General features: G+C 67.4%; 56 protein-coding genes and 1 tRNA gene (2 of these 57 only partly in view). 24 read left to right on the top strand and 33 right to left on the bottom strand.

What is annotated here, in order from left to right:
- From hisB to ACFOOQ_RS08595, 3 genes are all read right to left on the bottom strand, one after another.
- Window positions 1-163 carry the beginning of an imidazoleglycerol-phosphate dehydratase HisB gene (hisB, locus tag ACFOOQ_RS08605; RefSeq protein WP_379724469.1) on the bottom strand. 431 nt of this gene lie to the left of the window's left edge, so 163 of the gene's 594 nt are visible here — the first part of the coding sequence; it begins with the start codon at window positions 161-163; its stop codon lies off the left edge, out of view.
- A 155-nt stretch (window positions 164-318) separates the two neighbouring features.
- Window positions 319-798, bottom strand: a complete 480-nt coding sequence (locus tag ACFOOQ_RS08600) for a hypothetical protein (protein ID WP_379724467.1) — start codon at window positions 796-798, stop codon at window positions 319-321.
- 390 nt (window positions 799-1,188) lie between these two features.
- On the bottom strand, window positions 1,189-3,522 hold the full coding sequence (locus ACFOOQ_RS08595; protein ID WP_379724464.1) for a methyl-accepting chemotaxis protein: 2,334 nt from the start codon (window positions 3,520-3,522) through the stop codon (window positions 1,189-1,191).
- A gap of 639 nt (window positions 3,523-4,161) precedes the next feature.
- Between ACFOOQ_RS08595 and ACFOOQ_RS08590 the strand changes: the two genes are divergently transcribed.
- Together ACFOOQ_RS08590 and ACFOOQ_RS08585 are read left to right on the top strand one after the other, a co-directional pair.
- A complete protein-coding gene (locus tag ACFOOQ_RS08590) occupies window positions 4,162-4,641 on the top strand; it encodes a helix-turn-helix domain-containing protein (RefSeq protein WP_379724461.1) in 480 nt (159 codons plus the stop codon).
- A gap of 258 nt (window positions 4,642-4,899) precedes the next feature.
- Entirely contained in the window at window positions 4,900-5,736 is an 837-nt protein-coding gene (locus ACFOOQ_RS08585; protein ID WP_379724458.1) for a hypothetical protein, read from the top strand.
- Here ACFOOQ_RS08585 and ACFOOQ_RS08580 read toward each other — a convergent pair.
- Window positions 5,723-6,604 carry a hypothetical protein gene (locus ACFOOQ_RS08580; protein ID WP_379724455.1) on the bottom strand — a complete coding sequence of 294 codons (882 nt, stop codon included), beginning with the start codon at window positions 6,602-6,604 and terminating at the stop codon, window positions 5,723-5,725. The genes ACFOOQ_RS08585 and ACFOOQ_RS08580 overlap by 14 nt on opposite strands.
- 203 nt (window positions 6,605-6,807) lie before the next feature.
- On the opposite strand from ACFOOQ_RS08580, the gene hslV reads away from it, so the two are divergent.
- Together hslV and hslU are read left to right on the top strand one after the other, a co-directional pair.
- A complete protein-coding gene (gene hslV / locus ACFOOQ_RS08575) occupies window positions 6,808-7,365 on the top strand; it encodes an ATP-dependent protease subunit HslV (protein WP_379724452.1) in 558 nt (185 codons plus the stop codon).
- Window positions 7,362-8,678: an ATP-dependent protease ATPase subunit HslU gene (gene hslU, locus ACFOOQ_RS08570; protein WP_379724449.1), complete on the top strand. Its 1,317-nt coding sequence runs from the start codon at window positions 7,362-7,364 to the stop codon at window positions 8,676-8,678. Before hslV ends, hslU begins: the two co-directional genes overlap by 4 nt.
- Here the strand turns inward: hslU and ACFOOQ_RS08565 are convergent.
- Both ACFOOQ_RS08565 and ACFOOQ_RS08560 read right to left on the bottom strand, forming a co-directional pair.
- A complete protein-coding gene (locus tag ACFOOQ_RS08565; protein ID WP_379724446.1) occupies window positions 8,675-9,808 on the bottom strand; it encodes a PepSY-associated TM helix domain-containing protein in 1,134 nt (377 codons plus the stop codon). The two genes, hslU and ACFOOQ_RS08565, sit on opposite strands and share 4 nt — an antisense overlap.
- Window positions 9,809-9,836: 28 nt before the next feature.
- The gene (locus ACFOOQ_RS08560; RefSeq protein WP_379724443.1) at window positions 9,837-11,969 is read right to left on the bottom strand and encodes a TonB-dependent siderophore receptor; all 2,133 of its coding nucleotides are present in this window, start codon (window positions 11,967-11,969) and stop codon (window positions 9,837-9,839) included.
- 263 nt (window positions 11,970-12,232) lie between these two features.
- Between ACFOOQ_RS08560 and ACFOOQ_RS08555 the strand changes: the two genes are divergently transcribed.
- Window positions 12,233-13,024, top strand: a complete 792-nt coding sequence (locus ACFOOQ_RS08555) for an SDR family NAD(P)-dependent oxidoreductase (RefSeq protein ID WP_379724440.1) — start codon at window positions 12,233-12,235, stop codon at window positions 13,022-13,024.
- Here the strand turns inward: ACFOOQ_RS08555 and ACFOOQ_RS08550 are convergent.
- From ACFOOQ_RS08550 to ACFOOQ_RS08540, 3 genes are all read right to left on the bottom strand, one after another.
- Window positions 13,021-13,785, bottom strand: a complete 765-nt coding sequence (locus tag ACFOOQ_RS08550; protein WP_379724437.1) for an endonuclease/exonuclease/phosphatase family protein — start codon at window positions 13,783-13,785, stop codon at window positions 13,021-13,023. The genes ACFOOQ_RS08555 and ACFOOQ_RS08550 overlap by 4 nt on opposite strands.
- 13 nt (window positions 13,786-13,798) lie before the next feature.
- The gene (locus tag ACFOOQ_RS08545; protein ID WP_379724434.1) at window positions 13,799-16,015 is read right to left on the bottom strand and encodes a VTT domain-containing protein; all 2,217 of its coding nucleotides are present in this window, start codon (window positions 16,013-16,015) and stop codon (window positions 13,799-13,801) included.
- Between the two features lie 130 nt (window positions 16,016-16,145).
- Entirely contained in the window at window positions 16,146-16,496 is a 351-nt protein-coding gene (locus ACFOOQ_RS08540) for a helix-turn-helix domain-containing protein (RefSeq protein ID WP_379724431.1), read from the bottom strand.
- 67 nt (window positions 16,497-16,563) lie between these two features.
- Here ACFOOQ_RS08540 and ACFOOQ_RS08535 point away from each other — a divergent pair, with 67 nt between their 5' ends.
- The gene (locus tag ACFOOQ_RS08535; protein WP_379724428.1) at window positions 16,564-17,388 is read left to right on the top strand and encodes a substrate-binding periplasmic protein; all 825 of its coding nucleotides are present in this window, start codon (window positions 16,564-16,566) and stop codon (window positions 17,386-17,388) included.
- A 6-nt stretch (window positions 17,389-17,394) separates the two neighbouring features.
- Here ACFOOQ_RS08535 and ACFOOQ_RS08530 read toward each other — a convergent pair whose 3' ends face one another.
- The 7 genes from ACFOOQ_RS08530 to ACFOOQ_RS08500 all read right to left on the bottom strand — a co-directional run bounded on the left by ACFOOQ_RS08530 (window position 17,395) and on the right by ACFOOQ_RS08500 (window position 24,058).
- Entirely contained in the window at window positions 17,395-18,483 is a 1,089-nt protein-coding gene (locus ACFOOQ_RS08530) for a M14 family metallopeptidase (RefSeq protein WP_379724425.1), read from the bottom strand.
- Window positions 18,484-18,705: 222 nt separating this feature from the next.
- Window positions 18,706-19,311, bottom strand: a complete 606-nt coding sequence (locus ACFOOQ_RS08525) for a Smr/MutS family protein (protein ID WP_379724422.1) — start codon at window positions 19,309-19,311, stop codon at window positions 18,706-18,708.
- Window positions 19,292-19,987 carry a LutC/YkgG family protein gene (locus tag ACFOOQ_RS08520; RefSeq protein ID WP_379724419.1) on the bottom strand — a complete coding sequence of 232 codons (696 nt, stop codon included), beginning with the start codon at window positions 19,985-19,987 and terminating at the stop codon, window positions 19,292-19,294. The genes ACFOOQ_RS08525 and ACFOOQ_RS08520 overlap by 20 nt, the downstream gene beginning before the upstream one ends.
- Window positions 19,984-21,438: a LutB/LldF family L-lactate oxidation iron-sulfur protein gene (locus ACFOOQ_RS08515; protein ID WP_449265800.1), complete on the bottom strand. Its 1,455-nt coding sequence runs from the start codon at window positions 21,436-21,438 to the stop codon at window positions 19,984-19,986. The genes ACFOOQ_RS08520 and ACFOOQ_RS08515 overlap by 4 nt, the downstream gene beginning before the upstream one ends.
- 14 nt (window positions 21,439-21,452) lie before the next feature.
- Window positions 21,453-22,238 (bottom strand): (Fe-S)-binding protein, encoded by a 786-nt coding sequence (locus ACFOOQ_RS08510; protein WP_379724416.1) that lies wholly within the window; start codon window positions 22,236-22,238, stop codon window positions 21,453-21,455.
- A gap of 22 nt (window positions 22,239-22,260) precedes the next feature.
- On the bottom strand, window positions 22,261-23,154 hold the full coding sequence (locus ACFOOQ_RS08505) for a serine hydrolase domain-containing protein (protein ID WP_379724413.1): 894 nt from the start codon (window positions 23,152-23,154) through the stop codon (window positions 22,261-22,263).
- 4 nt (window positions 23,155-23,158) lie between these two features.
- Complete coding sequence (locus tag ACFOOQ_RS08500) at window positions 23,159-24,058, bottom strand: LysR substrate-binding domain-containing protein (protein WP_379724410.1); 900 nt, start codon at window positions 24,056-24,058, stop codon at window positions 23,159-23,161.
- A 102-nt stretch (window positions 24,059-24,160) separates the two neighbouring features.
- Between ACFOOQ_RS08500 and ACFOOQ_RS08495 the strand changes: the two genes are divergently transcribed.
- Window positions 24,161-24,367: a DUF1127 domain-containing protein gene (locus ACFOOQ_RS08495; RefSeq protein WP_379724407.1), complete on the top strand. Its 207-nt coding sequence runs from the start codon at window positions 24,161-24,163 to the stop codon at window positions 24,365-24,367.
- Between the two features lie 23 nt (window positions 24,368-24,390).
- Here the strand turns inward: ACFOOQ_RS08495 and ACFOOQ_RS08490 are convergent, their stop codons facing one another.
- The gene (locus ACFOOQ_RS08490; protein WP_379724404.1) at window positions 24,391-24,948 is read right to left on the bottom strand and encodes a GNAT family N-acetyltransferase; all 558 of its coding nucleotides are present in this window, start codon (window positions 24,946-24,948) and stop codon (window positions 24,391-24,393) included.
- A gap of 151 nt (window positions 24,949-25,099) precedes the next feature.
- Between ACFOOQ_RS08490 and ACFOOQ_RS08485 the strand changes: the two genes are divergently transcribed.
- A complete protein-coding gene (locus ACFOOQ_RS08485) occupies window positions 25,100-25,618 on the top strand; it encodes a PAS domain-containing protein (protein ID WP_379724401.1) in 519 nt (172 codons plus the stop codon).
- A gap of 4 nt (window positions 25,619-25,622) precedes the next feature.
- Here the strand turns inward: ACFOOQ_RS08485 and ACFOOQ_RS08480 are convergent, their stop codons facing one another.
- The 4 genes from ACFOOQ_RS08480 to ACFOOQ_RS08465 all read right to left on the bottom strand — a co-directional run bounded on the left by ACFOOQ_RS08480 (window position 25,623) and on the right by ACFOOQ_RS08465 (window position 29,132).
- Entirely contained in the window at window positions 25,623-26,483 is an 861-nt protein-coding gene (locus tag ACFOOQ_RS08480; protein ID WP_379724398.1) for a DMT family transporter, read from the bottom strand.
- A 70-nt stretch (window positions 26,484-26,553) separates the two neighbouring features.
- The gene (locus tag ACFOOQ_RS08475) at window positions 26,554-27,114 is read right to left on the bottom strand and encodes a TetR/AcrR family transcriptional regulator (protein WP_379724395.1); all 561 of its coding nucleotides are present in this window, start codon (window positions 27,112-27,114) and stop codon (window positions 26,554-26,556) included.
- Between the two features lie 120 nt (window positions 27,115-27,234).
- The gene (mltA, locus tag ACFOOQ_RS08470) at window positions 27,235-28,446 is read right to left on the bottom strand and encodes a murein transglycosylase A (protein WP_379724392.1); all 1,212 of its coding nucleotides are present in this window, start codon (window positions 28,444-28,446) and stop codon (window positions 27,235-27,237) included.
- Entirely contained in the window at window positions 28,446-29,132 is a 687-nt protein-coding gene (locus tag ACFOOQ_RS08465) for a Tim44/TimA family putative adaptor protein (protein ID WP_379724389.1), read from the bottom strand. The genes mltA and ACFOOQ_RS08465 overlap by 1 nt, the downstream gene beginning before the upstream one ends.
- 219 nt (window positions 29,133-29,351) lie before the next feature.
- Here ACFOOQ_RS08465 and secB point away from each other — a divergent pair, with 219 nt between their 5' ends.
- Both secB and ACFOOQ_RS08455 read left to right on the top strand, forming a co-directional pair.
- A complete protein-coding gene (gene secB / locus ACFOOQ_RS08460; RefSeq protein WP_379724386.1) occupies window positions 29,352-29,831 on the top strand; it encodes a protein-export chaperone SecB in 480 nt (159 codons plus the stop codon).
- Window positions 29,832-29,844: 13 nt separating this feature from the next.
- Window positions 29,845-30,384, top strand: a complete 540-nt coding sequence (locus tag ACFOOQ_RS08455) for a PAS domain-containing protein (RefSeq protein WP_379724382.1) — start codon at window positions 29,845-29,847, stop codon at window positions 30,382-30,384.
- 18 nt (window positions 30,385-30,402) lie between these two features.
- Here the strand turns inward: ACFOOQ_RS08455 and dnaQ are convergent, their stop codons facing one another.
- From dnaQ to ACFOOQ_RS08420, 7 genes are all read right to left on the bottom strand, one after another.
- Window positions 30,403-31,092 (bottom strand): DNA polymerase III subunit epsilon, encoded by a 690-nt coding sequence (gene dnaQ, locus ACFOOQ_RS08450; RefSeq protein ID WP_379724379.1) that lies wholly within the window; start codon window positions 31,090-31,092, stop codon window positions 30,403-30,405.
- Window positions 31,092-31,724 (bottom strand): dephospho-CoA kinase, encoded by a 633-nt coding sequence (gene coaE, locus ACFOOQ_RS08445; RefSeq protein ID WP_379724376.1) that lies wholly within the window; start codon window positions 31,722-31,724, stop codon window positions 31,092-31,094. Before coaE ends, dnaQ begins: the two co-directional genes overlap by 1 nt.
- A gap of 11 nt (window positions 31,725-31,735) precedes the next feature.
- Window positions 31,736-32,113, bottom strand: a complete 378-nt coding sequence (locus ACFOOQ_RS08440) for a type II toxin-antitoxin system VapC family toxin (protein ID WP_379724373.1) — start codon at window positions 32,111-32,113, stop codon at window positions 31,736-31,738.
- Window positions 32,110-32,373: a type II toxin-antitoxin system Phd/YefM family antitoxin gene (locus ACFOOQ_RS08435; protein ID WP_379724371.1), complete on the bottom strand. Its 264-nt coding sequence runs from the start codon at window positions 32,371-32,373 to the stop codon at window positions 32,110-32,112. The genes ACFOOQ_RS08440 and ACFOOQ_RS08435 overlap by 4 nt, the downstream gene beginning before the upstream one ends.
- Window positions 32,374-32,440: 67 nt before the next feature.
- On the bottom strand, window positions 32,441-33,295 hold the full coding sequence (locus ACFOOQ_RS08430) for a shikimate dehydrogenase (protein WP_379725381.1): 855 nt from the start codon (window positions 33,293-33,295) through the stop codon (window positions 32,441-32,443).
- A 5-nt stretch (window positions 33,296-33,300) separates the two neighbouring features.
- Window positions 33,301-33,906, bottom strand: coding sequence for a Maf family protein (locus tag ACFOOQ_RS08425; RefSeq protein WP_379724368.1), 606 nt, complete (start codon window positions 33,904-33,906; stop codon window positions 33,301-33,303).
- Between the two features lie 10 nt (window positions 33,907-33,916).
- Window positions 33,917-34,807: a pyruvate, water dikinase regulatory protein gene (locus tag ACFOOQ_RS08420; protein ID WP_379724365.1), complete on the bottom strand. Its 891-nt coding sequence runs from the start codon at window positions 34,805-34,807 to the stop codon at window positions 33,917-33,919.
- A 462-nt stretch (window positions 34,808-35,269) separates the two neighbouring features.
- Between ACFOOQ_RS08420 and hemE the strand changes: the two genes are divergently transcribed.
- On the top strand, window positions 35,270-36,343 hold the full coding sequence (gene hemE, locus ACFOOQ_RS08415) for a uroporphyrinogen decarboxylase (RefSeq protein ID WP_379724362.1): 1,074 nt from the start codon (window positions 35,270-35,272) through the stop codon (window positions 36,341-36,343).
- A gap of 5 nt (window positions 36,344-36,348) precedes the next feature.
- Here the strand turns inward: hemE and ACFOOQ_RS08410 are convergent, their stop codons facing one another.
- Window positions 36,349-36,855: an RcnB family protein gene (locus tag ACFOOQ_RS08410; RefSeq protein ID WP_379724359.1), complete on the bottom strand. Its 507-nt coding sequence runs from the start codon at window positions 36,853-36,855 to the stop codon at window positions 36,349-36,351.
- A 160-nt stretch (window positions 36,856-37,015) separates the two neighbouring features.
- Window positions 37,016-37,432, bottom strand: a complete 417-nt coding sequence (locus tag ACFOOQ_RS08405; protein WP_379724356.1) for a hypothetical protein — start codon at window positions 37,430-37,432, stop codon at window positions 37,016-37,018.
- Between the two features lie 233 nt (window positions 37,433-37,665).
- Between ACFOOQ_RS08405 and hemH the strand changes: the two genes are divergently transcribed.
- The 4 genes from hemH (at window position 37,666) to ACFOOQ_RS08385 (ending at window position 39,884) form a co-directional block, all read left to right on the top strand.
- Window positions 37,666-38,709, top strand: a complete 1,044-nt coding sequence (gene hemH, locus ACFOOQ_RS08400) for a ferrochelatase (protein WP_379724353.1) — start codon at window positions 37,666-37,668, stop codon at window positions 38,707-38,709.
- Between the two features lie 16 nt (window positions 38,710-38,725).
- Window positions 38,726-39,166: a protoporphyrinogen oxidase HemJ gene (hemJ, locus tag ACFOOQ_RS08395; protein WP_379724350.1), complete on the top strand. Its 441-nt coding sequence runs from the start codon at window positions 38,726-38,728 to the stop codon at window positions 39,164-39,166.
- Between the two features lie 337 nt (window positions 39,167-39,503).
- Window positions 39,504-39,647, top strand: a complete 144-nt coding sequence (locus ACFOOQ_RS08390) for a hypothetical protein (protein ID WP_379724347.1) — start codon at window positions 39,504-39,506, stop codon at window positions 39,645-39,647.
- 48 nt (window positions 39,648-39,695) lie between these two features.
- On the top strand, window positions 39,696-39,884 hold the full coding sequence (locus tag ACFOOQ_RS08385; protein ID WP_379724344.1) for a hypothetical protein: 189 nt from the start codon (window positions 39,696-39,698) through the stop codon (window positions 39,882-39,884).
- A 44-nt stretch (window positions 39,885-39,928) separates the two neighbouring features.
- Here the strand turns inward: ACFOOQ_RS08385 and ACFOOQ_RS08380 are convergent, their stop codons facing one another.
- Window positions 39,929-40,828 (bottom strand): DMT family transporter, encoded by a 900-nt coding sequence (locus tag ACFOOQ_RS08380; RefSeq protein ID WP_379724341.1) that lies wholly within the window; start codon window positions 40,826-40,828, stop codon window positions 39,929-39,931.
- Between the two features lie 453 nt (window positions 40,829-41,281).
- Here ACFOOQ_RS08380 and ACFOOQ_RS08375 point away from each other — a divergent pair, with 453 nt between their 5' ends.
- The 4 genes from ACFOOQ_RS08375 to ACFOOQ_RS08360 all read left to right on the top strand — a co-directional run bounded on the left by ACFOOQ_RS08375 (window position 41,282) and on the right by ACFOOQ_RS08360 (window position 47,338).
- Window positions 41,282-42,502: an efflux RND transporter periplasmic adaptor subunit gene (locus ACFOOQ_RS08375; protein ID WP_379724338.1), complete on the top strand. Its 1,221-nt coding sequence runs from the start codon at window positions 41,282-41,284 to the stop codon at window positions 42,500-42,502.
- Between the two features lie 73 nt (window positions 42,503-42,575).
- On the top strand, window positions 42,576-45,779 hold the full coding sequence (locus tag ACFOOQ_RS08370; protein WP_379724335.1) for an efflux RND transporter permease subunit: 3,204 nt from the start codon (window positions 42,576-42,578) through the stop codon (window positions 45,777-45,779).
- A 146-nt stretch (window positions 45,780-45,925) separates the two neighbouring features.
- Window positions 45,926-46,471 (top strand): arsenate reductase ArsC, encoded by a 546-nt coding sequence (locus ACFOOQ_RS08365; protein WP_379724332.1) that lies wholly within the window; start codon window positions 45,926-45,928, stop codon window positions 46,469-46,471.
- Window positions 46,472-46,630: 159 nt separating this feature from the next.
- Window positions 46,631-47,338 (top strand): type 1 glutamine amidotransferase domain-containing protein, encoded by a 708-nt coding sequence (locus tag ACFOOQ_RS08360; protein ID WP_379724329.1) that lies wholly within the window; start codon window positions 46,631-46,633, stop codon window positions 47,336-47,338.
- A gap of 17 nt (window positions 47,339-47,355) precedes the next feature.
- On the opposite strand, the gene ACFOOQ_RS08355 is transcribed toward ACFOOQ_RS08360, so the two are convergent.
- A complete protein-coding gene (locus ACFOOQ_RS08355) occupies window positions 47,356-48,603 on the bottom strand; it encodes an adenylate/guanylate cyclase domain-containing protein (RefSeq protein WP_379724326.1) in 1,248 nt (415 codons plus the stop codon).
- A gap of 263 nt (window positions 48,604-48,866) precedes the next feature.
- Between ACFOOQ_RS08355 and ACFOOQ_RS08350 the strand changes: the two genes are divergently transcribed.
- Together ACFOOQ_RS08350 and panC are read left to right on the top strand one after the other, a co-directional pair.
- A tRNA-Leu gene (locus tag ACFOOQ_RS08350) sits at window positions 48,867-48,953 on the top strand.
- Between the two features lie 33 nt (window positions 48,954-48,986).
- Window positions 48,987-49,820, top strand: coding sequence for a pantoate--beta-alanine ligase (panC, locus tag ACFOOQ_RS08345; RefSeq protein WP_379724322.1), 834 nt, complete (start codon window positions 48,987-48,989; stop codon window positions 49,818-49,820).
- Between the two features lie 32 nt (window positions 49,821-49,852).
- On the opposite strand, the gene ACFOOQ_RS08340 is transcribed toward panC, so the two are convergent.
- Complete coding sequence (locus ACFOOQ_RS08340; RefSeq protein WP_379724319.1) at window positions 49,853-50,761, bottom strand: LysR family transcriptional regulator; 909 nt, start codon at window positions 50,759-50,761, stop codon at window positions 49,853-49,855.
- Between the two features lie 115 nt (window positions 50,762-50,876).
- Between ACFOOQ_RS08340 and ACFOOQ_RS08335 the strand changes: the two genes are divergently transcribed.
- The 3 genes from ACFOOQ_RS08335 to ACFOOQ_RS08325 all read left to right on the top strand — a co-directional run.
- Window positions 50,877-51,641: an SDR family oxidoreductase gene (locus tag ACFOOQ_RS08335; RefSeq protein ID WP_379724317.1), complete on the top strand. Its 765-nt coding sequence runs from the start codon at window positions 50,877-50,879 to the stop codon at window positions 51,639-51,641.
- A gap of 99 nt (window positions 51,642-51,740) precedes the next feature.
- Complete coding sequence (locus tag ACFOOQ_RS08330; RefSeq protein ID WP_379724314.1) at window positions 51,741-52,385, top strand: PadR family transcriptional regulator; 645 nt, start codon at window positions 51,741-51,743, stop codon at window positions 52,383-52,385.
- Between the two features lie 31 nt (window positions 52,386-52,416).
- Window positions 52,417-52,691: the 5' portion of a DUF3861 domain-containing protein gene (locus ACFOOQ_RS08325; protein ID WP_379724311.1), read on the top strand. It continues 37 nt past the right edge of the window; 275 of the gene's 312 nt are visible here — the first part of the coding sequence; it begins with the start codon at window positions 52,417-52,419; its stop codon lies off the right edge, out of view.

The raw sequence follows: 52,691 nt of genomic DNA, 5'->3' as shown, positions 1-52,691 counted from the left end.
CCTCGAGGTCGATCAGGCTGTGCCGCGAGAAGGTCTCGAGCATATGGTCGAGGAAGCCCACCCCGGTCGCCACCTTGTAGCTGCCGGTGCCGTCGACATTCACGCTGACGGTAATATCGGTTTCCTTGGTTTTCCGGGCAACACTGGCCTTACGTGCGGCCATCGACGGTCTCCTTCCAGCACGGGCCGGCCTCCTGTGGCCCGGCCTGCGGGCCGGCCCGGGAACCGGTCCGCGCGCGGTATAGCAGGAACCGGCGGGCGAGGCTAGGCAGGTTGCAGGCCCGGCCGGGCGCGGTCGGCCGGCTCAGTGACCGGGCTTCAGTGGCCGGGCACCACCCGGGGCTGCCGCAGGCCGGCTTCGGCCGGCAGCGGCTCGGCCGAAGCCAGCCGGGCCGCCATGATGCCGAGCGCGGTACGGTACTGGCGCAGCCGGGCCTCGATGGCGCCGGCCTCGAGGCTGTTCTGTTCGGCGATGCGACGGACGCGCGCCTCGAGATCGGCCAGCAGCGGCCGCAGCAGGCCGAGCTTGGCCACCGGCGGCACGCCGCTGAGGCAGGCCACCGGCAGGCCGTCGGTCAGGCGGCGGAAGCGCCGCATCAGCTGGTCGCCGCGGCTTTCCGGGGCCCGGGCCGCCGGAAGCGCGCCCGAGGCGGCATCGACCAGCAGCACCAGCACCGCCTGGTGCAGGGTGTTGACGATGCTGAGCCACTGGTCCGTGCGGTATGGGTTGTCGATCAGATCAACCGGTAAGGGTGCCGGTTGCAACAGGATGAGGGCGCGATTGAGCCGATCTGCCATTTCATCGGCTCCGGTCACGCCACGCGCAGCGAAACAGCCGGGGCGAAGGCCGCCGCCGCCTGCTCAAACCTGCCGGAAAAGTTTCCTCGCATCACCATCGCCCAGTTTCGGCTCTCGGGTGGTCGGCGTACAGAACGTCCTGCCTCGTCCACAGCCTGAAGCAGCAAAAATCCCTTTAATTACAGGCCATCGGACTCGTTCTACGAGTCCATACTAGCGGCATTACTCTTTTTTGGCGAGTAGAAATCAAAAAAGATTCCTCTTTTATGATCAGTTGCGGAGATACCCTTGTATGCGTCATGGGGGTCAAAATGGAACGCGGCTCCGGGATATGCAACCGGTTCACGGGAAAAAGGGGAAGGCCGGCGCCGGGCGAGAGGCCAGGGGCGATCAGGCGACCCGGAAGCGGCCGAGCAGGCCGGCGAGCTCCTCGGCCTGCTCGGACAGCGCCTGGGCCGAGGCCGAGGTCTGCTCGACCAGCGCGCCGTTGCGCTGGGTCATCTCGTCCATGTTGACCACGGCGCCGTTGACCTCCTCAAGGCCGCGCGACTGCTCAGCCGAGGCCGCCGCGATCTCGGCGACGATGTCCGAGACCTTCTTCACCGCGGTGACGATCTCGACCAGCGAGGCGCCGGTCTGGTTGACCAGCTGGGCCCCGGTCTTCACCTGGGCATTCGACTCCGCGATCAGCCCCTTGATGTCCTTGGACGCATTGGCCGACCGCTGGGCCAGCGCGCGGACTTCCTGCGCCACCACGGCAAAGCCCTTCCCCGCTTCGCCCGCGCGGGCCGCCTCGACGCTGGCATTCAGGGCCAGCAGGTTGGTCTGGAAGGCGATCTCGTCGATCAGCGACACGATGTCGGCGATCTTCTGCGCGCTCTCCTCGATGCGGGTCACCGCACGGACCGCCTCGGCCACCACCGAACCACCGCGATCGGCGGTATCGCGCGCCGCGGTGGCGAGCTGGTTGGCGGCCTGGGCGTTGTCGGCATTCTGCTTCACCGTCATCGTGACCTCGTGCATCGCGGCCGCGGTCTGTTCCAGCGTCGCCGCCTGGCTTTCGGTGCGACTGGCCAGATCCTGGCTGCCGGTGGAAATCTCGCCGGCGGCGGCGCGCACGGTATTGGCGCTCTCGGCAATGCGCTGCATCGCCTCGGCCAGCGTGGTGCTGGCGCTGTTGACGTCCTCCTTCAGCCGGGCGAAGACGCCGGCATACTCGCCGGCGACACGGCGGGTCAGGTCGCCTTCGGCCAGCCCGGCCAGCACGCGGCCGACCTCGTCGACCGCACCGGCCACCGCATCGAGCAGGCGGTTGACGCCGCTGCCGATCTTGCCGGCAACGCCATCGAGTGATGCCGTGTCGATGCGCTGGGCGAGGTCGCCGGCGGCGGCGGCGGCGACGATCTCGCCGACCGCGCGGTCGAGCAGGGCATCCTGCGCCTGGCGGTGCCGCTCGGACGCCTGTCGCTCGCTCTCGACATCCTGGCGGAGTTTTTCGTTCTCGGTGCCGTTCTGCCTGAACACCTGCACGGCACTGGCCATGCGGCCGATCTCGTCGCGGCGGTCGAGGCCCGGCACCGCAGCGCCGTAGTCGCCGCCGGCCAGCACGGTCATCGCCTCGGTCAGGGCCGCGATCGGGTTGGCGATGCCGCGACCGATCAGCAGGGCAAACAGCAGGCCGAGCACCAGCGCCGCCACCGACAGCACGGCGACAGTGATGAAGGTGGCGCGGAAGGCCAGCGCCGCACCGGACTGCTCGGCCTTGAGCTGCGCCAGTTCGCTCACCTTCACCTGCTGGGTGAGGTCGGCGATCTTGGCGATGTCGTCTTCCATGGTCTGGTAGATCAGGGTGTTCATGTCCTGCGCCGCATTGGCGGCGTCGATGATGCCGGTCTCGTAGAGGCGGGCGAATTTCTCGGCATCCTCGGCCGACTGCACCAGCGCCGGCTTGTCGAGCGAGCTTTTCAGCGTGTCGATCAGGTCGACGAAGGTCTTCACCTTGCCGCGCGCCTCGTTGGCCATGCTCATCTCGCCCTGGCCGATGAAGCGGGTGGCGGCGAGCCGGATATCGGCGAAGGCATCGAGTACCAGGCCGGCCTCGGTGGCGGTGGCCATGTCGTTGCTGCGCATCGCCGTGCGGATCAGCTGCAGCAGCTCTTCATGCGCCTTGGGACCATAGACGTCGAGCTGGCTGCCGTTGATCGCCTTCATCTTGTTGCGCGCCTCGATGGCCTTGGCGAGGTTGGTGAAGGTGCGATCGAGCAAAGGCTGGATCTGCTCCATCAGGGCATGACGCGCACTGTCGCCCTCCGCTTCGGTCGCCGCCTTCAGCGTCTCGCGCAGGTCGGGTTCCAGATGACGGGTCGCCAGCAGGCCACGCGGATTGTCGCGCTCGATGTAGAGCAGCAGGTTGCGCCGCAGGTCGACGATGTCGCGCTCGAACTGCTGGATGCGGCGGCCGTTCTCGGAGATCGCATCGTAATTGGTGAAGGCGCGATCGCCGCGCTGGATGCCGATGCCCGAGGCCACCGCCACCACCACCAGCAGGACCAGCGCGACGGCGAAACCGATGGCGATGCGCACGCGGATGCCGAGCCCGGCGAACCAGGCCAGCACCGGTGGCAGGCGGCGCGGCGCATGTTCCGTCACGACATGACTGTCGGCATCGGTGCCGATGACCGGATCAGAGGCGGCATCGGCGGCGGCGATATCGGCATGCACCATGGAACAGGCTCCTGAATCAGCGGGACCGGCCGGCACAGCGGGCCGGCCGGACAGAAGAGGGATGGGCGGGATGAGGGGCAGGCAGGCAGGCTGTGCGGTGGCCGCACAGGCCGGCATGGCAGCATGACGGAGCGGCCGGCGTCCAATCGTCAGTTCGGATGCCGGCGGATAAGAATGTCTTATGGACGGAATGACGCCACGGCAGCGGTACGGGCGGCACAGGACAGACGCGGCAGGACACCATCAGGACTTCCGAACAGGCCCGCAGCCAGGGCTGCGGGGTTCACCCAGCAATGCCGCTCCCGATGTCTCCCCCCGGATTCCGTGTCGACCCTTGCAACCCCGGCCGACCGGTTCCGATGCCGCCACAACCCTGGTGGCGGCGCCCATGTTATCGAATATTTACATTATGTCGCGGGCCGTTGCCTAGACGCCCGGCGCGAATACAAGCCACGGTCGCTCAGCCCTAAACCATTCTCGCGTCTTGCGGATTTGCCGCTCTGCACCAATGTATAAGTTACCGGAATCGCCGCAGCTTTGTGCCCCGGACGATTTACAACCCGGTAGCAGAGACTGGCAACTAATGGTAAAGACGCTATCATTATTACAACCTTTGACTCACTTGTAATGGAGAAGGTCATGCGCAAACCGAACCCCTATGACGCCCATGTCGGGTCGCGGCTGCGGGCCTGCCGGACACTGGCGGGCTTCAGCCAGGAGCGGCTTGGGACGGCGGTCAGCCTGAGCTTCCAGCAGATCCAGAAGTACGAGAAGGGCCTGAACCGCATCGGCGCCAGCCGCCTGCAGCAGTTCGCCCAGATCCTGAACGTGCCGCCGTCCTACTTCTTCGAGGACATGCCTGGCGTCGAGCAGCAGCCGCAGGCGCGGCCCGAGCATGCCGTCGTGTCCGAGATCGAGCAGGACAAGAGCCCGGTATCGCGCCGTCAGGCGCTCGAGCTGGTGCGCAATTTCGGCAAGATCAGCGATCCCACGGTGCGCGACCGCATCTTCCAGCTGATCAAGGCCGCCGCGACCTCCTACAGCGGCAAGGCCGAGGGCGAGGACGAGCAGCCGGCGGCCGTTGCCGTCGCGGCCCCGGCCGGCGACGAACCGGCCTGATCCGGGCACGGTCTTTTCCTCCCGCCTGTTTTGCCTTCCGGGCCGCGGCCATCGCCGCGGCCCGTTTTTATGGGCGCCGACTTTATTGGCGCCAGCCGTGATTGCCGCGCGCAATACCTGCCACCGGTTTCACAACCGGCCGGACAATCCGCTCTGACGTAGTTGTCCACAGGAGATCGCCTTTCGGCTGTCATCTCCGTGAGAATCTTGCGGAGGTAAGTGCAATCATCCTGCCGTCCACACTTAAAGGAGGCATGGATGACCATTCACACGCTCAAAACCCAGATCCTGCAGGCCCGCCGGCAGCGTCTGCCCGACCAGCTCACGCTCGATCACGGTCCGCGCGATCAGCTCGGCCGTTTCTTTCTCGAAGCCGACAAGGCGGCCCGCGACCGCGGCGTCTTCCTGTCGCTCAGCACCGATTTCGAGATGCTGGAAGCCATCAACCAGGAGAACCGGCCGAGCTGGCACCGCCTGGTGCCGACCTTCGAGCATCATGTCGGCGGCATCAATGCCGGCAACGGCTTCTGCCTGATCGGCCGTAACGAGGAGGGCGAGATCATCAGCACCCAGGCTGCCCGCTTCTTCGACTTCGGCGACGAAACGCTGGCCGATTACCTGACCAGCCTGCGGCTGTTCTATCCGCATCCCGAACGGCAGAAGCGGGACGGCGAATCCTGCTCGGTCGAGGCACCGAGCGCGCGTACGATCCGCGGCAAGGCGGTTTTCTCCGGCGGCACCTGGATCCATCCGGAATACCGCAAGCGGCTGATGCCGATGATCCTGCCTCGCATCTCGCGGGCGCTGGCGCTGACCAAGTGGGATACCGAATACACCTTCAGCCTGGTCAGCAACGCGCTGGTCAGCAAAGGGGTAGCCCAGGCCTATGGCTATAACCGCGTCGAGCCGGGCATCCTGTGGTTCATGGCGCCGGTGGCGGATCGCTGCGAGGCATCGCTGGTCTGGATGCCGCGGATGGAAATGCTGGCCGATATGCTGGCTTTCCCGCAACTGCTGGCCGACGCGGAGAACCACGAGGCCCGGCCGCTTCAGCCGCTGCCGGCGGCTGAACCCGTCGCCGTCAGACCGAACTGACGCTCCGGGCGCCCTCTAGTCCGAGCGGCACAGAAATATGCGGTGTGACCAGAGAGCTGCCAGACAAAAACCGCCCGCCGTTGCCGTCGCGCCAGCGCAGAATCAGACGCTGGTAGCGGCGACGGCGGGAATCATGACCCTCCGCCTCGATGATGGCATCGATGTCGTCGGCGAGCGGATCGCCTTTTTGCATGCATTCCAGATAGGAAACCGCCGTCCACTGGCCGTATTGCGGATCCGGCTGATCGGTCAGCCGCCGGCCGACCATCTGCTTGAGCTTGAAATTGTCGTAGATCGAGAAGCCATCGCCGGAAAATTTCAGCGTCAGTCCGATATTGGGCTGATCCTCAACCAGCAGAGTGCGGTTGATCATCTCGCTGCTCTGCAGATAGCGGTCGACGCTCTTGTCATAAAGGCCGCTGTTGGCGCGCCACAGGTCGTAAAGCCCGACCAGCCGTTGCTGGCCGCTGTGCCGCCAGCTGTCAAGCTGCTGTGGTGCCCGGATGAATTTGTCGCGCATGCGCGGTTCGCGCAGATTGGCCAGCTCGCGCAGCCGTGGCGACACTGCCCCGGCCTCCAGAAAAACCTCCTCCATCCAGCCCATCAGGTAGAAGACAAGCCCGACCGGCGTCGTCTTCACGGCGCTCTCCAGATAGGATTCGAGGGTCGAGAGCACCGCCGGCGACAGCATGCCGGCGCGGAACTGCAGCAGGGTGACGTCCTCGCGCACCTCGAGCCAGACATAGCCGAGATTGCGCGCGGCATAGCCGGCGAGATCGAAATCGGGATTCGGATAACCGAGTTTTTCCGCCAGCAGCTCGGACGGCCAGCGCCACCAGCGACCGGACGTATCGATCAGATAGTTCATGCCCACCCCCACGCGGCCCCAGCCTGACCGCATGGTCAGGAGTCTAGGGCAGCCCCGGCAGGGAGTCGAGAGCGCCTTCCGCACCAGAAAGTCGCAACGTCAAAGGCTTACGCAACCGTATTGCGGTGTATCTTTCGCCCGCTTGCAGCGCGCGACCGCCCTCCCTACATGAACAGCCTGTCGCAGATAAGGATTCCTCCCGCATGAGCAGCAGTAATGACCAGGTGCCGGTCTGGCACGGCACCACCATCCTTGCCGTCCGCAAGGGCAGCCAGGTGGTGCTGGCCGGCGACGGCCAGGTCAGCCTCGGCCAGACCGTGATCAAATCCAATGCTCGCAAGGTGCGCCGCATCGGCGACGGCAGCATCCTGGCCGGCTTCGCCGGCGCCACCGCCGATGCCTTCACCCTGTTCGAGCGGCTGGAAGCCAAGCTGGAGCGCCACCAGGGCCAGCTCGCCCGCGCCTGCGTCGAACTGGCCAAGGACTGGCGCACCGACCGTTACCTGCGACGCCTCGAAGCCATGATGGCGGTGGCCGACCGATCCGTCTCGCTGGTACTGACCGGCACCGGCGACGTGCTGGAACCCGAGGACGGCCTGATCGGCATCGGCTCGGGCGGCAACTACGCACTGGCCGCGGCGCGCGCGCTGATCGACCGGCCGGACATGGATGCCGAGGCGATTGCCAGGCGCAGCCTCGAGATCGCCGCCGACATCTGCGTCTACACCAATCGCAACATCATCATCGAAAAGCTGTCATGACCTCGTTTTCCCCGCGTGAGATCGTCTCCGAACTCGACCGCTACATCGTCGGCCAGGCCGATGCCAAGAAGGCCGTCGCCGTCGCGCTGCGCAACCGCTGGCGCCGCCAGCAGCTGCCCGAGGGCCTGCGCGAAGAGGTGCTGCCGAAGAACATCCTGATGATCGGCCCGACCGGCGTCGGCAAGACCGAGATTTCGCGGCGGCTGGCCAGGCTGGCCAATGCGCCGTTCCTGAAAGTGGAGGCGACCAAGTTCACCGAGGTCGGCTATGTCGGCCGCGATGTCGAACAGATCGTGCGTGACCTGCTGGAAGGCGCGCTGACCATGACCCGCGAGAAGCGCCGCAAGGAGGTCGCCGCCCGCGCCGAGCTGGCGGCGGAAGAGCGCCTGCTCGACGCCCTGGTCGGCGACAAGGCCAGCGTCGAGACGCGGCAGAAATTCCGCAAGATGCTGCGCGAGGGCAAACTCGATGGCCGCGAGATCGAGATCGAGCTGAAGGACGGCGGCGCCGGCGGCATGCCGATGTTCGAGATTCCCGGCATGCCCGGTGCCCAGATGGGCATGGCCAACCTGCAGGACATGCTGGGCAAGGCCTTCGGCGGCCCGCGCGGCAAGCCGCGCAAGGTGCAGGTCGGCGAGGCGATGAAGGCGCTGACCCAGGAGGAAAGCGACAAGCTGGTCGACCAGGACAGCCTGACCAAGGAGGCGATCACCGCGGTCGAGCAGAACGGTATCGTCTTTCTCGACGAGATCGACAAGATCTGCGCCCGCAGCGAATACCGCGGCGGCGGTGATGTCAGCCGCGAAGGCGTGCAGCGCGACCTGCTGCCGCTGATCGAAGGCACCGTCGTCAATACAAAGCATGGCACGGTAAAAACCGACCACATCCTGTTCATCGCGTCCGGCGCCTTCTCGGTGGCCAAGCCGAGCGACCTGCTGCCGGAACTGCAGGGCCGCCTGCCGATCCGCGTCGAGCTGAAGGGCCTGACCCGCGACGATTTCAAGCGCATCCTGACCGAGCCGGAGGCCAGCCTGCTGAAGCAGTATGTCGCCCTGCTGCAGACCGAGAATGTGACGCTGGTGTTCACCGACGATGCCGTCGACGCGCTGGCCCAGGTGGCGCATGACGTGAACGAGGGCGTCGAGAATATCGGCGCGCGGCGCCTGCACACGATCCTGGAACGCGTGCTGGAGGAGATCAGCTTCACGGCCGCCGACCATTCCGGCCAGACCATCACCATCGACGCGGCTTACGTGACGCAGCGCATCGGCGATCTCGCCAGCAACGCCGACCTCAGCAAGTATATCCTCTAGGCTGACACCCGCCGCGACGCCGCCCGGGCCGCGCGCATGGCATCCAGCCGGCGCCGGGTGGCGCGCTCGCGGCGCAGGCGGGCGAGATACATCCAGGCGCCGGTGAAGACCAGCGCGGTCAGCCCGCAGCCGAAGACGAACCACACCAGCCGCGAGGCGGTGCCGGCGAAATCGCCGTAATGCAGCGGATTGGCCATGGCATCCCAGCGCCGCAGCGGCCCGGCACCATCGATGCGGTCGACGCGCAGCACGCGGCCATCGGCCGGATCGAGCCAGACCCGGTTGGCACGATCGCGCACCAGCAGGTCGCCGGCCTGGCCCGCCAGCGCGAGCGGCGCGCCCGGCCGTGCCGGGAAATAGACAGCGCGCACCTCAAGACCGGGAAAGGCGGCACGGCCGCGGGCGACCAGGTCGTCGAGCGGCATGGATACGGCGACACCGGCCGGCCTGCTGGCCGCCGGCGGCGGCGGCTCCAGCCGCATGCCGGTGTCGGCCAGCAGGCGTTCGGCGAGATACCAGCTTGCGGTCAGCGCGATGACGGCGAGGAACCAGACCGCCCAGCCGGCGACCAGCCGGTGCAGGTCGTGCAACAGCACCGCGCTGCCCTGCCGCAGCCGCAGGCGGAACAGGCCGCGCCAGAATTGCGGATAGATCACGACGCCGCTGACCAGCATCACCAGCAGCGCGAAGCCGAAGGGCGTCGAGAGATAGACGCCGACATTGATGCGCCGGCCATCGAGGATGATGGCATTGGGCAGGTAGAACTGCCGGTGGATGCGCCGCAGCATGGCATGGATGGTCTCGCGGTCGCGCGCCCCGGTCACGACCGCATGGTACGGATCGACATAGACGAGCCGCGCCGTTCCATCCGGCGCCACCATGCGCGCCTCGGCAGCGAAATACTGTCCTTCCGGCGCGGTGATCCGCTGCAGCACCCAGTCCGGATGCGCGCGGCGCAGCGCGGCGTCGAGCGCACCCCAGCCGGCCAGCGTTGGCGCGGGGTCCACCCGCAGCGCCGGATCGGCCAGCCAGTCGAGCTCATGGCCGATGCTGGTCAGCGTGCCGAACAGGCAGAGGAAGCCGAGCACCAGGCAGCCGTAAAAGCCGACCAGGCCGTGCAGCCGATGCATGATCCGGCGCATCGCGGTGACTGTTCGCTCAGTAGCGCGCGGTCAGCCGCGCCAGCACGGTCAGCGGCTCGCCGGCATAGATCTCGGTGGTGCTGACCGGGGTCTCGATGTAATCGGTGTCGAACAGGTTCTTGCCGGCGACCGAGACGCGGACATGATCGTTCAGGTCGTAGAAGACGCTGGCATCGACCCGCATGTAGCCGGCCACCGAGAAGCTGTTGTCGAGCGCGCCGTTGCGGTGGTCGACGGCGACCATGCCGCCGCCGAAGCCGAGGCCCCTGAGCGGACCGTCCCCGATCTTGTAGGTCGACCACAGGCTGCCGCTCCAGCGCGGTGCCCCGGCAAGCTGGGCGCCTTTGAAAGCGGTGTCCCTGGTCACTTCGGTATTGAGGAAGGCCCCCGAGGCGATCACCTGCCAGCCCGGCCGGACCGTGCCGGTGACATCGAGCTCGACGCCGCGCGAACGCTGCTCGCCGGTGGCGACCGACTCGCCGGCATTGTTCGGATCATCGGTGGTGACGTTCTGCCGGGTCAGGTTGAACACCGCCAGCGTCGCCGACAACCGGTCGGGCAGGATGTCGGCCTTGGCGCCGACCTCGTATTGCTGCCCGGTTTCCGGATCGAACGGGCTGCCGTTGACGTCGGTGCCGGTCTGCGGCTTGAAGGATTCCGTATAGCTGGCATAGAGCGACAGGGCGGGCAGGACCTCCCAGACGATGCCGGCGCGCGGGCTGAAGGCATTGCCCGACTGCTGGGTCTCGGCCCCGTTGCGGGCATTGACCTGGTCGAAAGAATCGAAGCGGCCGCCGGCCAGCAGCTTCACCGTATCGGTCAGGGCAATCTGGTCCTGCAGATAGACGCCGTAGATGTCGACCGCCGCGGTCTGCACCGTCTGCGCCCCGTAGACGCCGGGCAGGGCGCCATAGACCGGGTCGTAGATGTTGATGCTGCCGAGCGTCGCCGTGCGCCAGTCGATGTCGCGATGCGCGCGGCCGTATTCGCCGCCCAGCAGCACGGTGTGGCCGAACGGGCCGGTATCGAAGCGGGCGGTGCCGTCCAGCGTGAAATCGGCATAATCGGTGTCGTCGTTCTGGATGCGCGCCTGGCGCGCCAGCACGCCGCTGGCGCTGATGCTGCGGGGGTCGGCGCTGACCCGCAGGCTTTCGCCGCGGTCGATGCGGCTGACCTGGCGGATGGTCAGCCAGTCGTTGACCTCATGCTCGAGCTTGGCCTGCAGCGCCAGCTTGTTGGAATCAAAGCGCGAGAATTCCTCGCCGAGATAGCGATCGGAGGGGATCGCCGCCACCTTGCCGCCGATGGCGACGAGGCCGCGGTCGAAAGGCAGGCTCTGCTCGGTGTAGTCGAGGCCGAGCGTCAGCGTCGTGGTGTCGCGCGGCTGCCACTGCAGGGTCGGCGCCACCGCCTTGCGCTCGGACTCCGTAAAGAAGTCGCGGAAGGTATCGCTCTTCTGGTACGCCCCGGTCAGCCGCGCCGTCAGCCTGCCCTCGGCATCGAGCGGGCCGGTGACATCGGCCTCGCCGCGGCGATAGTCGAAGGAGCCGGCTTCCAGGCTGCCGCTGGTGCCGAAATCGCGCTGCGGCTTCTTGGTGACGATGTTGACGAGGCCGCCGGGATCGCCCTGGCCGAACAGCACCGAGGCCGGACCCTTGAGGACCTCGACACGCTCGACATTCGACAGGTCGAGGAAGGTCTCGTTGGTGAACAGCGGATTGTTGACCACGCCGTCGCGCGCGAAGGTCTCGCCGCGAAAGCCGCGGATGGTGAAATTCTCCGCGCGATTGCCGATGGTGCTGCCTGGCTGCACGTTGCTGACATTCTGCAGCACGTCGGTCAGGCGGTTGTCCTGCTGGTCCTCGATCACGCTGCGCGGCACCACGTTCACCGCCTGCGGCACGTCTTTCAGCGGCGTGTCGGTCTTGGTGCCGGTGGCCGAGCGGGTGGCGCGGTAGCCCTCGACCGGCCCGTCGGCGAATTCGGCCGGCGCCTGCCCCTCGACCTTCAGGGCCGGCAGCACCGCCGGCCCGGCGGTGACAGGAGGGGCGGCCGGCGTATCGGCCGTCTGGCCAAGGGCCGCAGGCGCGGCGGCCAGGGCGAAGAGGGAGACAAGGGTTGCCGTTTGCAGGCCGGGCAGACGCGCCATGGTGACATCCTGACAATGAGGAGGGACCTGGCTGGCGACTGCCGGGGCGGGGCAGGACACTGGCTAACGCCCGGGAACGGGAAGGCCCTGCCGTATCATCGCCGAAGCAGCCCTGTCAATGCGAATGATACGCAATTGCCGATTTTCACCCTTGATTCATATGTATAATTTTTAAGCAGACGGTCGGCGGAATCCCATGCAGCCGGGCGCGATATGCCCTAAAACCGGAGGCGACATCCGATAAAGGCGGGAGGAAAAGCCTGATGAATGCAGACCTGAAGGGCCGCGTGGCGCTGGTGACCGGCGCGTCCAGCGGCATCGGCGCGGCGACGGCGAAACTGCTGGCCGGGCGCGGCTGCGCGGTGGCGATCAATTTCTCGAAAAGCCGTCCGGCGGCGGAAGCCGTGCTGGCGGCCTGCGAGGCGGCCGGCGGGCGCGCCTTCCTGGTGCAGGGCGATGTCGCCGACGATACCGACTGCCGGCGCATCGTCGACGAGACGGTGGCGCATTTCGGCCACCTCGACTTCCTCGTCAACAATGCCGGCACCACCAAGTTCGTCGCCCACAAGGATCTCGCCGGTCTCTCGGCCGAGGATTTCCAGCGCATCTATGCGGTCAACACCATCGGGCCGTTCCAGATGGTGCGCGCCGCCGAAAGCTACCTGCGCGCCACCAAGGGCGCCGTGGTCAATGTCTCGTCGGTCGCCGCCATCCTCGCCATGGGCTCGTCGCTGGCTTATGTCGCCTCGAAAGCCGCGCTGAACGGACTGACGCTCGGCCTCGCCCGCGTGCTCGGCCCCGAGGTGCGCATCAACAGCGTCTGCCCCGGTTTCGTCGAGGGCGAATGGCTCAAGCAGGGCATGGGCGAGGCGGCCTATGAGGCGACGCGGCAGACCTGGATGGCGCTGGCGCCTCTGGGCCGCGCCAACACGGCGGAGGATGTCGCCGCCAGCATCGCCTTCTTCCTGACCGCGGCGCCCAATATCACCGGCGAGACCCTGATGATCGATGCCGGCATGCGGCTGGCGGCGCCGCGGCCGCCGGTTTCACGCTAGGCAGTGCGCGCCAGGCTGAGCGGCAGCGGCGCCGCACCGGCCTCGTCGCCGGCATCGAGGCGGATGTCGGCGATCACCGGCAGATGGTCGGAGATGCGCCGCGCCGTGGTGTCCACGTGGCTGTGGCGCAGGGCGGCAGCCGGGCGGCAGTAAACCCGGTCGAGACGGAGCAGCGGCCGGCGCGCGGGGAAGGTGCGGTGCATGGTGCGCGCCGGCAGCACGGCGGCCAGCGCGCGCCGCACGCTGCCGAAAAAGAACCAGTCGTTGAAGTCGCCCAGCACCACCGTGGTACGCCGCGCCGTGCCGGCCATGGCGGCCAGCATGGCTGCCTGGGCGCGGCGTTCGCGCCAGCCGAGGCCCAGATGCACGGCGGCGAGATGCAGCGGCCCCCAGGGTGTCGCCACCGTGGCCTCAATGGCGCTGCGCGGTTCGCGGCGATGCACCGACAGGTCATGCACGGCGACATCGTGCAGCGGCCAGCGGCTGATCAGGGCATGGCCGTAATAGCCATCCGGCGCCGTGATGGTGCGCGCCTCGGCGGCATGGCTGCCGAGCGAAGCGGCGAGGACGTCGAAGGGGGAATCGCCACTGCGGCCGCGGGAATCGATTTCCTGCAGCGCGACGATGTCAGGATCGTGGTAGCGCACCAGGGTGACGATGCGGTCGAGGTCGTAGCGGCCGTCCGGCCCGATCCCGGCATGCAGGTTCCAGGTCAGCAGGCGGACGGTCGCCGTGTCGTCCGGCCGTTCGGTGCCGCTCATCGTACCGTGCCGCTCATGCCGCCGCCTTGCCGTCACCGCTGCCACTGCCGCGCAGGTGGCTGACCAGCCGCTGCAGGCCGAAGGACAGCACGCCCCAGCCGAGCAGCAGGGCGGCGAACAGCACCACCTGCATCGCCGAGGGCGAGTCCAGCAGCTGCCACAGGCCATGGCCGAGCGCCGACAGCACGATGACGCCGGGCGCCAGCCCGAGCGCCGAACCGATCAGGTAGTCCACGAGGTGGATGCCGGTGGCGCCGGCCACCAGGTTGATCAGGGTGAACGGCGCCGTCGGCACCAGCCGGATCGCGGCGACGGCGAAGATGCCGTGATGCTGTACGCGCGCGGCGATGCGATGGATGCGCGGTCCCATCAGCTGCCGCAGCGGCCCGGTGCCGATCGCCCGGCCGATGCCGTAAGTGACGAGCGCACTGCTCATGGCGCCGGCCGCCGCCAGCGGCAGGCCGGGCCAGGTGCCGAAGGCGGCCGCGGTGGCAGCGATCATCAGGGTGACCGGAAAGGCAACCAGGCCGCCCAGCACGAACAGCCCGATCACCGCCGGCCAGGCCCAGCCGCTGGCGCCCAGCCGGGTGAACAGGCCGGTCAGCTTTTCCAGCGACAGCACATCGGCCAGCGACGTGTAGCGCCAGGCCAGCACGCAGGCGGCGACGACCAGCAGCAGCAGGCCGAGTTTCAGCACGGCGCCGAGCCGGCTCTGGCGCGGCGGCCCGTCCGCTGCCGGCAGCGGTGCCGCGAGATAGCTTTCGGCCTCCAGCGGATGCGGCGGATCGACCATCTGGCCGATGGCGGCGAACTGCCCGATATCGCCGGGACCGCCGTCGCTGACCGGCAGCAGGCGGCGGTCGCCGTCGGACGCCAGTGCATCGAGTACCGCGAACAACGCGCCGTCATGGCGCCGCAGAAGATCCGCGACGTCATCGACCGTGGTACCGCAATGTTCGGCCAGCAGGGCATTGCGCAAGTCCGCGATGCCAGCGCGGCCCGCGGCATCCGCCGGCGCCAGCACGGCATCGCATTCGGTATCGAGGCCGAAGGAGCGGTTGCACAGGTTGGCCGAGCCGATGCGCAGCAGGCGGTCGTCGACGATCATCAGCTTGGCATGCACCTTCACCTCGGCCGCCGCCGCGCCATGGCCGACGCGCGGATGCAGCAGGCGCACGCGATCCTGCACGCCGGCCTCGCGCAGCACCTGCATAAAGCGGATGCGGCCGGCCAGCATGCTCTGCTGCTCGAACCAGCCGGCATAGCTGTCGGGACTGACCAGCACGGCTTCCAGTTCCGGCCGTTCCTGCAGCCGGCGGGCCAGGGTTGCCGCCACGCCGGTGCAGGTGAGGAACTGGTTCTCGATATAGAGGCTGCGTTCGGCGCCGGCGATCATGTCGTGATACAGCGCCTCGATCTCGCGAATTTCCGGTTCGCTGTCGAAAGCCGGCTGGGTGCGGGCGATGCCGACCGCCACGTCGCGAAAGCCCGGCGCGACATCGGCCGGCCACAGACCGGCGGCGGCGTCCTTGTCCGGTGCGGGCGGCAGGCGTTCGCCGGTGACGCGCTGCCAGCGGCCGCGCGCCACTTCGGCAAGCGCCGCGGCGGCCGCACCATCGAGCATCAGCTGCACATCATGAAAGGGCGTATAGGGCCGGCCGGCGGGATCGGTGCGCAAAGGCTGGTCGGCCGCATGCTCGCTGGTGTCCCAGCGGCGGATGGTGAGGTCGAGGCCGCCGATGAAGGCGACGGCATCGTCGACGACGACGAGCTTCTGGTGATGCGCGGCGCCGACCGGCAGCATCTTGTCGAGGCAGAGCTCGACCTGCGGCGGCGTGCTCCACTGCAGCGCCAGCGCCGGCATCTTTTCGCGCTCCAGTGCATAGAGCGCGGCGTAATCCCACAGCAGCAGCTTGACCGTCAGCGCCGGCCGCCGGGCGGCCAGTTCGCTGAGGAAGGGCCCCAGCGTCGCCGGCAGGTCGTCACCGGTTTCGCCATCGGCACCAACCAGCCGCATGCGGCTGTCGATGTCCCAGCCGACGATCACGATACTGTGGCGGGCATCGCGCAGAACGCGGCGCAGGGTGCCGAAATAGGCCGCCGCATCGACCAGCACGGCGGCGCGCCGCGCCGGCGCCTGCCGCCAGATGTTGCGGCCGGGCCGCAGCAGGCCGCGGGCGGCGCTGTCGCCGTCCTGTTCTGCCGGATCCGTATCGGTCTGGTTGAGCATGCCTCGCTCGCCTCCCGCCGCCATGCGAATGTGAAAGCGGCAGTCTGGCGGCGGTTCGCGCCGCCGGTATGGCGCGGATGCGTCAAAATCATGGCCGGGGCGGAAAACCGCCGCGGATGAATGCTGCCGCCTAGCCGCGCAGCAGCTTCAGCATCTGTTCGAGCCTGGTCTCGTCGAGCTTGTCGATACGGCGGCCGAGTTCGTTGGCCAGCAGGGTGGCGCGCGGGGACAGGCCCGCCGTGTCGATGGTGACCCGCGGATGCGACAGCCGCGCCAGATCGGCCAGCGCATCGGCATCGTCCCAGATGATGTTGAGATAGCCGCAGATGCGCTGCAGCAGCAGCCAGCTCGGCCGGCCGCGATGGCCGTGTTCCAGCGCCGAGAGGTAGGCCGAGGAGACGCCGAGGTCGGCCGCCATCTGCTTCAGCGTGATGCCGCGCGCCTGACGCAGGCTGCGCATGCGGGCGCCGAACGGGGTCACGACCACCGCTCCGCTAATCGTATGTGTGCGAATTGCCGCGTCATGGCGATCAACCTATGCTCTTGCCATGGGGAAACGCAATCGCCTGATCCGCCCCTGGAGGGTGGCCATCGTAATGCTGGCGCTGGCGCTGCTGGTGCCGGCAGCCAGTCGCGCCGGGACACCGGCGGCCACGCCCGTCACCATCGGTTTCCGCGTCGCGCCGCCCTATGTGATCGCCCCGCCCGATGGCCGCCTGAAGGGCCTGGAATACGAGCTGGTGATGGCCGCCGCTGCCGCCGGGGGACTGGCGGTCACGCCGGATGTCGCACCCTACGGCCGGCTGCCCGAGGATTTCCGGCGCGGCCACATCGATGCCTTCACACCGGCCGGCGCGGCGATGCAGCTGCCCGGCTGCCTCAGCGACACCGTACTGACCTACCAGAACATTGCCTTCACGCTGGAGCGCAACCGGCTGCCGATCAACGAGATCGCCGACCTCGCCTATTACGACGTGATGGCCTTCCAGAACGCCAGCCGCCTGCTCGGCCCGGCCCTGCTGCAGGCGCAGCGCATCAACACGCGCTATCACGAGGTGGCCAACCAGATGCTGCAGGTCCGCGCGCTGTTCACCGGGCGCACCGACGTGGTGATCGCCGACCGCCGCATCTTCCGCTTCCTGATGCACAGCAGCGAGGCCGGCGTCGACACCGCGGCACCACTGGCCGAGCATGTGATCTTCCCGCCCAGCGACTACGGCGTCGCCTTCCGCAAGCCAGCCGCCTGCGCCGCCTTCAATGACGGGCTGCGCCGCATCCGCGGCGACGGCCGCTACGACGCGATCCGGCAGAGCTGGGAGGCCGCGCTGGAAGCCGCCGGCGCCACGCCGATCCGCTACCACCGTCCGGGATAGGCGCCGTCAGGTGCTGGCGAGGCCGTCGAGCGCCTGGCGCTGGATCTCCACCGCACGCGGATAGCACTGGCCGCGCCAGTCGTCGCTGTCGGGATAGAAGGCGGCGCGGATCTGCGCCTTGATCGCCTGGCCCTGCGGCGAGAAGACATTGCCGCGCAGGTGCAGCCAGTTGTCGGCGATCACCGACAGCCGCACCTCGGGCGAGGGGATGGTGCCGACCTCGATGGCGCAGGCCACGGTCACCGCCTGCGGGCAGAAGCGGGCGATGCCCATGCGCAGGTTGCCCTCGATCACCGGCGAGTCCGACTGGCCCATGGCCGGCGAGGTCACCGCATCGCCGAACCAGCGCCGCGCCAGGGTCAGCGCCTCGGAGCCCGGTGCATGGCGGCAGATCATTTCCGAATAGCCGAAGGGGCCAAGACCGGTGTGGTGGTCGAGCACGCAGATGCGTTTCGCCGTGCCGAGATATTTTTCGCAGATCGCCTGCACCGTGCGATGCGACCAGCAGGCTTCGATGCCGCCGTAGAAAATGCCCTGCGGATGGCTGTGCTGGCCGCTGACCAGCGCCGCATCGGCGGCACGGCGGCCGACTTTTTCGTAATAGGCGGCGAGGCTGGCCTTGAGCGCGGCGATGCTGGCGTCGGTCCAGTCCGCCGGCAGCAGCCAGTCATGCACCTCGGCATAGGCCGGGTTCGACGGCGGCGGCCCGGCGGCGAAATCGATGAAGTTGCGGTTGATGTCCATGTTGTCTTCATTGACCCGGCGCCCCCAGGAAAAACCGTAGGGGTTGCTGGCATGGATCATCAGCATCGCCGTGCCGGCCGGCAGCTTTGCGGCATGGCCGTCGGCCAGCCAGCCGGTCTGGCAACCGGAGCCGTAATACCCCTCGATGCCATGGGTGCCCGACACGGTGACCAGCACCGCCTTGGCATCGCGGGGGCCGAGCCAGGCGGTATCGGTGAACAGGTCTTCGCCGGCAATGCCGGTCAGCGGATGCGGAATGCTGTCGGTCTGGGCAGCGGCGGCCTTGGCGGTGGCGAGGAATTTGCTGCGGGCGGCGACATAGTCGGGGGAGAAATGGTCATGAAGAGACATGGATACACTCTTACTCCGCGGTTCTGCGGATGGGGGATCGGGCCTGATAGCGACCGTATACTGAATAGTGGCGGTTGCAAATAATGCCGGCTTCTGCAGCCGCACTCTGCGTCAAAACACGTGACAAAATCCATATGCAATTACCGGTCTGATTGCACAAAGCGAAACCCGGTCCCCTTGTACAGACAGCCCACCCGGCCGGATTTGCCAGCCCGGGCCGGGTCAGCGCGGCTCGCGCTGGCGGCGCAGCAGTACGTAGAAGGCCCCCGTGCCGCCCATGTCGGGCCGGGCCGGCGCCACGCCCAGTATTTGTTCTCGCCACGGACCGCGGCGCAGATACTCCGGCAGCCAGGCGCGCAGCACGCCACGGCCCGGATGGAAGCCCATCTCCACGGCAGTGTTCCCGGACCCGCTCTGGCCCTTGCCGGTGATCACCAGCAGGCAGCGCTTCTGCTGGGCGATGCCGTCGCGCAGGAAGCGCGACAGCGCCCGTTCGGCATTGGCGAGCGTCAGGCCATGCAGGTCGATGCGCGCCTCGACCGGCAGCTCGCCGCGCTCGAACCGCTGGCGCAGGCGCTTGTCCATCTGCAGCGGCGCGTGGGCCGGCAGCGGCGCATGAGCCGCCAGCGGCGTCTTCTGCCGCGCCTCGGCGCGGGCATAGGCGGCCACGCCGGCGCCTTCGGGCCGGTAGACCTTCGGCAGCGGCGCCAGCGGCTGCGGTACCACATCGGCCTTTTTCAGCGGCCGCGCCGTCTGCGCCACCTGCTGCCAGACCTCGTGGTCCGGTATCAGCGGCGCAGGCGGCGCCTTAGCTTTGCGCGGCGCCATCTTTGACCAGCACGATATGCAGGCGGCGCGGGCCATGGGCACCCAGCACCGGCACCCCCTCGATATCGGCGGTACGCGACGGGCCGGTGACGAAATTCACCGTGCGCGGCCAGTTGTCCACGCTGCCCAGTTTTTCGCGCAGCCGGGCGAAGGCGTCTTCCAGCGCGCCGGTGATCTGGCTTTCGCGCATCACCACGAGATGATGATCCGGCACGAAATGCAGCGTCGTCGGCGTCGTGGCGGACGAATGCAGCATCAGCGTCCCGGTTTCCGCGATGCCGGCAAAGGCCGGCGTGACGCTGACCAGATCCTCGCTGCGGCCGCGGCCATACTCGACCTGCAGCAGCGGCCGGTCGGACCACGGCAGGGCTTCCAACAGCGGGTCGGGCGAGACCTTGAGCGTGGTCGGCAGATTGTGCTGCGCCAGATAGTCGGCGATCTTGGCCGGAACATCGGCTGCGCTGTCGACGCGGTCGACGGTGACCGTCAGCGCCTCGACCTTGGCGACAAACAGGGCGACCTGCTCGTCATGCGGAATCTGCGCGCGCTGTGGCACCAGGTTGCGCGGATGGCCGCTGATGCGGTCGGCGACGGTTTTCGGCCGGGCCGGATCGTTCACCGTTTCTTTCAGGCCGGCGCGCAGGGTGGCGAAGATGCGGTCGCGGGAACTGCTCATCGGGCGCTTCCCTTCCGCTGCCGCTTGTACTGCGTCATGAAGGTCTCGGCCGCCTGCGGTGCCGGCAGGTCGCGGCCATCGGTCCAGCCCGACGCCAGCGGCAGCGCCGTGAAGCGGCCGCCTTTTTTTGCGCCGAGCATATGCAGGGCGGCAATCGCCAGCCGCGTGCCCAGCCGGTACAGCCACGGCCGCCGCGCCGCAAAGGCCCAGGCCTCGATGCCCCAGCGCTGCAGCGGCGGGGTGATCTGCTGCTCGTGCGCCTGTTCGCGCCAGTGCCGCATGATGGCGGGCAGCGGAATGCGCATCGGACAGACCTCCTCGCATTTGCCGCAGAAGGTGGACGCATTCGGCAGGTGCCGCGCGGTTTCCAGCCCGATCATATGCGGGTCGAGCGCGGCGCCGATCGGACCGGGATAGACCCAGCCATAGGCATGGCCGCCGACCGAGCGATAGACCGGGCAGTTGTTCATGCAGGCGCCGCAGCGGATGCAGCGCATCAGCGGCTGCAGCGCGGTGCCGAGCATCTCGCTGCGGCCGTTATCCAGCAGCACGACGTGGAATTCTTCCGGCCCGTCGATGTCTTCCGGCCGCTTCGGGCCGCAGGACAGGGTCGTGTAGCAGCTCATCTCCTGGCCGGTCGCCGAACGGGCAAGGATGCGCAGGATGGTCGAGAGGTCCTCGAGATTGGGGATCACCTTCTCGATGCTGGACACGGCAATGTGCATTTTCGGCAGCGACTGGGTCAGGTCGCCGTTGCCCTCGTTGGTGACGATCACCGTGGCGCCGGTCTCGGCAATCAGGAAATTGGCGCCGGTGATGCCGACCTCGGCCTGGAAATAGCGGTCGCGCAGCACGCTGCGCGCCTCGGAGACCAGCGCCTGCGGGTCGCTGCTGCGCGCGCCGAGCTTCACACCATGCGGTGCGTAGTCGGGGTGGTGATCTTCGAACAGTTCGGCGACCTGCTCGCGGGTCTTGTGCAGCGCCGGGCCGATGATGTGGCTCGGCGGCTCATGGGCCAGCTGGATGATGTATTCGCCGAGGTCGGTCTCGACCGGGGTGATGCCATGCTCCTCGAGGAAATCGTTCAGCCCGATCTCCTCGGTCACCATCGACTTGCCCTTGGTGACGACCTTTGCGTCGCGCGAGCGGCACAGCGCCAGGATGGTCTCGCGCGCCTCGCGCGGGGTGCGGCACCAGTGCACCTTGCCGCCGCGCGCGGTGACCTGCTGCTCGAATTTTTCGAGATAGAGGTCGATGTGCTGCAGCACGTGGTTCTTGATCTTCACGCCCTCGTCGCGCAGGGCCTCGAATTCCGGCAGCTCGCGGGCGGTCTCGACCCGGCGGCTGGCCATCGGGCCGCCGATGATGTCCATCGCCTTGCGCAGGTTGGGGTCTGCCATCGCCTTATGGGCATTGGCCTGGAAATCCTGGGAGGTGACCTGCATGCTCATGGCGTTGCGCTCCCTTACTCGGCTTCGCCGATGGCGGGCGTATCCGCCATGCCGGCCAGCACCTCGGCGACATGGCGCACCTGCACCTTGCTGCCCTCGCGCTTCAGCTTGCCGGCCATGTTGAGCAGACAGCCCATGTCGCCAGCCAGCAGCATCCCGGCGCCGGTGGCGGCGATGTCGGCGGTCTTGCGGCCGACAATGTCGGTCGAGACCTCGCCGTACTTGATGCAGAAGGTGCCGCCGAAGCCGCAGCAGGTCTCCGGCGTCGCCATCTCGACCAGCTCCAGCCCGGCGACGGAGTCGAGCAGCTTGCGCGGCTGCTCCTTCACGCCGAGTTCACGCAGACCCGAACAGCTGTCGTGATAGGTTGCCGTGCCGTCGCAGGCGACATTGGCGAGGCTGTCGACCTTGAGCACGTCGACCAGGAAGCTGGTCAGCTCGTATGTGCGGCCGGCCAGATCATTGGCGCGCGCCTGCCAGGCCGGCTCGGCGGCGAACAATGCCGGGTAATGGTCGCGGATCATGCCGCCGCAGGAACCGGACGGCGCCACCACATAGTCGTAGCCCTCGAAGGCGGCGATCACCTGTCTGGCGATGGCCGTGGTATCGGCACGGTCGCCGGCATTATAGGCCGGCTGGCCGCAGCAGACCTGCGCGTCCGGCACTGTCACGCTGCAGCCGGCATCTTCCAGCAGCCGGATCGCGGCAAAGCCGACGCTCGGCCGGTACAGGTCGACGAGGCAGGTGACGAACAGGGCGACGTGCGGTTTCGCGTCGGCGGGGGCGGCGGGACTGGTCATGGCGAACGGGGTCTCCTCGTCGTCACTCTAGCGCCTTGGTCGCCGCTGGCAACGCCTCTGCCAGCCGGGCAAAGGCTCGCGCCGCCGGATCGACCGGAACGGATGCCGCGCTCCACACTGCACAGACCCGATGCCCCAGCGCATAGACGGCAATGCTGCTGCCGGGACCGCCGCCGGTATGGCCGAGCGGATGACCCAGCGGCTCGTGTGCCCATAACATCAGCCCCAGACCGTAAGCCGGATCGGGATAGGTCGCGCTGCGCTGTTCAGGCAGCGGCCGGCCATCCAGCAGGCGCGCGAAACTCTCCGGCCGCAGCAGACCGCCGGTGACCAATGCATGCAGCAGGCGCGCCGCTTCCACCACCGGGCCGACGACCAGACCGTGATAGACCCAGCCCGGGTGATAGCCGCGTGCGCCGCCCATGGCGACATCGGCAAGATCGGCAGGCTCAAGCGCCAGCCGCGTATCCGCCAGTCCGGCCGGTGCGAAGACAAGCTGCCGCAAAGCATCGGCGAGCGGCAGGCCGGCGGCCTGCGCGATGTGCGTCGCCGCCTTCATATAGCCGATATTGGAATAGGCCCAGCCATGACCTGGGGCATAGCGCAGGCGATCCGCTTCCGTCTCGGCCAGCAGGCGGTCGACCGGCCATGGCGCCGCGCCCGCCGCCACATCCGCATGATATCGCGCAAGGCCGCCGTAATCGGACAAGCCGGCCTCGTGGCGCAGCAGTTGCGCAAGGCTGTACTCCTCGCCCGCCAGCGGCGCGTCCAGCGCCAGCGTACCGCGCTCGACCAGGCGCAGCGCGGCGATGGCGATCACCGTCTTGGTGAAGCTCCACCATGGCACTGCACCGGCGATGCCCTCCAAATGCAGCGTGCCCGTCGCATCGATCAGGGCGAGGGATTCCTCGGCCATGCCGTCAGGCTGGCGCCGTGTCGACGCGCGCGCCTTCGGCGACCAGCCAGTCGACGAACTGCATCACCGTACCGTTGCTGCGGTTGGCCGGATACAGCACGTGGTAGCCTTCGGAGACGAAGATCGGGCCCGCCAGCGGCGCCACCAGGCGGCCGGCGGCGAGATCGTCGGCCACCAGCGGCAGGGCGCCGACCGCGAAGCCGAGGCCGCGCAGCGCCGCCTCCAGCGCGAAGAAGTAATTCTCGAAACGCTGGCCGCCGGTCGGCAGCTGGCGCGAGGAAAAGCCGGCGGCGCGGAACCATTCGAGCCAGGCATTCGGCTTTGAGTCGCTGTGCAGCAGCGGCGCCTGCAGCAGGTCGGCCGGGGTGGCGACGGGACAGCGCGCCAGCAGCGCCGGCGCCGCCACCGGCAGGTTCGGATCGGCGAGGAAATGCCGCGAGACATAGCCCGGGCGATGCATGGCGTGGCGGCGGATCGCCACGTCGAACTCGTCCTGCAGATGCTCGACGGCCTCGGTCGAGGTGACCAGCCGGATTTCGACACGCGGATGTGCGATCTGGAAGGCCGACAGCCGCGGGATCAGCCAGCGCATGGCGAAGGTGGCGACAATGCTGACCCGCACGGTGCGCACGGTGGCCGGCTCGCGCATGCGTTCGGTGGCGCTGCCGAGCCGGTCGAGCGCGGCGCTGACCTCGGCAAGATAGACCGCGGCACGTTCGGTCGGCACCCGGCCGCGGCCCTGCGGGCGGAACAGCGCGGCACCGAGGAACTGTTCCAGCGTCTGCACATGGCGGCTGACCGCGCCATGGGTGACGCCGAGTTCCTCGGCCGCGCGGCTGAAGCTGCCGAGCCGGGCGGCGGCCTCGAAGGCGCGCAGGGCATTGAGGGGCGGCAGGGGCCGCATCTGTGAGTTTTCCTGACAGACAGGTGAGCAAATGACGGCTGGTGGTGGCGCCGTCGCTGCCTATCATACGGCCGCAGACAGCCTGATCAAGCGAGGTTTTCCATGGCTTTCGCGGTTGAACGGCCGGCGCGGCAGACGCCCGCCGCCAGGGATTTGCTTTGCCGTTTCGTCACATATCTGTGGGCCGGCCACAAGGCCCGGGTGGCGCGGCGGCGCAGTTTCGACGCGCTGCGCGAGCTGGATGCCCGGCTGCTCGACGATGTCGGCCTGACCGCGGCCGACCAGCAGCGCCTGCGGCCCGGCGGATAGTCTGTTTCAGCACGGCCCCTGTTTCAGCGTGGCCCCGGGTCACCGCCCGGCAGGTCGCGGTCGCCGTCGCCCAGCGGCCGCTGCATGAACACGCTGTCGACCCAGCGGCCATGCTTGAAGCCGATCGACGGCAGGGTGCCGACGACGCGGAAACCGAGCGCCGCATGCAGGCCGATCGAGCCCATGTTGCCGGTATCGCCGATCACCGCGACCATCTGGCGATAACCCTGCGCCGTGCAGTGCTCGATCAGCGCGGCCAGCAGCGCGCGGCCGATGCCGCGGCGCGGCGCGTCCTGCGCCACATAGATCGAATCCTCGACCGAAAAGCGGTAGGCGATGCGTGGCCGGTAGGGCCCGGCATAGGCATAGCCCACCACCGCGCCGTCGATCTCGGCCACCAGGTAAGGCAGGCCTTTCCCGAGAATGGCGGCGCGGCGCTGGCCGAGCTCGGCGACATCGGGCGGCTCCGTCTCGAAGCTGGCATAGCCGTGCAGCACATGATGGGCATAGATGGCGGCAATGGCGGGCAGGTCGCGGTCATCCGACGGGCGGATCAGCGGGGCGGCGGCAGTCGTCGGCATGGGGAGCGAGAACCGGAACAGTGAAACACCGGAAACAGCATAGCATGGCGGCCCGGGCCGGTGGAATCATAGCCGGTAATGGAACAGGACATAAGTTTTTCTTGTCGGGATTCCGCCGGCAGCCCAGACTCGCGGCCATGAGTGAGACGCCATGAGCGAGAATGCCTTGCCGGCCGCCGCCAGCCTGCGTTTCCGCGAGACCGGCAGCGCCGCTTCCGACATGCCGCAGGCCCCGGTGCTGCAGAGCCTGCTGGCCTACTGGCAGTCGAAATGCGGGCCCGGCGACCGGCTGCCCGGACGCGCCGATCTCGATCCGCTGGAGCTGCGCGGCCTGCTGCCGAACATCTACCTGATCGACGTGCTGCCGGACGGGCGCTTCCGCATCCGCCTGCTCGGCGAGGCCCATGTCGAGGTCTACGGTGCCGGCAAGGTTGGCCGCATCATCGACGACATCTTCCCGCCGGCGGTGGCGGCCGAGTTCAACCGGCTCTATGCCGCGGTGGTGCGTCGCCGCGCACCGGTGATCAATCGCGGCCAGGTGACCTGGATGGAGAGCCATAGCTGGATGCATTATGAGGGCCTGCATGCGCCGCTGGCATCCGACGGCACCAGCATCGACTGCATTTTCGGTGCCGGCGCCTTCGCCGGCGGCCAGGACACGGACCCGTAAAGTCTCACATCGGCCGGGCCTTCGGCCTCACCTGTGTGATGGCGACGCCGGAGATCGCGAGCAGGCCACCAAGAGCCAGTTTCGCCGTCACGGGATCGCCGAGGAACAGCACGCTCGCCATTACGGCGAAGACCGGAAGCAGCAGGCCGAAGGGTGCGATGCGCCCCATGGAGCAGCGGGCGATCAGCCAGAACCACAGGCCGAAGCCCAGGATTCCGCCGATGAAAACCGTATAGGCGAGCGCCAGCCAGCCCCATTGATCCGCCGTGCCAAGGCTCGCCAGCTGTCCATGCTCAAGCAGCAGCGACATCAACACGACCTGCGGCACCGTCAGCAGCGACGACCAGCCCATCAACATCAAAGGATCGAACGGACCGTGGCGTTTGGTCAGGATGTTGGACATCGCGAACGCGAAGGCAGCCCCGACCACCAGCAGCAGCGGCAGCGCGTTTGCCGTCAGGCGTGGCCCCGCTGCCAGTGCGGCCACGCCGGCGAACGCAATCACCACGCCGATGGACGTGGTCAGGGACGGCTTTTCTGCGAGCAGCGGCCAAGCCAGAAGGATGGTGAAGGGCGTGGCGAGCTGATAGGCGATCGCCGACATGCTGCCCGAACCGAGCCCGAGGCCGACATAGAAAAGCCCGAAGTTCAGTCCGCCTAGGAAAACCGAAATGGCTGCGACAGCGCCGAACTGTTGCCGTGCGGGCCGCCTGACGAACGGAACCAGCAGCAGTGCGATGGCCAGGAAGCGCAATGCGAGGAAGAAGAGCGGCGGAAACTGCTGAACGCCCACCTTGATGGCCACGAACTGATAGCCCCAGAGCAAGGGGACGGCCACCGCGCAGAGAATCTGGAGGACAGACATGGCAACTCCCTTTAAAGACTGTTTGGTCCAGATATGGGCGCGCTGACGGGACAGGCGTCCATAGGCGTGTCTAGATGATGAAGCGGTCGAGAAGCGCGTCGGCAGTGGCTTGCGCCGTGGTCCGGGCCGGCCCGGTTTTGCCGGTCACGCGCAGTCCCTCGACGAAACAGACGAGAATGCGGGCGGCCATTGCAGGCTCGACATCATCGGCCAGCCGGCCCGCCGCCTGCGCGCGGGACAGGGCATCCGCCACCCTGGCCCCCATGGTCTTGAAAAAGCGCCCGATGCGAAGATCGACCTCGGCATCACGGCCGGCCAGTTCCATGGCCGTGGCCACCAGCAGGCAGCCGCGCCGGCCACGGGCGCCGCTGGTGCGGTCGACATAGCCGGCAAGATAGGCCCGCAGGCCCTCGACCGGTTCTCTCCGGGCAGCAAGTTCGAGATCCATCCGCGCCACGGCATCGGCAATGTAGCGATCGAGCGCAAGCAGGAAGAGCGCATGCTTGTCGCCGAACGCGGCGTAAAGGCTGCCGCGCGACAGCTTCGTTGCCTGCAGCAGGTCCGGCAGCGCCGTGGCGTGATAGCCGCGCGACCAGAACACTCCCATCGCACGTTCGACGGCGGTATCCATGTCGAAGCTTCGCGGACGGCCCCGGGGTAACGGCTCTGCGGTCTGGCGGTTCATGGCGATATATTAGACCGATTGGTCTTTAAATCACAAGCCGCCCTTTTGGGGTCATTTCCGGCGGAATCAGGAGAGTGCCGTCAGCTTCGACGCCACGGCCTTCGGCAGCAGCAGCCACAGCCGGCCCGGTTGTTTCATGCGGCCGGCGAGCGCCTCGGCCGCGGCGCCATGGCCCCAGAAGACATCGCCGCGCACGCCGCCGGTGATCGCGCCGCCGGTATCCTGCGCCACCATCAGGCGCTGCAACGGCGTATCGGCCGCGCCGGCCTGCAGCGCCGGCCGCGTGGTGTCGAGCCACAGCGGAACGCCCAGCGCAAAATGCTTGCGGTCGACGGCAAGGCTGCGGCCGGGCAGCAAAGCCACGCCCTCGGCGCCGGGCGGACCATCGCTGTCGTCCTTCGGCTTGGGCAGTTCGCGGAAAAACACGTAGGAGGGATTCTCGCGCAGCAGTGCCGGTGCTTCCGCCGGATGCGCCGCCAGCCAGGCCCGGATGGTCTGCAGCGAAACCTGGTCGCGCGTCATCTCGCCGCGCGCGATCAGCACGCGGCCGATGGCGACGTAAGGATGCCCGTTCTGCGCCGAAAAGCCGACCCGCATCTGGCCGCCGTCGTCGAGCTGCACGAGGCCTGAGCCCTGCACCTGCAGGAAGAAGGCATCGGCTGCATCGTCGAGCCAGACCAATTCGAGATTGCGGCCCTCCAGCGCACCGGCCTCGATGCCGCTGCGGTCGTCATAGGGTTTCAGCCGGCCGCCGCGCACCCGGCCGGCGATGCGCTGGCCTTTCAGGCTGTCGCGGAATTCGCCGAGATCGACCTGCACCAGATCCGGCGGCTGGCGATACAGCGGAATCTGGTAGGCGCCATGGCGCTTGCGGCTGCCGTGCACCAGCGGTTCGTAATAGCCCGTGAACAGCCCCTGGACGCTGCCGTCGCCGAGCACCGCCATCGGCTGCAGCTGTGCCTCGACCAAGGCGCGCAAGGCTGCGTCGTCGCCCGGCCGCAGGGTGCCGAGCGCGGTGCAGAAGGGCCGCCAGTCGTCCGGCGTGCCATACTGCGCGAAGCCGTCGAGCCCGCGATCGGCCGGCCGCGCCATCAGCTTCGTGCAGGAGCGCGCCAGTGCCGGCAGCACGGCCGCGGTCGCATCGGCCTGCCAGCCGGGCAGGCCGGCGAAGCTGGCCGGCTGGAACGATAGGGTCGGGGGCTTCGGCGCCTCGGCGCAGGCGGCGAGCAGCGCCAGCAGGACAACGGCGCCGAACCGGCGCAGCAGCGGCGGCACCATTATACCGGTGTGGTCGGCGCGGCGGGGGCGGAGGTGGCGATCAGGGTCCAGTTCGGATCGCGCGAACCGGTGTCGCGGGCGAAGGTCCACACATCGGTGACCTCCTCGACCTTGTTGGCATGGCCGCCGACCACATGGTCATGGGCGTCGCGGATCGCGGTCATCAGCTCGCTACGAAAGCTGACCGTCACCTCGGCGATGCGACCGTTGACCTGGGTTTCGGTGATCTCGGCGCCGCGCATGCCAACCACCTTGGTTTCCATGATCTCGCCGCGCTTGGCGCGTTCATCGATGGCGCCGGCGAAATCGGTGAACACCTCGCGCGACAGCAGCGGCCGCAGCGTATCCTTGTCGCCGGCGGCGAACGCCGTGACGATCATCTCGTAGGCCGCCGTGGCGCCGGCGACGAATTCGGCCGGATCGAACCGGGGGTCGACGCTGGTGATGCGGTCGATCTTCGCATCGCCGCTGGGCGCGGCCGGCTGGTCGCGGCGCGGCAGGGTGATCACCTTGTTCTCGTCGGCCGTTTCGCCGCTCTCGGCCTCGGGCCCGCCGCCGAAGCGGCGGCGGCGCTGCTGTTCGTGACCGGTGCGCTGGCCGAGCACCGACCGCAGGCGCAGCACGATAAAGCCCGCAACCGCGCCGAGCAGGATGATATCGAGAAACTGGAAGCCGCCGTCACCCATTGGAAATGCCTGTTGTGACTGAATATTCAGTGTAACGCCTCGTCCCGGCCGGGTCCAGCCGGGGCGATGGCGGAATACCAGTCAGATAAGGGCGATTGCAACCATTGCAAGGCGTCATCGCGGCCGCCTCGCCGGTAACCCGGGAGGCGGCTTGTCGCCCGCCGCGAAAGCATGCTAGGGACGGATCGCCCTGTACCAGATAGCGAAAGACCGCCGGTCATGACCGACAGCACCATGCCGCCCGAAGGGTTCAATCCGGATACCGCGCCGCGGTTCGGCCTCAACGCCCAGTATACCAAGGACCTCTCCTTCGAGCATCCGATGGCCCCGCGCAGCTTCAGCATGCCTGGCGCCCCGCAGATCTCGGTCAATGTCGGCACCCAGGCCGAGCGGGTCAGCGATGATCTGTACGAAGTGACCTTGCGCATCATGTGCGAGGCCAAGCATGGCGAGGAGACCGCTTTCGTGGTCGACCTCTATTATGCCGGCCTGTTCGCCATCGCCAACGTGCCGCAGGAGCATATCGAGCCGCTGCTGCTGGTCGAGGCGCCGCGGCTGCTGTTCCCGTTTGCCCGCCGCATCGTCGCCGACACCACCCGCGACGGCGGCATGCCGCCGCTGATGCTCGACCCGATCGACTTCCTCGCCCAGTACCAGCGCAGCAAGGAAGTCGAGGCCGCGCAGCAGAACCTGGCCTGACCCCGGCCCTGACATGAGCATCCCGCTGGATGACGCGATCGCCAGATCGTCTCATCCGCGGCTGCTGACCCTCGATTTTCTCGATCAGTGCTCGCCGCGCATCCGGCGTGCCTGGGACTACTGGACCGCCAAGCGCGGCGACCGGCCGATGCCGTCGCGCCGCGACATCGACCCGGCCGAGATCCCCGACCTGCTGCCCTATCTGGTGCTGACCGAGGTGCTGCCGGACCCGCCCTTCCTGCGCTATCGCCTGGTCGGCACCAAACAGGTGGCGATCCGCGGCCATGATCCGACCGGCCTGCCGGTCAGCGGCCATTACATCGGCCATAACGAGGGTGTCTTCGAGGGCGAGGTGATGCTGAATTACCGCATCGTCATCGAGGGCCGGCGTTTCGTCTACGACTATCGCATCAAGACCGGCCCGGAGCGCGGCGACGGCTCATTCGGCAGCCGCCCGGTGCAGGAGCGCGGCACCCTGCTGCTGCCGCTGTCGAGCGACGGTGACATTGTCGACATGGTGTTCTGCTGCGCCGACGTGGAAGACCGCGCCTAGGACGGTCTCGGCCGCGCCCTACTCGCTCTTCAGCCAGAGCGCATCCTTCAGTTTGGCGACAAAGGCCGCATGGGCGGCGGTTTCCGCCGCGCTGGCGGCATGCGGCCGCGGCGGCCGCGCCGGCCCGCGCGGCGCCTGCAGGGCGACCACCGTGCGGCCGTCACCATCGAGCCCGGCCAGGCCGAGGCCCTGCTGACGACCACCGATCAGTTCGAGATAGACCTCGGCCAGCAGCTCGGCATCGAGCAGCGCGCCATGCTTGGTGCGCGCCGAATTGTCGATATTGAAGCGCTTGCACAGCGCATCGAGGCTGGCCTGGGCACCGGGGAATTTCTGCCGCGCCATGCGCACGGTGTCGATGGCGCGCTCCATGGCGAGATGCGGCATGCCCTCGATCCGCGCCAGTTCGGCATTCAGGAAACCCATATCGAAGGCGGCATTGTGGATCACCAGCGGGTCCTCGCCGACGAAGGCGACGAACTCCGCGGCGACACTGGCGAAGACCGGCTTGTCCTTGAGGAAGTCGTCGGACAGGCCATGCACCTTGAAGGCGTCTTCCGGCATCGTGCGTTCGGGATTGATGTAGACGTGGTAATGCCGGCCGGTGGCGATGTGGTTGACCAGCTCGATGCAACCGATCTCGACGATGCGGTCGCCGGTCTGCGGATCGAAGCCGGTGGTTTCGGTATCCAGCACGATCTCGCGCATCAGCGGGCCTTTCCGTTCATCTCTGCGGCCTGGCGGGCGAGGTCATCGACCACCGCCTGCACCCGGGCTTCGGTTTCGGCCAGCGGCAGGCCGGTGTCGATCACATAGTCGGCGCCGGCGCGCTTGATCTCGTCCGGCACCTGGCGGGCCAGAATGGCCTCGAATTTCTCGGCCGTCATGCCCGGCCGCGCCAGCACGCGGGCGCGCTGGGCCTCGGCCGGCGCGCTGACCACGATAACGGCGTCATAGCCGGCGCGGTTGCGCCCCTCGAACAGCAGCGGGATGTCGAGCACGACAAAGGCATCGCCGCGCGCCGCCGCATCCTCGAGGAAGGCCTGCCGCACCTGGCCGACCAGCGGATGCACGATGGCCTCGAGCCGGCGGATCGCATCGCCGTCGCCGAGCACCAGTTTCGACAGGATGGCACGGTCGACGCCGGCCGCGCCGACCGCCTCCGGGAAAGCGGCCCGCAGGGGTTCGACCGCGGCGCCGCCCGGGGCATAGAGCGCATGCACGGCGGCGTCGGCATCGAACAGCGCAATGCCCCGTGCCGTCAGCATCCTGCCCACCGTGGACTTGCCCATGCCGATCGAGCCGGTCAGCGCCACCTTCATCATACGAGCGGGCATCATGCGAGCGGGCATCATGCGGGCAGCACCGTGATGTCGTAATCGGCCAGCTGCCGGTCGTGGGTCACCAGGATCAGATCCTCGATGCGGGCCTGGGCGACCAGCATGCGGTCGAAGGGATCGCGGTGCAGCAGCGGCAGATCGGCAACGGCGCGGGCGTGGGCCGGTTCAATCCCGAGCAGTGTCGCCCCCATCCGGGGCAGGTAACTTTCCCAGTCCAGCCCGGCCGTCAGTTTTCCGGTGCCGACCTTGATGGCGATTTCCCACAGGCTCGCCATGCTGACAAACAGGTCGTTGTCGCTGGACCGCAGAGCCGTCCGGGCATCGGGCAGCAGCCGGTCCAGATCGTCCAGCGCCCAGAGAAAGGCATTGGTGTCGAGCAGCAGCCTCACGCTTTGTCATCCGGAAACAACGGGCTGGCATAGAAATCCCGCTCGATCTCGGCGTCCGCCTGATCGTAGTCCGGCGCGAACCAGATCTTGCCTTTCAGCAGGCCGAACTCCCGTTTCGGCTTTTCCGCCGGTTCTGCCGGCACCAAGCGCACCTCCGGCTTGCCGGCGCGGGCGATGATGACCTCCTCGCCGCGCTTCACAGCGTCGATCAGCTTCGACAGGCTGGTTTTCGCCTCGTGGATATTAACCTGGATTGTCATGGGCTTATACCTTAGCTAAGCTAAGTATGCGTGCTTAGTCTAGCTAGGTTAGCTAAGTTTGGCAAGATCACTCTGCCAGCACCGCCGCCCGCAGTGCCGGGGTCACCGCCGGCGCCACCCCGAACCAGGCCGCAAAGCCCGGCCGGCCCTGGTGCAGCAGCATGCCGAGACCATCCACCACCGGGTTGCCGCGGGCGGCCGCGCGGGCCAGCAGGTCGGTCTCGAGCGGGGCATAGACGATATCGTTGACCAGCGCCGAAGCCGGCAGGTCGTCGAGGGCAAGGTCGAGTGGCGGCTGGCCGGCCATGCCGAGGCTGGTGGTGTTGACCAGCAGCCCGGCGCCGCCGAGCGCATCGGCGCGGTCGTCCCAGCCGACCGGCCGGATGCGCCGGGGGTCGAATTCGGCCGCCAGGTCGGCCGCCTTGCCGGCGCTGCGGTTGACGAGGCGAATCTCCGGCGCCCCGGCATCGAGCAGGGCGGCCAGCACCGCCCGGGCACCACCGCCGGCGCCAAGCACCACGGCGGGCGCCGCCGCCGCGGTCCAGCCGGCCGGAGCTCCCGCAGCCAGGTTCTCGAGAAAGCCGAAGGCGTCGGTATTGCTGCCCGTCAGGCTGCCATCGGGCTGCACGACGATGGTGTTGACCGCGCCGATGCGCCGCGCGACGGGGTCGATCCCGGCCAGATAGGGCAGCACCGCCAGCTTGTGCGGCACGGTCACATTGACGCCCCGGAAGCCCGGCTCCTTCGGCAGCGCCGCGAGGAAGTCGCCCAGCTCCTCGGGCGGCACCGGGATGCGGTCATAGCGGCCGATGATGCCATGCTGCTGCAGCCAGAAGCCGTGCAGTTTCGGCGAGCGCGAATGCGCCACCGGCCAGCCGATCACGGCAGCCCGCGGGATGATCTCGTCGCCACCATGCTCCATGCGGGTCATGTGCGGACGAGCTGGTGGTTGCGCAGCATGTCGAGCAGGGGCAGCAGCGGCAGGCCGAGGATGGTGAAGAAGTCGCCCTGGATGCGGCTGAACAGCTGCACGCCGAGGCCTTCGAGCTGGTAGCAGCCGACCGACTGCAACACGGCGTCGCCGGCCTGGGCCAGATAGGCGTCGAGGAAACCGTCGCTGAAGTCGCGCATGGTCAGCTTCGCGGTCTCGGCATGGCGCCAGATCGCGCTGCCGTTGCGCATCAGCACCACGGCGGAGACCAACTCGTGGGTCTTGCCGCGTAAGGAAAGCAACTGCGCGCGCGCCTCGGCCAGATCGGCGGGCTTGTCGTACCAGCGGCCGTCGCAGGCCAGCATCTGGTCGGCGCCGATCACGAAGCTGTCGTCGCCTAGCCCACCTGCGGGCGGCGTGCCGCGCAGCGCCTTCAGTTCGGCCAGCGCCTCGGCGGCCTCGCGCACGCTGGCGCCTTCCGCCTGCAGGCCGCGCTTGATCTCGGTCTCGTCGACGCGGGCCGGTACAATGCTGAAATCAAGGCCGGCCTGGCGCAGCATGGCGGCCCGGGCCGTACTGGCCGAAGCAAGAATCAGACTCATGGGATCAGGCTCATGGCTCGTCGTCCGCCCCGGACGCATCGTGCGGCGGCGCCAGCCCGAGTTCCTGCTGGCGGTGCTGTTCCTCGCGCCGCGCGTAGTGATTGAGGATCGCCGCCGCGGTTTCCTCGATGGAGCGCCGGGTGACGTCGATGATCGGCCAGCCATGGCGGCTGCACAGCTTGCGGGCGATGTTGAGTTCCTCGCGCACCCGCTCGGCATCGACATATTCGGTCTCGACCGATTCATTCATGGCGATCAGGCGATTGCGCCGCACCGAGATCAGCCGGTCGGGCGAGGCGGTCAGGCCGACCACCAGCGGGTTGCTCAGGTGATGCAGTTCCTCGGGCACCGGCAGGCCCGGCACGATCGGGATATTCGCCGTCTTGTAGCCGCGGTTGGCCAGATAGATCGAGGTCGGCGTCTTCGAGGTGCGCGACACGCCGACCAGCACGATATCGGCCTTGTCGATATCCGACAGATGCTGGCCGTCGTCATGGGCGATGGTGAAATGCATCGCGTCGATGCGGTAGAAATATTCGGCATCGAGCTCGTGCTGACGGCCGGGCAGGTTCTGCGCCTTTTCGCCGAGATACTTGCCGAAGGCATGCATGATCGGGTCGAGCACCGGCACGATCTGCAGCTTGGCCTTGGCGCAGCGCCGCACCAGGATCTCGCGCAGTTCGAGGTCGACCACGGTGAACAGCACCAGGCCGCCCATGGCGGCGATTGCCTCGACCACGCGCTCCATCTGCAGCGGCGTGCGGACCAGCGCCCAGGTATGCACCTCGACCTCGTCGTGGGACTTGCGAAACTGCACCAGGGCTGCCGTGGCGATCGACTTCAGCGTCTCGCCGGTGGCATCGGAAACCAGGTGGATATGCGGCCGGGCGGTCTTCGGCATGAACCTGCAGGTGCGGTGAATTCCGTGGATAAAGGGGACAAGCGGCACTTTGTCCCCAGGACCGCCAATTTCATGCCCGCAAGCTGTCTTTCATGCAACCAGCCTGTCACCGGAGGATCAAATTTACCGGTCGCCTGTGGATAGCGTGCACGGCGGCGCCGGCGGCGGATCATCCCCGTTATCCCCATGATTCCGGGGCGCGGTCCGTGGCGGTCCGGCGACGGTTTGATGCCATTTATCCCGGCAAGACGGCCCTTGCGGATAATCCGGGGGATGCCGGGACATACTGCCGGACGACCGGGGCAAAACCGCTTATCCCCGACTCACACCGCACATCCACCACTACATCTCTTTAGAATTAAATATTATAGGGAAGGGATAAGAGTGCAGACCCGCCCAGGGCCTGAGCCGCGGAAATCTCCGCAGGCAGGGCCTCCAGCAGAGAATCCAGGCAGAAGATCCTTGGCCCAGAGCAGTCAGATCCCGAGCAGTCCGATTCCCGTCAAACCTTTGCTGCGCACCCTTGCCGGGCTGCCTTCCGAACGACCGCCGCTCTGGCTGATGCGTCAGGCCGGCCGCTATCTGCCGGAATACCGCGAACTGCGGGCCAAGGCCGGCAGCTTCCTCGACCTGTGCTATACGCCGGAGCTGGCTGCCGAGGTCACCCTGCAGCCGATCCGCCGCTTCGGCTTCGACGCCGCCATCCTGTTCGCCGATATCCTGCTCATTCCGCAGGCGCTGGGCCAGGGGCTGGCGTTCAAGGAAAACGAAGGGCCGGTGCTGGATGCGATCCGCGGCGCCGCCGAACTGACCAGGCTGAACCCGCAGGGCATCCACGGGCGCCTGGGGCCGGTCTACGAGGCCGTGGCGCTCATCAAGGCTGCCCTGCCGCCGGACTGTACCCTGATTGGCTTTGCCGGGGCGCCCTGGACGGTGGCGACCTACATGCTGGAAGGGCGCGGGTCGACCGATCATGCCGCCGCCAAGACCTGGGCCTTCGGCAACCCGGAGGCCTTGAGCCGCCTGATCGACATCCTGGTCGAGGCGACCGTGGCCTATCTGGGCCGCCAGATCGAGGCCGGCGCCGAAGTCGTCCAGCTGTTCGACACCTGGGCCGGCGTCCTGCCCGAAGCCGAATTCCGCCGATTCTGCCTCGAGCCGGTGCGGCGGATCATCGCGGCGGTGAAAGAGAAATACCCGGGTGTGCCGGTGATCGCCTTTCCGCGTGGCGCCGGCGTGCTGCTGGATGGCTATGCGGCGGCCACCGGCGCCGACGCGCTCGGCCTCGACTACACCGTGCCGCTCGGTTGGGCGCGCGACCGGCTGTGGCCGAAGACGGTGGTGCAGGGCAATCTCGATCCGCGCCTGCTGGTGGTCGGCGGCCAGGCCATGGCCGATGGCGTGCATCGCCTGCTGCAGAGCTTCCAGGGTCGCAACCACATCTTCAATCTCGGCCATGGCATCGTGCCGGAAACCCCGGTGCGTCATGTCGAGGACCTGGTGCGACTGGTGAAGGGATCCGCCGTCAGCGCCTGAACGGTCTATTGGATGTAGGCCAGATCCTGGATCGCGGCCGCCACCAGGCCGGTGCCGGCGGCGATCATCAGAATGTCGGAGGATACCCGCACATAGCGGTAGCCGGCCGGCGGCGGGCTGAGATGCATCACCAGCTCGGGCGGCAGGTTGTAATAGACGACATCGCGCGGCAGCGGCCGGCCGATTTCCCAGCGCTTCGCCTGACCCGGCGGCATGCAGCGGTCGTGCTTTTTGGCGAGGCCCGGCGGGCAATGGCCATGGCGGCCGAGATCGGCGTAATAGTCGCGCACGGCGACACGATCGTTGTCATGGAATTCGATGTTGATGTTGACCGAGGAGCCGCGATCGGGGTCATGCTCCGGACCACGCTCGTGCGATTCGCGATGCTCGTCGCGGCGGTAATCCTCGTGGCCACGGCCCTTGCCAGGCGGTGGATCGGCGAAAGCCGGCAGGGCGACGGACAGGGCGATAGTGAAGGCAAGAGCGGAGGCGAAGGGGCGGGTGCTGGTCATCTGGGCCTCGTCAGTTGGGCACACGCAGCGCGTGGTGGCTCCAGTGTGCGTGCAATTACGGCAAATTTCCGGCGGCCGGCCCCGATACCCGGGATCAATAAAAAACCACCAGGGTTTAAAACCCTGGTGTCCAATACGACAAATTGGCTGTATGGCGTGGTTACTGATTTTGGCCGGAGCCTCGCATGCTGCCGGAGCCCCGATTGGCCGGCGGTTCGTCGGGCAGGGTGATGCCGCGCTGCTGGGCACGCTCCTGCATCTGCTTGTGGTTTTCGGTCCGGATCTGCTCGCGTTCCTGGGTGGTCTTGGCGTTGCGCATCCGCTGGCGGTAGCGATTCATCTCTTCCTGGGTCATCAGCTGGCGGCCATAGATCTGGCTGTCGTCGGTCGTCGTCGCACCACGACCGGTGCCCTGGCCCATACCCTGACCGCCACGGCCCATGCCACCACCACTACCGCCGCCACCGCCGCCACCTTGGGCCAGCTGGATGGGGGCATCATTGGCGGCGGCAGGCGGAATCGGTGCCGCCAGTAACATCAGGGCGAGGCAGGCGAACGGTAATGCGTATCTGGTCATCTCGACCTCCTGTTTTGGGGAACACATCTCGAATGCCGTATGGATCGGATGCAGTCCCGACGGATAGAATCCCGCCGATATTTTCATTACTGCACGATTGTCCGCGTCTGCATTTGATCGAGGTCAGTCCGGGCACGGGATCGTCCAACCCGGCAGGGCACGGACGATCCCGGAAGATTTCCCTGATCCTCCATGTATTGCCCTGTCCTGCCCGTGCTTTACATTGAGCGGCGATGCCCCATAAAACCGCCGTCATCCTGTTCAACCTCGGAGGGCCCGACAGCCCGCAGGCCGTGGAACCTTTCCTGTTCAACCTGTTCAGCGACCCGGCGATCATCCGCCTGCCCAACCCGCTGCGCTGGCTGGTGGCGAAACTGATTTCGTCGCGCCGCGCGCCGGTAGCCGCCGGCATCTACGACAAGATGGGCGGCCGTTCGCCGATCCTGCCGCAGACCGAGGCGCAGGCGGCCGCCTTGAAGGTGGCGCTCGGGTCCGACGATTACCGCGTGTTCATCGCCATGCGCTACTGGCATCCCTTTGCCGATGAAACGGCGAAAGCCGTGCGCGACTGGGGGGCGGAGCGCATCGTGCTGCTGCCGCTCTATCCGCAGTTCTCGACCACCACCACGGGATCGTCGCTGACCGACTGGCACCGCGCCGCAGCCAAGGCCGGCATGAACCTGCCGACCGCGGCGATCGGCTGTTATGCCGACGAGGGCGGTTTCGTCGCCGCGCAGGTCGACCTGCTGCGCGCGGCGCTGGCACAGGCGGAAACGCAGGGCCCGGCCACCGCACCGATCCGCATTCTCTTCTCGGCCCATGGCCTGCCGAAGAAGGTGGTGACCGACGGCGACCCGTATCAGATGCAGGTCGAACGCAGCGTCGCCGCCATGCTGCGGCTGCTCGGCCGGCCCGAGATCGACAGCCGCATCTGCTTTCAGAGCCGGGTCGGGCCGCTGGAATGGATCGGTCCGGGGACCGACGCCGAGATCGCCCAGGCCGCGCTCGACGGCTGCCGCATCGTCGTGGTGCCGGTGGCCTTCGTGTCGGAGCATTCCGAGACCCTGGTCGAACTCGACATCGAATATGCCGAACTGGCGCAGCACAATGGTGCCGCCGCCTATATCCGCGTGCCCACGGTGGGCAGCGCGCCGGAATTCATCAGCGGGCTGGCGCGGCTGGTGAAGCATGCCGGGGCCTTCGACGGTAAACCGCGCTGCGGCAGCGGCCCGCGACCCTGCGGCAATGCCTGGCGCCGTTGCGCCTGTGCCGGCTAGGGGTTAAGACAGCGGCATGTTTCCTGACTGGCTGCCCTACGATCTGCTGAAGGCCCTGCACATCATTTCCGTCATCGGCTGGATGGCGGGCATGCTGTATCTGCCGCGGCTGTATGTCTATCACGCCGCTGCCGCACCGGGATCGGAGCTGTCCGAAACCCTGAAGGTGATGGAGCGCCGTCTGCTGCGCGGCATCATCAATCCGGCGATGATCGCCACCTGGATTTTCGGCATCTGCATCGCCATCGAGGGCAACTGGTGGAGCCAGGGCTGGCTGCATGGCAAACTGACGCTGGTGATCCTGATGCAGATCACCCATGCGCTGCTGTCGCGCTGGCGCCGTGCCTTTGCCGAGGACCGCAACATCCACAGCCAGCGCTTCTATCGCTATGTCAACGAGGTGCCGACCGTGCTGATGATCGGCATCGTTCTCCTCGTCGTCCTCAAGCCCTTCTGATACAACAGGAAATCAGTTTTTCCTGTCTTTTCGCGGCCTGATCCGCTATATCAGGCGCAGTGCCGCCTGCGGTTCTTCCCGCCCGCGGCCCGCATCGCCGGTTCTGCTGCCCGCCACCCTGGCTTTTTGCAGCGGATGTTTGTCCCGGCAATGCACCTGAGACCGGATCAACCGGTCCTGTCGCCAGCAGCCCAGTGCCTATCCGCCCAGTGGCCCATCCGCCCAGTGCGCATCTGCTCTGAGTCCAGGCTGTTCATGCCGCCGCCGTTGAAGCGGCGGTTCGTCGCATCGCCGCACCGGCGATGCCGTTGCCGACCCTTTTGCCAAGGAGACGACCATGTCGCAGACCCCCCGGAAGACCGAGACATCGCCTGCCGAGACCGACGATATGGTCAATGTCTACGGCAGCGGCCCGCTGCCGGTCGGCGAACGCATCGCCCCCGACGATACGGCGACGGACACCGCGGACGAAGCCGTCTGAGGCAGCCCGCGGCGATCCGTCCACCCAACATAAGGAGATCATCGTCCCATGCGTATTTTTGTCCGTGAACCGATGTCGGAAGACACCCGCATTTCGATCCGCCTGCATCTGCAGAATTTCTCTGCCGGCAAGGCCGCGGTCGATTCCGATGGCAGCCAGATGGTGGTCGACTTCGTCGAACCCGGCGATGCCAAGCTGTTCCTGAAAAGCTTTTCCGACATCGCCCAAGCAGCGTAAACATGGCTGCATAAGCCAGGCTGTACCTGCCGGCCCGGCGGCGCCTAGGCCTGCCGGGCCGGACGGTTGACCAGATAAATGCCGGCGCAGATCAGCGCCACCGCCGCGATCAGCAGCGGCGTCACCGTCTCCTGCAGCAGCAGCGCACCGAAGACGACGCCGAACACCGGCGTGAGAAACGAGAAGGCCGACAGGCGCGAGGCCGGATAATGCGCCACCAGCCAGAACCAGGTGGCATAGCTGACAAAGGCGACCAGCACGATCTGGTAGCCGAGCGCCAGCAGCACCGGCGCGGTCGGCACCAGGGCGAATGGCTCGCCGAACAGCAGCCGCGCCGCCGCCGGCAGCACGATGGCGGAAACTCCAAGCTGGTAGAACAGCGTCTTCTCGGGCCGGCAGCGCGCCAGCGGCGAGGCCTTGATCAGCACCGTGGTGGCGCCCCAGGCGATGGCGCCGGCGAAACACATCACATCCCCCACCAGTTCGATGCGCGACGGCAGCCGCAGGCTGTCGGCGAAGGCCAGCAGCAGCCCGGCAAAGGCGGCGCAGAGCCCCAGCAGCCGCAGCCGCGTCAGCCGGTCGTTTGCGACAAAGGCATGGGCGCCGAGCGCCACCACGAAGGGCGAGGTATAGACGAAGACCACGCCGCGCGAGGCCGTCGTGTAGCTGAGCCCCCAGTAGACCAGCAGGAATTCCAGCGCGAACAGCAGCCCGGCGGCGATGCCCCACCACAGCGTGCCGTCGCGGCCGAACAGCGGAATGCGGTGCATCCGGCACCAGGCCAGCAGCAGCACGGCCGCGCCGATCGAACGCAGGCCGGCCTGCAGCACCGGGCTGATGCCGGCATTGGCGATCTTGATGGCGATCTGGCTGAGACCCCAGCAGGCACAGCACAGCAGCAGGATGACGACAGCGGTGCGATCGAGGGCATTACGTTGAATCATGGGCGCTGGATCATTTCTGGTGGATTCCGGCAGGCGGGACGGTTTTCGCCTCATAGCATCCGGAACACCGGCCGGACAGGACAAAAGACTTGTCCTGAGCCCCGGTGCTAGGAGTATGTTCCCGTTGTGTACCAATTCAGCCTTGTGATATCTGCCGCAGGCGCGGAATTTTGGTGCGACGCCCTTTTTCACGAATGTCGCCGGACAATATTTTTAAGGCGCAAGAAAGTTACCTGCACTAGATTCCGCCGGCACCAGACTTGTCCGGGACCCGGGAGGCGGCCACCCGGCACAAGCAGATCAAACAGGCAGTTATCGGCTGGCCGTGCGTGGCGCGATCCGCATTGCCGCAAGGTCAGGGTTTCGTGTTGTCAGTCACACGTCTTTAGCTTGTCGATACCGTCCTGCGCATTTACTTCTTCGCGCATGCAAAAAACAGCGGGGGTTTATCCAATGTCTTTGAGTTCCGTGTTCCGCACCGGCCGTACCGCCGCCGTTGCACTGCTGACACTGACGGCCGCCACCATGGCCCAGGCCCCTGCGGCCCGGGCGCAGGGCGGCCCGCCGCCGGTGACCGTCGCCAAGCCGCTGGTCAAGCCGATTGTCGAGATGGATGAATATACCGGCCGTTTCGATGCCGTGGCTGCGGTGGATATCCGCGCCCGCGTCAACGGCTATCTGGAAAGCGTGCTGTTCACCGATGGCGCCATCGTCAAGAAGGGCGACCCGCTTTTCGTGATCGATCCGCGGCCCTACCAGGCGGCGCTCAACCAGGCGCAGGCCAGCCTCGGCGCGCTGCAGACCCAGTATAATTTCGCCAAGTCGGATTACGAGCGCTACACGCGGCTGACCCGGACCGGCGCTGCCGCCGAGCGTGACCTCGAGCAGAAGCGCCAGGCCTTCGAGCAGGCCCAGGCCGATATCGCCGGCGCTCGTGCTGCGATCGAGACCGCGCGTCTCAATCTGGCCTATACCGACATCCGCGCACCGATCTCGGGGCGCATCTCGCGCAAGCTGGTCACCGAGGGCAACCTGGTGAACGAGAACAGCACGCTGCTGACCACCATCGTGCAGCTCGACCCGATCTATTTCTATTTCGACATCGACGAGCGGTCGTATCTGTCTTACCAGCGCCTGGCGATGAAGTCCGGCGGCAGCAGCAGCCTCGACGGCAAGTCGCTCGACATTGGCGTTGAGCTGACCGACGAGGACGACTTCCTGCACAAGGGCAAGCTCGACTTCAGCGACAACCGGCTCGATGCCGCCACCGGCACCATGCGCCTGCGCGCCGTGCTGCCCAACAAGGACCTGTTCCTGACGCCGGGCCTGTTCGGCCGCATCGCCGTGCCGGGCAGCCCGGAATACCAGGCCGTGCTGGTGCCCGACGAGGCGATCCTCGCTGATCTCGACCGCCGCTACGTCTATGTCGTCGGCGCCGACGGCGTGGCGCAGCAGCGCCCGGTGACGCTGGGTTCGCGCACCGACCGCTACCGCATCATCCGCACCGGCCTGAAGGGCGACGAGACCGTGGTGATCAACGGCCTGCAGCGCGTGCGTCTGGCCGGCGGCCACGTCACGCCGCAGATGATCACGCTGCCGCCGGAATGGCCGGGCCTGATGGCTCTGGCCGCCCAGCAGCAGGGCCAGAAGCCGGCCGAGCCGAAAAAGCAGTAAACGCACCAGCGACCCGGCGGCGGCGGTTGCCTAAACCGTCGCCGCATCAGCTTATGCCGCAGGGGGCACAGTCATGAAATTCGGACATTTCTTCGTCGACCGGCCGATCTTCGCCTCCGTGGTGTCGATCGTGATCGTGATCATCGGCATCATCGCCTTCTTCCAGCTGCCGGTCAGCGAATATCCCGAGATCGCGCCGCCGCAGATCAACGTCACCACCAACTATCCGGGCGCCGATGCCGAGACCGTGGCGCGCACGGTGGCGACGCCGATCGAGCAGGAAATCAACGGCGTCGAGAACATGCTGTACATGTCGTCCTATTCGACGGCCAACGGCATCATGCAGCTCACCGTCACCTTCAAGCCGGGCACCAACCTCGACACCGCCCAGGTGCAGGTGCAGAACCGCGTCGCCATCGCCGAGCCGCGACTGCCCGAGGAAGTGCGCCGCCAGGGCATCACCACCACCAAGCAGGCCGGTGACTTCCTGATGGTCGTGCACCTGCTGTCGCCCGACAAGCGCTACAGCGAGCTGTATATCGCCAACTACATGAACCTGCGCATCCGCGAGCAGCTGCTGCGGCTCGATGGCGTCGGCAACGTCACCGTCTTCGGCGGCAGCGAATACGCCATGCGCATCTGGCTCGATCCGGCGCGACTGTCGTCCTACGGCCTCGCCGCCTCCGACGTGGTGGCCGCGCTGCAGGCACAGAATATCCAGGTCTCGGGCGGCACGCTGGGCAGCCAGCCGGCGCCGGTGGATACCCCGCTGCAGGCCATCGTCACCACGCAGGGCCGCTTCGGCGCCGATCCGCGCCAGTTCCGCAACGTGATCGTCAAGTCCGGCACCGACGGCCGCCTGGTGCGGCTGGAGGATGTCGCCCGCGTCGAGCTCGGCGGCAAGGACTACAACAGCCGCAGCTATCTCGACGGCCAGACCGCGGTGGCGATGGGCGTGTTCCAGCGTCCGGGCACCAACGCGCTCGAGACCTCCGAGCAGGTGATGGCCAAGATGGAGGAGCTGAAGAAGGATTTCCCGCCGGGCCTCGAATACACCATCATCTACAATCCGACCGAGTTCATCTCGGAATCGCTGCACGAGGTGTACAAGACCCTGGTCGAGGCGATCATCCTCGTCGCCCTCGTCGTGCTGATCTTCCTGCAGAACTGGCGCGCGGCGGTGATCCCGATCCTCGCCATCCCGGTTTCGCTGATCGGCACCTTCTTCGTGATGTCGGCCTTCGGCTTCAACCTGAATGTGCTGACCCTGTTCGGCCTGGTGCTTGCCATCGGTATCGTCGTCGACGACGCCATCGTGGTGGTGGAGAACATCGAACGCAACATAGCCTTGGGCATGTCGCCACGGGATGCGGCGCACGAAACGATGGACGAGGTCGGCCGTGCCGTCGTCGCCATCGCCGTGGTCCTCTCGGCGGTGTTCATCCCGACTGCCTTCATTCCCGGCATCACCGGCCAGTTCTACAAGCAGTTCGCGCTGACCATCGCGGTGGCGACGATCATCTCGGCCTTCAACTCGCTGACCCTGTCGCCGGCGCTGGGTGCCATCCTGCTGAAGCGACATGAGAAGGGCGAGCATCACAAGCCGCGCTTCGTCCTGTTCCGCGTTGTCCAGCGCGGCGCCGACATCTTCAACACCGGCTTCGACCGCCTCAGCGGCGGCTATGCCCGGTCGGTCGGCGGCGTGGTGCGGCGGCGCTTTTTCATGCTCGGCTTCTACGCCCTGCTGGTTGCCGCGACGGTGTGGATCTTCGGCGCCATGCCGAAGGGCTTCATCCCGCCGCTCGACCGCGGCTACGCCATCGTGGTGATGAAGCTGCCGGACGGCGCCACGCTCGACCGCACCGACCAGGTGGTGCAGAAGGCGACCAGGATCGCGCAAAGCATCCCGGGCGTCGCCCATGTGGTGGCGATTCCGGGCTTCGACGGCTCGACCTTCACCAACTCGAGCAATTCCGGCGTGATGTTCACCACCTTCAAGCCGTTCGAGGAACGGCTGGCCAAGGGCGAGACCGCCACCGCCATCATCGGCCAGATGATCGGCCGGCTGCAATCCATCGAGGAAGCCTTCGTGATCGCCGTGCCGCCGCCCTCGGTGCCGGGCATCGGCAATGGCGGCGGCTTCAAGATGATGCTGCAGAACCGCAACAGCGACGACGTGCGTCCGCTGCTCGCCGCCGCCTACCAGATGATGGGCAAGGCGCAGCAGACACCGGGCGTGACGGGCGTGTTCACCACCTTCTCGGCTGCCTCGCCGCAGATCTTCCTGAACATCGACCGCACCAAGGCCGAAAAGCTGAACGTGCCGATCAGCAACATCTTCAGCGTGCTGCAGGTCAATCTCGGCTCGGCCTATGTGAACGACTTCAACGCCTTTGGCCGCGTCTTCCAGGTGCGTGCCCAGGCCGATGCCAAGGACCGCCTGAACAAGGAGGATATCCTGCAGCTGAAGGTGCAGTCGGCCACCGGCGCGCTGGTACCGCTGGGCAGCCTGGTGCAGATCCGCGAGACGGCCGGCCCGGACCTGGTGCAGCGCTACAACATGTATGTGTCGGTACCGCTGCAGGGCAACACGCCGCCGGGCGTGTCGACCGGCCAGTCGCTCGATGCCATGGAGGGCCTGGCCAGGAACACCCTGGAACCGGGCCAGGGCTTCGAATGGACGGAAATCGCCCTGCAGGAGCGCCTGACCGGCAACACCGCGCTGTATATCTTCGCGCTGTCGATCGTGTTCGTCTTCCTGGCGCTGTCGGCCCAGTATGAAAGCTGGGTGCTGCCGATGGCGATCATGCTGATCGTGCCGATCTCGATGCTGTTCGCGCTGGGCGGCGTCTGGGCATCGGGCATCGACAACAACATCCTGGTGCAGATCGGCCTTGTCGTGCTGATCGGCCTGGCGGCGAAAAACGCGATCCTGATCGTCGAATTCGCCCGCCAGATCGAGGCGGAGGGCAGGGACATGGTGGACGCCGTGATCGAGGCCTGCCGCCTGCGCCTGCGACCGATCCTGATGACCGCCTTCGCCTTCATTCTCGGCGTGCTGCCGCTGGTGGTCTCCACCGGCGCCGGCGCCGAGATGCGGCGCGCGCTGGGCACCGCGGTGTTCTCGGGCATGATCGGCGTCACCCTGATCGGCCTGTTCCTCACTCCGGTCTTCTACGTGGTGCTGCGCAAGCTCAGCCGTCGCGGACCGCCGGTCGAGGATCCGACACCGGCGCCGCATCTGCCGCCGAGTCTGCCGGGCCAGCCCGGCGAATAAGCGCCGCAACACAGCAAAAAGACAGCCGGCCCCGTTCATCCGGGGCCGGCTTTTTTTGTGACATGATTCTGTCGTGCGGCTGTCAACAAGCGGGGCTAGCCTGCCCGCGAAAAACCAGAATCTGATCGACCATCCGGCAGGGCACCATGACCGACACCCGCATCTACAACGTGCTGTTCATCTGCAGCGGCAATTCCGCGCGCAGCCTGATCGCCGAGGCGATCATGAACAACCTGAGCATCAACCGCGGCCGCTTTCGCGCCTTCAGCGCCGGCAGCCGGCCGCGCGGCGAGGTGCATCCCTATACCCGCGACCTGCTGGCGGCGACCGGCCATTCGGTGAAGGAGCTGCGGTCGAAGTCGTGGGACGAATTCGCGCAACCCGGCGCGCCGGTGATGGATTTCGTCTTCACCGTCTGCGACGAGGCGGCCGGCGAGACCTGCCCGGTCTGGCCCGGCCATCCGATGACCGCCCACTGGTCGATGCCCGATCCGGTGACCGCCACCGGTACCGAGGCCGAGCGCCGCTATGCCTTTGCCGAGGCCTATCGCCACCTGTCGAACCGCATCGGCATTTTCATCAACCTGCCAGTCCACAGCATCGCCGACCTCACCCTGCAGGAGCAGCTCGACGATATCGGCCAGCCAGCGGTGGGATCGGCGGCGGCGCGGCCGATGTCCGGGGCCGCCTGAAAACAGGCCACGAAGCAGGGGAGGGAACGCTTTTCCGGTGGAGGCGTTGAAACCCCGCCGGTGGCTTCCTATCTGTGACTCGCCACCGGACTCAAGAGTCTGGAATCATTCAAAAATCGGTCATAAACCGGCTTACGAACCCCCAGCAGGAGGCTCCGCATGACTGCGCATGTCCTGGTCGTCGCCACATCGCACAATGTCATGGATAACGGCCATCTGACCGGGCTCTGGGCCGAGGAGCTGGCGGCCCCCTGGCTGGCCTTTGCCGCCGCCGGCTGCCGGCTGACCCTGGCTTCGGTGAGGGGCGGGCCGATCCCCTTCGATCCGCGCAGCGTGCATGGCGACGAGCCGCAGCCCGAGACGGTGCGGCGCTTCCTCGCCGACCGCGCCGCCATGGAAGCCGTGCAGGTGACCCCGGCGATTGCCGATGTCGATATCGCCGATGTCGATGCGATCTTCCTGCCCGGCGGCCATGGCACCATGTGGGATCTGCCGCAGAGCGCGGCGCTGGCGGTGCGGATCGCCAGCCTGTTCGAGCAGGGTCGCATTGTCGCTGCCGTCTGCCACGGCCCGGCCGGGCTGGTGTCGGCGAAAGGCCGCGACGGCAAACCCATCGTGGCCGGCCGGCGGCTGACGGCGTTTACCGATGCCGAGGAAGAGAAGGTCGGGCTGAACGAGGTCGTGCCCTTCCTGCTGGAAAGCCGGCTGCGCGACCTGGCTGCGGATTTTGTCGCCGGGCCGGATTTCCAGCCGCACGCGATTGCCGACGGCAATCTGGTGACCGGTCAGAACCCGGCCTCGTCGGAGGCGGTGGCGCAGGCGGTGCTGCAGGCGTTGCAGCCGGCGGCGCTGAAGGCCGCCGAGTAAGACGACGAGCTTGCGGCTTACGCCGCCATGAGCTTGGCGCGCAGGAATTCCGGATCGAGCGTGAACAGCTCCTGCGGCGTCTCGACACCGCGCAGCGCATAGCGGCCGAGCGAGACCGCCTTGTCCTTCATGCCGCCGGCGGCCTGGCGGAAGGCGGCCGACAGGATCGCCGGCTGGTCGACCACGCGCACCATGCCGGCGATGCGCGACAGCTCGTTCACCGCCGGGCCGACCACGGTGAAATCGAGGCGGTCCTCGCCGCCGAAATTGCCATACAGCACATCGCCGACATGCAGGGCGACCGTCATGTCGGCCACCGGCAGGCCGGCATTGGCGCGGCGGTTGCGCACCTCGCGCAGGTTCTTCTGCGCCTGGCAGAGCGCGCGCAGGGCATCGTGGGTGGCGGCTTCGAGATCGGTATGGCGCTCGCCGTCGTTGCGGAAGATCGCCAGAATCCCGTCGCCCATGAACTTCAGCACCTCGCCGCCATGCTGGTGGATCGCCGCCACCGCGGCGCCGGCATAGTCGTTCAGCAGCGGCATGATCAGTTCCGGCGACACGGTATCCGACAGCCGGGTGAAGCCGCGCAGGTCGCTGAACCACAGGGCGGCCGAGATGCGCTCGGCCTCGCCGCGGGTGATGGTGCCGCTGAGCACGCGGCGCGCGGCGTCGCGGCCGAGATAGGTTTCGGCCAGCGTGTCGGCGATGCGGCGCACACTGGCCGAGCGGATCGCGGCGGCGGCGAACGGGATCAGCGATTCCAGCATCTCGATCTGCCGCTCGGTATAGCCCCCGGCAGTGCCGGTCGACCATGAGGCATAGATCGAGTCGAGCTGGCCGATGATCGCCTTGTCGCCGAAGCGCGTCATGGTGACGAGGAAATCGGTATAGCCCTCGGCAGCCAGATCGGTGACCACCGGGAAGGGGAAGTCGCCGTTATGGCCGTCGATGCGCACGCGCAGCTGGGCGGCACCGGTCTGCTCGAGGTGATGGAACGGGCTTTCGCGCCATTTGCGCTCGCCCTCTTCGGTGGTCGAGCGGCCGAATTCATGCAGGATGATGCCCGCTTCGTCGCGCTTCCAGCCGAAGATGCGGCCGGCCAGCACCGGATGCAGGGTATCGGCGCCCAGCACGGCACGGCTGACCGGGATGTCGACCTCGTTCAGGGCGGTGCAGAAGTCGGCGAGGATCTCGCCTTCGTTGAGACCGCCGAGCGAGGCATCGGCGATCCGGCGGGCGATCCGGGCGAAGGCGGCGGGGTCCATGGCCGCAGCATATAGGGCGGTGTGATGGCCGCTACAATCCGGAGTCTGCCGGCTTTTTCATGCTGCTGACAAAAAAACCGCCGATCCCTGCCGCCAGCGTATGCAGCGCGGCAGCCGGCGGTGGCGCCGTCCGGGCTTTGCAACCGGCGAGACGGTTACCGGACCGGCAGCCAACCGGGTAGGGCGCCCCGGTCCCGGACCGGTCCGGCAATTGACCCCGGTGATTGACCCTTGGGCCGGCGGCCGTCTATGCAGGAGGGCCTGCCCGCTTGGCGGAATTGGTAGACGCACGGGACTTAAAATCCCGAGGCCGCAAGGCCGTGCCGGTTCGAGTCCGGCAGCGGGCACCAGCAGACTGACCGGCCAGGGAGGGCGGGAGAGACATGGAGATCGCCGCCACCATCGCGGAATTCCGCCAGGCCCGCGGCCGGCTTGGCCGGCTCGGCTTCGTGCCGACCATGGGCTTCCTGCACGAGGGCCATCTCAGCCTGGTGCGCCGGGCCAGGGAAGAGTGCGGCGCCGTCGCCGCCAGCATCTTCGTCAATCCGACCCAGTTCGGCCCCAGTGAGGATTTCAGCCGCTATCCGCGCGACATGGAACGCGACCTTGCGCTGCTGCGCGCGGCCGGCTGCGACCTCGTGTTCACGCCTGGCGTCGCCGAGATGTATCCGCCGGGCAGCCTGACCGCCGTGGAAGTAACGACAGTGACCGACACGCTGGAAGGCGCGGTGCGGCCCGGGCATTTCCGCGGCGTCGCCACCGTGGTGGCCAAGCTGTTCAACATCGTGCAGCCGAGCTGCGCCTATTTCGGCCAGAAGGACGCGCAGCAATGCGTGGTGATCCGCCGCATGGTGCGCGATCTCGACATGCCGCTGGAGGTCATCGTCTGCCCGACAGTGCGCGAGGTCGACGGGCTCGCCATGAGCAGCCGCAATGTCTATCTGCAACCCGATGAGCGCCAGGCGGCCACGGCGCTCAGCCGCGCGCTTGATGCCGCCGCCGCGCTGTACAAGGCAGGCGAACGCGATGCCGGCCGCCTGCGCCAGGCGATGCGCGATGTGCTGGCGGCCGAGCCGCTGGCCGGGATCGAATATGTCTCGGTGGCCGACCCGGAGCTGCTGTCCGAACTGGAGACGGTGAGTGCCGGCGCGCTGCTGTCGCTCGCCGTGCGGCTTGGCCGCACCCGGCTGATCGACAATATCCCGCTGCCCGGCTGAGCCCAACCGGCTGAGGCGCGAAAACCCGCGATTTACGCGGTGATTTCTTCCTGCACGAAATCGAGGAAGGCGCAGACCTTGGCCGGCGGCAGGCTGCGCGAGCGGAAGAAAACATAGAGCGGGAAGGTTTCCTCGGCCCAGTCGGGGAACAGGTCGACGAGGCGGCCGTCGGCCAGCCGGTCGCGGATGTAGAACTCCAGCAGCTGGGCGATGCCGTAGCCCGACAGGCAGCCGGCCAGCAGGCTGTGGGTATCGTTGACCATCAGCCGGCCGCGCGCCAGCACCGGCACGGTCTCGCCGTCGCGCCGGAACTCCCAGCCGAACGGCCGCCCGGCAGCGGATTCATCGCGCAGCAGGATGCAGCGATGGGCTTCGAGGTCGCGCGGATGCTGCGGCCGGCCATGGCGGGTGATGTAGTCCGGCGTCGCGCAGGTCACCACCCGCGTGGTCGACAGCCGCCGGGCGATCAGGCCGGACGGCAGCTGCGGATCGGCGAAACGCAGCGACAGGTCGAAGCCGTCGGCCACCAGGTCGCCGAGCCGGTCGCGCACCTCGATGTCGACCTCGAGATCGGGATGCCGGTCGAGCAGCCGGCCGATGTGCGGCAGCAGGATGAAGCTGGCTACCGCGGCATCGACGCTGATGCGCAGGCGGCCGTGCACGCGGGCCGCCGCGCCGGCAGTGCGGGTGGCGGAGTCCTCGATGCCCGACAGCAGCGGCGCCACCTCGTCATAGAAGCGGCGGCCCTCGTCGGTCAGCGACACGGCGCGCGCGGTCCGGTGCAGCAGGCGCACGCCGACGCGCTGTTCCAGCCTGGCGATGGCGCGGCTGACCCCGGAGGCGGTCAGGCCGAGCCCGTCGGCGGCGCGCACGAAGCTGCCGGCCTCGACCACGGCGACCAGCACGCCGATGCCGGTCAGCAGGCGGCTGTCGAAGGCCATATGGATGACTCCAGATCACTCATGGAATGACAAAGTTGCGTTGGAGTCAGGAGTGGTCAAGCCCTAACGTCTGTCCTGCCGGCCCTGCCGGCTATAAAAGAGAAAGGACCTTCCCATGACCACCGTTTCCACCACCCAGACCCTCTCATCCCAGACTGGGGCCGCCATCGTCACCGGCGCCTCGCGCGGCATCGGCCGGGCCATCGCGCTGCGCCTCGCCGCCGATGGCTTCGCCGTCACCGTCAATTACGCCAGCCGCAGCGACGATGCCGACCAGGCCGTCGCCGAGATCGCGGCGGCCGGCGGCCGCGCCATCGCGGTGAAGGCCGATGTGTCGCTGCCCGCCGATGCGGCGCGGCTGTTCGACGAGACCGCGCAGGCCTTCGGCGGCGTCGACGTGCTGGTCAACAACGCCGGCATCATGACCATGCTGCCGATCGCCAATGCCGATCCCGGCGCGGTGCAGCGCGAATTTGCCGTCAACCTGATGGGCAGCTTCAACACCATGCAGCAGGCGGCGAACCGCCTGCGCGATGGCGGCCGTATCATCAACTTCTCGACCAGTGCGATTGCGCTGGCCCTGCCGGGCTATGGCCCCTACACGGCGACCAAGGCTGCCGTCGAGATGCTGACCCGGGTGCTGGCCAAGGAGCTGAAGGGCCGTGCCATCACGGTGAATGCCGTGGCGCCGGGCCCGGTCGAGACCGAGCTGTTCACGGCGGGCAAGACCGACGAGCAGATCCGCTTCCTCGCCGGGCTGAACCCTTTCGGGCGGCTGGGCCAGCCCGAAGACATCGCTGCCGTGGTCGCCTTCCTCGCCGGACCCGAGGCCGGCTGGGTCAACGGCCAGGTGCTGCGCGCCAACGGCGGCATGGCCTGAAAATTCGGGCTCTTGAACAAATCGGGTTGACTCCCATATCGCTCAGTGTATCTTACGATACATCAAAAGACACAACGAGTGATAGGAGTCACCCCGTAAATGCATGGATTCAAAGAAGCTCTTCGTGAGCATATCGCCCACAAGATGATGCACCGCCGGCGCGGCCGCCATGGCGGCGGTTTCGGCCCGGGCGGTTTCGCCGCCGGCATGTTCGGCGAGGCCGGCATGGGCGGCCGCGGTTTCCGCGCCAGCCGCATGGTCGGCGCCGAGGACCTGCAGCTGCTGATCCTCGCCCTGCTGGCCGAGAAACCGCGCCACGGCTACGAGATCATCAAGGCGCTGGAAGAGCACAGCCACGGTTTCTACGCGCCGAGCCCCGGCGTGATCTATCCGGCGCTGACCTATCTGGAAGAGATCGGCTTCGCCACCGTCGTCGCCGAAGGCAGCAAGAAGCTCTACAGCCTCACCGCCGAGGGCGGCGCCCATCTGGCCGACCGCCGCACCCAGGCCAGCACCATGCTGGCAGAGCTTGCCCGTGTCGGCGAGCGCATGGCGCGCGTCCGGCAGTTCTTCGCCGGCGGCGAGGAGGCTGAGGAGGCGCCGGATGCCGATCCGCGCAGCCTGCGCGGCATCCGCCACACCCTGCGCCACCTGCTGCGTGACAAGGCCGATGCGGCGCCGGAGGAACAGCGCCGGGTGATCGACATCCTGGTCCGCGCCATCCGCGAGATCCGCGGCGAGTGACGGCCCTTCAATCCTGACGGAACCAGAGATCATGAAAAAAGGCCACCGCTACCGCATCACCGTCGAGCATCTTGCCACCCCGCGCGAGGACGGCACGATCCGCCCGCCGCTCAGCTTCGAGGCGGTGAACCATGACGACGTGCTCGGCATCGCCGAGCGCGTCACCGCCGGCTTCCGCTATGCCCGCGACGAATCCGCCGCGCTGGCGATCGGGCTGAAACTGTTCACCGAGGTGATGCTGGCCCATCGCGACGATCCGCTGTTCGCCGATCTGCAGCCGGCGCTGCGCGATTTCATCGGCCGCCT

Source organism: Ferrovibrio xuzhouensis, from assembly GCF_042648965.1.
Taxonomy (GTDB): domain Bacteria; phylum Pseudomonadota; class Alphaproteobacteria; order Ferrovibrionales; family Ferrovibrionaceae; genus Ferrovibrio; species Ferrovibrio xuzhouensis.
This window is presented reverse-complemented; position numbering and strand designations above follow the sequence as displayed.

Excerpts from the sequence above, each read along its gene's own strand:
- ACFOOQ_RS08600 (WP_379724467.1), bottom strand. The coding sequence starts at position 798 with ATGGCAGATCGGCTCAATCGCGCCCTCATCCTGTTGCAACCGGCACCC.
- ACFOOQ_RS08595 (WP_379724464.1), bottom strand. The coding sequence starts at position 3,522 with ATGGTGCATGCCGATATCGCCGCCGCCGATGCCGCCTCTGATCCGGTC.
- ACFOOQ_RS08590 (WP_379724461.1), top strand. The coding sequence starts at position 4,162 with ATGCGCAAACCGAACCCCTATGACGCCCATGTCGGGTCGCGGCTGCGG.
- ACFOOQ_RS08585 (WP_379724458.1), top strand. The coding sequence starts at position 4,900 with ATGACCATTCACACGCTCAAAACCCAGATCCTGCAGGCCCGCCGGCAG.
- ACFOOQ_RS08580 (WP_379724455.1), bottom strand. The coding sequence starts at position 6,604 with ATGAACTATCTGATCGATACGTCCGGTCGCTGGTGGCGCTGGCCGTCC.
- hslV (WP_379724452.1), top strand. The coding sequence starts at position 6,808 with ATGAGCAGCAGTAATGACCAGGTGCCGGTCTGGCACGGCACCACCATC.
- hslU (WP_379724449.1), top strand. The coding sequence starts at position 7,362 with ATGACCTCGTTTTCCCCGCGTGAGATCGTCTCCGAACTCGACCGCTAC.
- ACFOOQ_RS08565 (WP_379724446.1), bottom strand. The coding sequence starts at position 9,808 with ATGCATCGGCTGCACGGCCTGGTCGGCTTTTACGGCTGCCTGGTGCTC.
- ACFOOQ_RS08560 (WP_379724443.1), bottom strand. The coding sequence starts at position 11,969 with ATGGCGCGTCTGCCCGGCCTGCAAACGGCAACCCTTGTCTCCCTCTTC.
- ACFOOQ_RS08555 (WP_379724440.1), top strand. The coding sequence starts at position 12,233 with ATGAATGCAGACCTGAAGGGCCGCGTGGCGCTGGTGACCGGCGCGTCC.
- ACFOOQ_RS08550 (WP_379724437.1), bottom strand. The coding sequence starts at position 13,785 with ATGAGCGGCACCGAACGGCCGGACGACACGGCGACCGTCCGCCTGCTG.
- ACFOOQ_RS08545 (WP_379724434.1), bottom strand. The coding sequence starts at position 16,015 with ATGCTCAACCAGACCGATACGGATCCGGCAGAACAGGACGGCGACAGC.
- ACFOOQ_RS08535 (WP_379724428.1), top strand. The coding sequence starts at position 16,564 with ATGGGGAAACGCAATCGCCTGATCCGCCCCTGGAGGGTGGCCATCGTA.
- ACFOOQ_RS08530 (WP_379724425.1), bottom strand. The coding sequence starts at position 18,483 with ATGTCTCTTCATGACCATTTCTCCCCCGACTATGTCGCCGCCCGCAGC.
- ACFOOQ_RS08525 (WP_379724422.1), bottom strand. The coding sequence starts at position 19,311 with ATGGCGCCGCGCAAAGCTAAGGCGCCGCCTGCGCCGCTGATACCGGAC.
- ACFOOQ_RS08520 (WP_379724419.1), bottom strand. The coding sequence starts at position 19,987 with ATGAGCAGTTCCCGCGACCGCATCTTCGCCACCCTGCGCGCCGGCCTG.
- ACFOOQ_RS08515 (WP_449265800.1), bottom strand. The coding sequence starts at position 21,438 with ATGAGCATGCAGGTCACCTCCCAGGATTTCCAGGCCAATGCCCATAAG.
- ACFOOQ_RS08510 (WP_379724416.1), bottom strand. The coding sequence starts at position 22,238 with ATGACCAGTCCCGCCGCCCCCGCCGACGCGAAACCGCACGTCGCCCTG.
- ACFOOQ_RS08505 (WP_379724413.1), bottom strand. The coding sequence starts at position 23,154 with ATGGCCGAGGAATCCCTCGCCCTGATCGATGCGACGGGCACGCTGCAT.
- ACFOOQ_RS08500 (WP_379724410.1), bottom strand. The coding sequence starts at position 24,058 with ATGCGGCCCCTGCCGCCCCTCAATGCCCTGCGCGCCTTCGAGGCCGCC.
- ACFOOQ_RS08495 (WP_379724407.1), top strand. The coding sequence starts at position 24,161 with ATGGCTTTCGCGGTTGAACGGCCGGCGCGGCAGACGCCCGCCGCCAGG.
- ACFOOQ_RS08490 (WP_379724404.1), bottom strand. The coding sequence starts at position 24,948 with ATGCCGACGACTGCCGCCGCCCCGCTGATCCGCCCGTCGGATGACCGC.
- ACFOOQ_RS08485 (WP_379724401.1), top strand. The coding sequence starts at position 25,100 with ATGAGCGAGAATGCCTTGCCGGCCGCCGCCAGCCTGCGTTTCCGCGAG.
- ACFOOQ_RS08480 (WP_379724398.1), bottom strand. The coding sequence starts at position 26,483 with ATGTCTGTCCTCCAGATTCTCTGCGCGGTGGCCGTCCCCTTGCTCTGG.
- ACFOOQ_RS08475 (WP_379724395.1), bottom strand. The coding sequence starts at position 27,114 with ATGGATACCGCCGTCGAACGTGCGATGGGAGTGTTCTGGTCGCGCGGC.
- mltA (WP_379724392.1), bottom strand. The coding sequence starts at position 28,446 with ATGGTGCCGCCGCTGCTGCGCCGGTTCGGCGCCGTTGTCCTGCTGGCG.
- ACFOOQ_RS08465 (WP_379724389.1), bottom strand. The coding sequence starts at position 29,132 with ATGGGTGACGGCGGCTTCCAGTTTCTCGATATCATCCTGCTCGGCGCG.
- secB (WP_379724386.1), top strand. The coding sequence starts at position 29,352 with ATGACCGACAGCACCATGCCGCCCGAAGGGTTCAATCCGGATACCGCG.
- ACFOOQ_RS08455 (WP_379724382.1), top strand. The coding sequence starts at position 29,845 with ATGAGCATCCCGCTGGATGACGCGATCGCCAGATCGTCTCATCCGCGG.
- dnaQ (WP_379724379.1), bottom strand. The coding sequence starts at position 31,092 with ATGCGCGAGATCGTGCTGGATACCGAAACCACCGGCTTCGATCCGCAG.
- coaE (WP_379724376.1), bottom strand. The coding sequence starts at position 31,724 with ATGATGCCCGCTCGTATGATGAAGGTGGCGCTGACCGGCTCGATCGGC.
- ACFOOQ_RS08435 (WP_379724371.1), bottom strand. The coding sequence starts at position 32,373 with ATGACAATCCAGGTTAATATCCACGAGGCGAAAACCAGCCTGTCGAAG.
- ACFOOQ_RS08430 (WP_379725381.1), bottom strand. The coding sequence starts at position 33,295 with ATGGAGCATGGTGGCGACGAGATCATCCCGCGGGCTGCCGTGATCGGC.
- ACFOOQ_RS08425 (WP_379724368.1), bottom strand. The coding sequence starts at position 33,906 with ATGAGTCTGATTCTTGCTTCGGCCAGTACGGCCCGGGCCGCCATGCTG.
- ACFOOQ_RS08420 (WP_379724365.1), bottom strand. The coding sequence starts at position 34,807 with ATGCCGAAGACCGCCCGGCCGCATATCCACCTGGTTTCCGATGCCACC.
- ACFOOQ_RS08410 (WP_379724359.1), bottom strand. The coding sequence starts at position 36,855 with ATGACCAGCACCCGCCCCTTCGCCTCCGCTCTTGCCTTCACTATCGCC.
- ACFOOQ_RS08405 (WP_379724356.1), bottom strand. The coding sequence starts at position 37,432 with ATGACCAGATACGCATTACCGTTCGCCTGCCTCGCCCTGATGTTACTG.
- hemH (WP_379724353.1), top strand. The coding sequence starts at position 37,666 with ATGCCCCATAAAACCGCCGTCATCCTGTTCAACCTCGGAGGGCCCGAC.
- hemJ (WP_379724350.1), top strand. The coding sequence starts at position 38,726 with ATGTTTCCTGACTGGCTGCCCTACGATCTGCTGAAGGCCCTGCACATC.
- ACFOOQ_RS08390 (WP_379724347.1), top strand. The coding sequence starts at position 39,504 with ATGTCGCAGACCCCCCGGAAGACCGAGACATCGCCTGCCGAGACCGAC.
- ACFOOQ_RS08385 (WP_379724344.1), top strand. The coding sequence starts at position 39,696 with ATGCGTATTTTTGTCCGTGAACCGATGTCGGAAGACACCCGCATTTCG.
- ACFOOQ_RS08380 (WP_379724341.1), bottom strand. The coding sequence starts at position 40,828 with ATGATTCAACGTAATGCCCTCGATCGCACCGCTGTCGTCATCCTGCTG.
- ACFOOQ_RS08375 (WP_379724338.1), top strand. The coding sequence starts at position 41,282 with ATGTCTTTGAGTTCCGTGTTCCGCACCGGCCGTACCGCCGCCGTTGCA.
- ACFOOQ_RS08370 (WP_379724335.1), top strand. The coding sequence starts at position 42,576 with ATGAAATTCGGACATTTCTTCGTCGACCGGCCGATCTTCGCCTCCGTG.
- ACFOOQ_RS08365 (WP_379724332.1), top strand. The coding sequence starts at position 45,926 with ATGACCGACACCCGCATCTACAACGTGCTGTTCATCTGCAGCGGCAAT.
- ACFOOQ_RS08360 (WP_379724329.1), top strand. The coding sequence starts at position 46,631 with ATGACTGCGCATGTCCTGGTCGTCGCCACATCGCACAATGTCATGGAT.
- ACFOOQ_RS08355 (WP_379724326.1), bottom strand. The coding sequence starts at position 48,603 with ATGGACCCCGCCGCCTTCGCCCGGATCGCCCGCCGGATCGCCGATGCC.
- panC (WP_379724322.1), top strand. The coding sequence starts at position 48,987 with ATGGAGATCGCCGCCACCATCGCGGAATTCCGCCAGGCCCGCGGCCGG.
- ACFOOQ_RS08340 (WP_379724319.1), bottom strand. The coding sequence starts at position 50,761 with ATGGCCTTCGACAGCCGCCTGCTGACCGGCATCGGCGTGCTGGTCGCC.
- ACFOOQ_RS08335 (WP_379724317.1), top strand. The coding sequence starts at position 50,877 with ATGACCACCGTTTCCACCACCCAGACCCTCTCATCCCAGACTGGGGCC.
- ACFOOQ_RS08330 (WP_379724314.1), top strand. The coding sequence starts at position 51,741 with ATGCATGGATTCAAAGAAGCTCTTCGTGAGCATATCGCCCACAAGATG.